We start from the raw sequence: 55,583 nt of genomic DNA on the forward strand, positions 1-55,583 counted from the left end.
GCGGCTGCATTACTGGCTGAACACGACCATAATCCTCGGGCTGTGGGGGGTGGCGTTGACTGGCTTCCTGCTGGGGCTGACGGCGAACCGGGTGCTGATGGCCGGGGGTTTTCTGCCTATTGCGCCAGCCTTGGATATGCCTGCCCTGAACCACCTCATTGGCCGGTTTCATGTTTATGAATTCTATCTGCTTGGCCTGATCGTCGTCCTGCATGCGGGGTTTCACATCTGGCGGCATATGGCCTTGCGCGACAATGCGCTGCGGATCATGGCCCCGCGCGTGCTGCATCGTTTTCTCTGACGCCAAGCATGGCGCAGCCCGCCCCGCATTGCTAATGATGTCCCATGCAGACACCGACGCCAGATCCCCCCGTTGCCGAACACCGCTTTCCCTGCGATGCCTGCGGGTCTGACCTGCGCTATGCGCCCGGCGACGCGCAGCTGGTCTGCGACCATTGCGGCAACACACAACCCATCGCAGGCGCCGGCCCGTGGGAGGGCGCGATCCGCGAGCTTGATTTCCGTGCAGCGGTCGAAAAACGGCTGGCGGATGAAGAAATCGAAGAAACCCGCGTCATCACCTGCCCCAATTGCGGCGCGCAGACCGAATATGACAGCGACACCCATGCCGCCGAATGCCCGTTTTGCGCCACGCCGGTGGTCACCGATACCGGCACGCACCGGCATATCAAACCGCGCGGGCTGCTGCCCTTTGGGCTGGACGAAGCACAGGCACGCACGGCGCTGACCGATTGGTTGGGCAGCCTGTGGTTCGCCCCCAACGGGCTGACCGAATATGCGCGCAAAGGGCGCAAGATGAACGGGATCTATGTGCCCTATTGGACCTTCGATGCTGACACCAAAAGCAGCTACACCGGCCAGCGCGGCACCCATTATTACGAAAGCCGCACCGTCATGCGGGATGGCAAACGCAAGACCGTGCGCGTGCGCAAAACCCGCTGGCGCGGTGTATCGGGCCGGGTGGCGCGGTTCTTTGACGATGTGCTGGTGCTCGCCTCGCGCTCACTGCCCAAGAAATACACCGACGGGCTGGAACCTTGGGATCTCTCCGCTTTGGAGCCTTACAAACCCGAATACCTCGCCGGATTCCGGGCCGAAGGTTATCAGGTCGAACTGACCGATGGCTATCAAGAGGCGCGCAACTATATGGACCGGATGATCCGGCGCGATGTGAAATATGACATCGGCGGCGATGATCAGCGGATCAGCACGGTTGAGACCGCCGTCAGCGATGTGACCTTTAAGCATATCCTGCTGCCGGTCTGGCTGGCCGCCTATAAATACCGGGGCAAGACCTATCGCTTTGTCGTCAACGGGCGCACAGGCCGGGTGCAGGGCGAGCGGCCTTATTCCGCGTGGAAGATCGCCTTTGCCGTCATACTTGGCCTGATCGCTGCCGGTATCGCCGGATATTTCTACGCCATCACACAATAGGTTCAGCATGTTGCATCTGCATTATCTCGACAATTCACGCGCCCACCGCATACTGTGGCTGCTGGAAGAGCTGGGCGCAGCTTACGAGGTGACCGTCTATCAGCGTGGCCCTGACATGCGCGCGCCCGAGGCGCTGCAAGCGCTCCACCCGCTAGGCAAATCGCCGCTATTGCAGGATGGTGACCGGATCCTGGCCGAAAGCGGGGCGATTGCAGAATATCTGCTGGATCACTATGGCGCTGGCAGCGGGCTGCGTCCCGCTCCGGGGTCAGAGGCGGCCCTGCGACAAACCTACTGGCTGCACTATGCCGAAGGTTCGGCCATGCCGCTGTTATTTGCCAAACTGCTCTTTGCGCAGGTCCCGCCACGGCTGCCCTTTCCCTTACGCCCCTTGGGCCGGATGATCGTAAACGGTGTGAACAAGGCCCTTCTGGGCCCGGAACTGCGCCGCCACGCCGCCTATTGGGAGGCAGAGCTGACCCGCGACGGCTGGTTCGCCGGAACAGATTTCAGCGTGGCCGACATCATGATGAGCTTCCCGATTGAGGCAGGATTAGACCGCATCCCGGTCACCCCCGCGCCCCCGGCGCTGGCCCGCTATCTGGCCGCCATCCGCGCGCGCCCAGCCTATCAACGCGCCCTCGCAAGTGGGGGCCGCTACCGATACAGCGGTTCGCATGATTGATCGCGCCCGCCGCACCGGGTAAGAGACGCAAAACCGACAAGAGGACCCGACCATGATCCTGTGCTGCGGCGAAGCCCTGATTGACATGCTGCCCCGACAGACCACCGACGGCGGCAATGCCTTTGCCCCCCATGCGGGCGGCTCGGTCTTCAATACTGCGATTGCCCTTGGGCGGCTCGGCGCGCCGGTCCGGTTCTTTTCGGGTCTGTCCTCGGACCTGTTCGGCGACATTCTGCGGGACGAATTGGCACGCTCGGGCGTGGATAGCAGCCCGGCGGCCATCGCGGACCGGCCCACGACGCTGGCCTTTGTCACCCTGACTGACGGCCATGCCTCTTATGCGTTCTACGACGAAAACACGGCGGGCCGGATGCTGGACAGTGATGACCTGCCGCAGACGCAGGCCGACGCGCTGTTTTTCGGCGGGATCAGCCTGATGGTCGAAACTTGCGGCGCGGCTTATGAGGCGCTGATGCTGCGCGAGGCAGGAAAGCGGGTGACGATGATCGACCCCAATATCCGGCCCTCCTTCATCCGCGATGAAGCCGCCTATCGTGCCCGGCTGGGCCGGATGCTGGCAGTAGCAGATATCGTGAAGACCTCGGACGAGGATCTGGACTGGATCACCGGCGGCACGGATGCGGCGGCGCTGCTAGACACGGGCGCGCGGGTCGTGCTGCTGACGCGCGGGGCCGAGGGCGTGACGATTGTGACCCGTGACGGGGCGGTCGATGTTCCCGCAGTCAAGGCGCAGGTGGTCGATACGGTCGGCGCGGGCGATACGTTCAGCGCGGGCTTTCTGGCGCAGATGCAGGCCGACGGGTTGCTGACAAAAGAGGCGCTGCCCGGCGCGACATTGGAACAGTTGGCCACTGCCGCCCGGTTCGGGGCGAAGGTTGCCGCGATCACCGTCAGCCGAGCGGGCGCCAACCCGCCTTGGGCCTCCGAATTGTGAGGGCGCTGATCCAACGTGTCACCCGCGCCGATGTGGTTGTGGATGGTGCAACTATCGGCGAAATCGGCCCCGGCCTGCTTATCCTTGTTTGCGCCATGGCAGGCGACGATGCGGCCAAATCCGCCGCACTCGCCGTCAAGATCAGCAAGCTGCGCATCTTTGCCGATGACACAGGCAAGATGAATAAATCCTTGCTGGATAGCGGGGGTGCGGCGCTGATCGTCAGCCAGTTCACACTTGCCGCCGATACGTCACGGGGCAACCGGCCAGGGTTTTCTCAGGCGGCCCCACCGGATGTAGGGCGCGCACTGTACGAAGCGTTCATTGCCGATATGGGCGCGCTGGGGATCAAGACGGCAACCGGGTCCTTTGGGGCTGATATGGCTGTCAGCCTGACAAATGACGGACCGGTCACGATCTCGCTCGACGTATAGGGTAGGTCAAGACCCACCTTACGGCGCGGTAATGTTCCACAGGCCAACAGCGTAAGCTGGGTTTCACCCCACCGCCCCTAAAGCCCGCCGCAGGCGCCCCCCGATAAGGCTCAACCCAAACAGCATCACAGCCACGCAAATGATCGATGGCCCCACCTGCGTGTCGAACAGAACCGCGGCCCGCAGCCCGGCAAAGGCCGACAGTACACCGATTCCTGTGGCATAAAGCGCCATCCGTTCAGGCGTCTGCGCCAGCCCACGCGCCGTGGCGGCGGGAACGATCAGCAACGCGGTGATCAGCAGTGCGCCAACCACTTTGATCGCGACGGCAACCACCGCTGCCATCATCAATGTCAAAACCAGCTCTTCGCGGCGCGGATTGATCCCTGCCGCATAGGCCAGATCAGGGCTAAGCGTGGCGGTCAGCAGCGCCGACCAATGCCAGCAAAGCACCCCGACGACCAGCGCTCCGCCGCCCCAGATCACCGCCAGATCGGTCCGGGTCACGGTCAGCACGTCACCAAACAGATAGGCATCAATATCAATGCGCTGCCCGGGAATGACCGTGACCGCAAGCAGCCCCAAAGCCAATGCGCCATGTGACAACACGCCCAACATCGTATCGACACTATGGCCCCGGCCGCTCAGCCCGTGGATCAGCACCGCCATAGCCAGCGCCACAACCGCCACGCCCAGCGTGATCGCGGTGCCAAACAGCAATGCCAGCGCAACCCCCAGCACGGCGGCATGGGCCGTCGCATCACCAAAATAGGCCATCCGTCGCCATACGACAAAACAGCCCAGAAACCCGGCGGACACAGCCGTACCAATCGCCGCCAGCATCGCGCGGATCATGAAATCATCCAGCATTATTCTGCGGCCTCGTGATGGTGGTCATGGCCGTGATCGTGATCATGCCGGTAAAGCGCCAGCGCTCCGCCGGTGCCTGTGCCGAAAAGTTCACGATAGGCGGGCGCGGCAGAGACGACCTCTGGCGTGCCTTCGCAACAGACATGACCATTCAGGCAAATCACCCTGTCCGAGGCGCTCATTACCACATGCAATTCATGGCTGACCATCAGGACTGCACAGCCCAAATCCCGGCGCACGGCCTCGATCTGCCGATAGAACGCCGCCGAACCGGGCTGGTCCAGCCCCTGTGTCGCCTCGTCCAGCATCAAAATATGCGGACGCGCAAGGATCGCACGGGCCAACAGGACCCGTTGAAACTGCCCGCCTGACAATTGCGACATCTGCCGCCCGGCAACACCGGGCACACCTGCCGCACGCAGCGCAGCCGCCGCCGCATCGGGCGCGACCGCATGGGGCAGGTTCAAAAACCGCTCAACCGTCATTGGCAGGGTCGGGTCGATATGCAGCTTTTGCGGCACATACCCGATGCGCAGGCCCGATTGGCGGGTCACACTGCCCTTTTGTGTCTTCAGCGCGCCGATCAGAACCCGCAACAGGGTCGATTTGCCAGACCCGTTCGGGCCGACAATCGTCACGATCTCGCCCGGTGCCACGCTCAGGCTAACCCCTTGCAAGACCCGGTGCCCCCCGTGCGAGAAATCAATCCCCCGCGCGTCGATCAGATTCATGCTGCATCCTCGGGCTGACACGCCGGGCAAAGCCCCTCGGCCTCTATCACCGTCTGTTCGACCCGGAATCCTGTCTGCGCAGCCGAGCGATCCAATGCCGCATCGGCCTCTGCCTCGGCCACTTTGCCGCAGCTGCGGCAGATCATGAATGCAGGGTCATGCGCCGCACCGGGATGGGCGCAGGCGACAAAGGCATTCAACCGCTCAATCCGATGCACAAAGCCCTGCTCGACCAGAAACGTCAGGGCACGATAAGCGATCGGCGGCTTTGACCCCAGCCCTTCGGCATCCAAACGGGCGAGCACATCATAGGCCCCCATCGCCGCATGGTTTTCCAACAGGATCTCCAAAACGCGGCGTCGCAGAGGTGTGAACTGGACCTTGCGCGCACGGCACGCGTCCTGCGCAGCGACAAGCGCATCCTGCACACAAGAGCTATGGTCATGTGCTGTGAAACCGAGCGTATCGGACATTTTATCGGCCTTGTTATGTTATAACGTTCAAATTATATCGGCCCTGTTATTTGAACACAAGGACCGAATCATGCGCCGTTCTCTCGCTCTGCTCTCGTTACTGCCCTCTGCCGCTCTGGCCGATGTGCCGCGCGTGATAACCGATATCGCCCCGATCCACAGCCTGACCACGCAGGTCATGGGGGAACTGGGGACGCCGGATCTGCTGCTGCCCCCCGGAGCTGACCCGCATGATTTCGCCCTGCGCCCCAGCGAAGCGGCCAGTCTTTCAAAGGCAGACCTTGTGATCTGGGTCGGCCACGGTCTGACCCCTTGGCTGGAAGAGCCGCTGGAAACACTTGCCCCGCAAGCCAGTCACCTAAGCCTGCTGGAAAGTGAAGCCTGGGACAAACTGCCGATCCGGGAGGCAGGCCATCACGATGATGATCATGACACCCATGATGACCACGACGAGGATGGCGATCATGATCACGAAGAGGCGCATGATGATCACGACGGCCACGCGGATCATGACGATCACGATCATGAAGATGACCATGCGGATCACGCAGAGCACGGCGATGGCGACCATGAAGAAGACCAAGGGGACCATGACGCGCACGCCCATGATCATCATGATCACGGCGATTTCGACCCGCATGCATGGCTTGACCCATCCATCGCGCAGGTCTGGGTAGAGGTCATCGCCGATAATCTTGCCTCCGCCGACCCTGAAAACGCCGACATCTATGCGCAGAATGCCGAGCGTGCGATTGCGGACCTGCAAGCGCTGGAACAGGAATTGACTACCAAGCTCGATGGCCTGTCAGGTAACTACATCCTACCGCATGACGGCTACCAGTATTTCGAAACCCACTTCGGGCTGGAAGCACAGGCATCCATCGCAGGGATTGACGCGCGCGATCCCGGCCCGGCCCAAGTGGCAGCCCTGCAAGATCGGATGGCAGATGAACACATCACCTGCGTCTTCAGCGATGCGCAAATTGGGGCCCGTTGGGCAACACTCGTGATCGAAGGCACCGACGCGCGCACCGCTGAACTGGATGGTGTGGGCAACGGGTTGGACGCCGGTGCTGAACTCTACGGTCAGACGCTGCGCCGACTGGGCGACGCCTTTGCAGATTGCCTCGGCTAAATCTGAAATCTTGTGCCAAGGCGGTGGACCACCGCCGCCTTGCGCGCCCCTCAGATCATCGCGGGAACCCGCGACGACGCGTCAGATCAGGCTTTGCGATCGCAGCCAGCCGGGAATATCGGCGATGCTCGGCACCACGATATCGGCCATCGGGGCCAGTTCCTCCGACGGGGCCGGGCCGGTCAGAACGCCGATTGTCATCATCTCGGCAGCGCGACCCGCATGCAGATCATGCAGGCTGTCACCCACCATCGCGCAGGCCCCCGGATGCAAGCCGGTCTGGCGGCAAAAGGCATCCAGCTGGCCCGTACCCGGCTTCGCCCCGTGACCGCTGTCATAGCCAGCAACAAAACCGAAATAATCGCTGATATCAGCACGCTGCAAATGCTCCCTGGCAGAGCTTTCGGCGTCATTCGTCGCGATCCCAAGGGTCAGCCCGATCGCGCGCAAGCCACTGAAATAAGGCACCAGCGGGGTTGCCGAGATCTGCGCCACCCCGGTGGCGGCGGCATTCATCCGGGCGATCAGCGCATCCTTGTCATCATCCAGAACCTGTAGCATCGCCTCGGCGGTTTCTTCGACCGTGGCGGCGATCACAACGCTGTGGGGGTGAAACCGCTCTGCCACCGGATCATACCCCATAACATCAGCCAGCGCGCTGAAACGGACTGGATCATCGCCCACCTCTGTGGCCAGCATCTGCTTGGTCCAGGCACCCCAAGTGGCGTTGAAATCGAACAGCGTGCCGTCCTTGTCGAAGACAATTCCCTTGATCACGAAACAGCCACCTTTTTCATTGTCGATATTTTTGCAGGGCCGGTGTCGGGCGGAAACGAATGGGTGTCAACGTCTGTACTAGGTCCAGTGGACCTGCGCCGCCCCCGGCAACGCATAACGGGCCTGCATCGGCAGTTCATATTTCAGCGCCGCATGGTCACAAAATGCAATCACCCAAGCGTCATCCATCGTGATGAATTCCAGCACCGACGCCTGAAACGCCGGATCAGTCGCGCGGGCGCGCATGTCGTCAACAGAACCGCCTGTCGCACCAAGGAAAATTGGGCAAAGTTCCTCATTGCCTGCAAGCCACGCCAGCGCCTGTAGCGCGATCACCTGTGCCTGATCACTATTCATTGAATAGACCTCATTAACCTAGAAACCGTTTTTTAACCATTCCGGTCGAGATTGTATCAAAGAAAAGTGGTTTGACCTCAATAAGGATAACAAAATGTCCGGTCGCATACTCATCGTAGATACAGTGCCCACAAACCGTATCGTTCTGAAAGTGAAAATGCAGAACGCGCAGTTTTCGGTGGACGCCTGCGCCAGCCGGATTGAGGCGGAAGCGATCATCGCGACGAACCGGCCGGATTTGATCATGATCAACCTTGCCGACGCGGGCGAGGATCGGCATGAATTCTGCGCCGCACTGCGGGATGACCCGCAAACGGCCGCGATCGGCATCATTGCGTTGGGGGTCGCCGACACCTCGCGCGCGCGTTTCGCGGCACTGGATGCAGGGGCCGATGATGTGCTGCCGCGCCCGATCAGTGATACACTGCTGCTGGCGCGTATTCGCAGCCTGCTACGGGTACGCAGTACCAGTCAGGAACTCTTTCTGCGCGACAGCACCAGCCGCGCCCTTGGTTTTGAAGAGGCAAAGACAAGCTTTGCAAATGCGGCGAATATTGCATTGCTCACGCCCAACGATGCGGTCGACCCGGCCCTTTGCACAATACTGCAAAACGGGCTGCGACTGCCCGTGCGCCAGTTCACCACCCATAGCGTCCTGAAAAAAAGCGCCGTCACTCCGGTGCCGGATCTTTTCGTGATCAACTGCGGCGAGACGGAACAAACCGCCGCCAGCTTGTTCGGTCTGGTCTCTGACCTGCGGTCGCGGATCGAAACGCGGCAATCTACAGTGCTGGTCGTACTGCCACAGAATGCGCCGGCACTGGCCGCCATGTTCCTTGATCTGGGCGCGGATGATGTGGCGATACGCACAGCGTCGGCAGATGAAATCACCCTACGCGCCAAGGCGCTGATCCGCCGCAAACTACTGCATGACAAGCTGCGCGACACGGTACGCGACGGGCTGCACGCCGCTGTCACCGATCCGCTGACCGGGCTTTACAACCGGCGCTATGTCGAACCGCATCTGGCACGGATGGCCGCACAATCCTGCAATGCAGGCCGTGAACTGGCCGTGATGATGCTGGATATTGATCACTTCAAAGGGATCAACGATCAATACGGCCATGCGGCAGGGGACAGGGTGCTGGTGCAACTTGCCCAACGGCTGCAAAATAATCTGCGCGCGATTGATCTGGTCGCCCGGATGGGGGGCGAAGAGTTCCTTGTCGCAATGCCGCGCACCACCACGGCTCAGGCGCGTGGCGCCGCAGACAGGCTGCGGCAATTGGTGAATGATCACCCCTTCGATCTGGGGCCAGACCTGCCAGAGGTACGCGTCAGCGTCTCTGTCGGGGTCGCCGTCAGCGGCCACAACGGGATCGAACCCTTTAATCTAGAGGTGATATGCAGCCGGGCAGATACAGCCCTGTATGCCGCCAAATCCGCCGGGCGCAATCAGGTCGCGATGAGCAGGACCGCCGCCTGACTAAAACTTTCGATTTCAACCTGAGACATCACAAATCACCAATTGCGTTGAGCCGCAGGCGAAAGGCAGCGATTGGTTTTTCAGGTATAAATCGAAATGCTCTAGCGCGTGCGCGGCGGGCGGTCACGGCTCTGCGCGGCTTCCAGCTGATCCGCAAAAGCAGCCCGGCGGGCCGGGTCCATCTCTGCAATTTGATCCAGCAGCGCCGCCTGAGCAGCACGCTGCAACTGCCCCATCCTGGCGTTTTGTTCCTCAATCAAAGCCTGCACCGCAACGCGATCAAACGGTTCTGCGCGCAACGCGGCAAGGGTATCGCGCATTCGGGCGCGCATGTTCATGCCGCGCAATGAATCGTCACGGCGCATCGCCGCCCCGATGGCCCGGCGCTCATCCGGTTCCAGCGCCCGCGCAATCGGGCCCAACCCGAAATCATAGTTGCGCGGCGGACCATCACCAAACCGTCCCGAAATCGCAGCACCAGCCACCAGCCCCACAACAGCAAGGTTCAGCGCAAGCGAGATAACAAGCACAACACGGGTCAGGCGCGACGTCCCGCGCGCAGGTTTTCCCAGATCATCCATCAGCAAAAAGCTCCTCGTCCAGAAACGCACTATCTGAAAACAAGCTGACTGAAACCGACTGCCCAATCAGATCATCGGTCAACGCCTCCACCTGGGCGGGCGGGGCAATCCCGACCCAAACCCCGGCGATTGTCGCTGTCGCCAGACCGCCCAGCGCGGGCCAACCGCCCAGCATATCGGACAGCCGCGCCCATAGACAGGGGCGGGCAACCTGCGCCGGCGCGCGATCCACCACCGCATCCGCCAGCACCCGCGTCATCAGGTCATCGCTGACCGGCGGGGCCAGACGCCGCGCGGTGTCGAACAGGTCTTCTAGCATGTCATCATTCGGGTCAGTCATCATCATACCCCAGTTCCGCCTTGCGCCCTGCCATGATCTCGGCCAAGGCGCGTTTCCCGCGCGCTGTCAGACTTTCCACTGACCGCACGCTGATGTCCATAATCTGCGCAATCTCGGGGTTGGAAAGCCCCTCCAGATGCCGCAACGCAACCGCCTGCGCCTGTCGTTCTGGCAGTTGCGCCAGCGCATCCGACAAGGCCGCCATACGGGCCCGCGTCTGCAACTGCGCCGCGACGCTTGGTGCGCCATCCGGCGGCTCGGCCACTTGGTCGAGCGACACGCCACCCCGCCGCTTGCGCAGCCTGTCGGTGCAAAGATTGGCCACCACGCGATAGAGCCAAGTGCTCACCTCAGCCTCGCCCTGCCGCCAGTCGGGCGCGATCCGCCACAGGCGCATCATCGCGTCTTGGGCGACATCCTCGGCCTCGGCGGGATCGGCCAGCATCCGGGTTGCCTGCGCCAGCACGCGGGGTAACAGCCGGTCCGCCAAATCGCGCGCCGCCGTCGCATCGCCATTGGCGAATGCCACCAATAGCGCCGCATCCGGGATCGACGCTGTAGGTTCGGGTGCCGCTCTCATCTGGCGTTTTGCTACCTGTCGCACAAAGATTTGGCAATCGGCGGGGGCAGAAACCATCCCCGCCATTTGCCCGCTTATCCGCGGCCGCGTGGGCCACGATGGTCACCGCGGCGTTCGCCCCGGCGCTCCTCCATACGGGATTTAGCCGCATCATATTCAGCCTCGGAGATGACGCCGTCGCCATCTTGATCAACACGCTCGAACATGCGGTCGGCACGATCAGCACCGCGCGGGCGCATCTCCTCCTGCTGCAACAGCCCGTCTTCATTCGCGTCCAGGCGTTCCAACATACGTGCGGTGCGGGCTTCCGCCTGCGCCACGGCAGCCGCTGTCATCTCTTCTGCGGACAACGCGCCGTCACCATCAGTATCAGCAGCGGCAAAGCGCGCCTCACGGGGGGACTGCAGTTCAAGCTGGCTCAGGCTGCCATCGCCATCCACGTCCAGCGTTGCGAAATCGGGGCCACCGCGGTGACCCTGGGCCTGTACTGCGCCTGCCATCATCACCGTGCCAGAGAAAAGCGCGACCATCAGAATACGTTTCTTCATTGTCTTTCCTTTTTCATTCCAGCGGTTCCTGCCCGCTGACCCCTCTTCAACGCTCCACGGCCGGGTTTCCGTCGCATGATGGCAAAAAAAGTTGCGCAGGCTTGCGACACCGCGCCGCGCATGTGCCCCCGCCCCTTCCCAAACAGGTGTGAATCGCGCATGACGGCAAACAAGAGTGGAGATTACCCTGTGACCGACACACCTGTGCCCGTTGATGACCGTCCGATGAAACCCGCCGTCCTGCGCGGGCTACACTGCCGCTGTCCCAATTGTGGCGAGGGCGCGCTGTTTTCGCGCTATCTGAAAGTGGCTGATCGTTGCCCCGCCTGTCAGCAAGAACTGTTTCACCACCGGGCTGATGATGGGCCCGCCTATCTGACCATTCTGGTCGTCGGGCACATTCTGGCCTTTGCCATCCATTTCATGTGGGTCACCTGGCGGCCCGATCCGCTGATCATGGCAACTGTGCTGACCATCGGTACAGTGACCCTCTCGCTGTTCCTGTTGCCACGGCTCAAGGGCATGGTCGTCGCGATCCAATGGTCCCGCCGCATGCATGGATTTGGCAAAGCGGATTAATCCTGTCAGGATAATCCCATGGATAAATCTGCCCTCCGCGATGCGGCCACCTTGATCCTGCTGCGTGATGCCCGGACCGCCCCTGCGGTGCTGATGGGGCAGCGCGGGGCCAGTGCCGCCTTTATGCCGGGCAAATTCGTTTTTCCCGGCGGTGCGGTCGACGCCAATGATGCACATGTGCCGCTCACCGCCTTGCCAGACCACTGCAACCGACGACTGGCCGAGGACAGCAGTCTGCCGCCCAATGCGCTTGCCGCCGCCGCCATCCGCGAGCTGTGGGAGGAAACCGGCCAAATCCTGGGCACACCGGGGCAATGGGCGGACGCACCGCAAGGCTGGCGCGGCTTTGCCGCCTCAGGTCATCAGCCCCACGGGGCCGCGCTTGAATTTTTCTTCCGCGCTGTAACGCCAATTGGCCGCCCCCGCCGGTTCGATGCGCGGTTCTTTCTGGCCGACGCCGCCGCGCTGGTGACCGATCCGGATGATTTTTCCCGCGCCGAAGACGAACTGGCCCATCTGCAATGGGTCCCGCTCGATCAGGCCCGCCGCTTTGATCTGCCTTTCATCACGCAGGTGGTGCTGGCCGAACTGGGCAGCCACATCACGCGCGGTGGCCCGCCCGCAAGCGTCCCCTTTTTCCGCAATGATGACGAGGCGCATCTTGTCGCCAGACTGAACGGGCGCAATCTGCTTTAGCAGATATCCGGCGCGCCGTTACGTCACCAGCATCAACAACACCACGCTCAGCGTCAGCAGCAACAGCCCCTGCCACTCCCGTGGCGACACTTTTTCACGAAACACAACCGCCCCGATGGCCAGCGAAAACAGCAGCTCCACCTGCCCCAGCGCGTTCACATAGGCCACGTTTTGCAAGGTGAACGCGGTGAACCAGCAGATCGACCCGATCATACTGGTCAGCCCAACCAGCCCGGCCACGCGCCAGACCCGCAAAACGCGCATGATCTCGCCCCGTTCGCGCCAGATCAGCCAAAACGCCATGATGATAGTTTGAAAAGCAGTCACAAAGGCCAGGGTCACAATTGCACGGTAGAACACATCGCCATCCGCCAGTGACAAAGACGCCCCACGATAGCCATTGCCGGAAATACCAAAAGCCAGACCACCACCGATCCCCAGCGCCGTCGCGCGGTTGAAAATGCGCTGACGCCAACGCCCGACCGCATCCGGCGTATCAGACAGCAGCAACACCCCGGCAAACCCCAGCACCATCGCAATCAATGCGGCAGGGGTGACAATATCGCCAAGGATCACGAACCCCACCAGCGCGCTCAGCAACACTTCGGTTTTCTTGAACGTGATGCCCACGGCGAAATTGCGATGGGCGAACAAGGCCACCACACACATGGTCCCCGCGATCTGCGACAGGCCGCCCGCGATGGCATAAGGCCAGAAGCTTACAGGAACCTGCGGCGCGCCCTGCCCCGTGCTGACCGCATAAAAACAGGCAATGACGAAGACCAAAGGCGCGGAATAGATGAACCGCGCAAAGGTCGCACCAGCGGTCGAAAGCCGAGTCGCTTTCAGATGTTTCTGCAAGGTAAAGCGCAGCGTTTGCGCTGCCGCCGCAGCAAGCGTGATCGGGATCCAGTACTCCATCCCGCTGCTATGACCGCAATTCAGTCCCTGCGCCAGAGCGGGTGCGCCACCGGCTCTTTCGCGCGCCACAGATATTGCTTCAGGATCGCGCCGTAAGACGGATACATATAGCCGCCGTTGCGGCGCAGATAATGGTCGCGCCGGGCGCGATACAGCGCGGGCAGCACATACCAAGGCACCTTTGGGTGCATATGATGCACCACGTGCAGATTGTTGTTCAGGAACAGCAAAGCAAACAGCCCCCGATCCTCGATAATCACGCTACGCCCGCTGGCGCGCTCATGCGCTTGATGCTCCAGAAAGGTGCGCAGCTTCAACAATGCCAGCCCCAGATAGGCCGCGATCAGATAGGCCCAAAGCGGCATCGGGGCCATGATCACCACAGCCAGCACCACCAATGCGGCAGGCAAATAAGCGACCCAACCACGGATCACATTCCCATCCCGCACACACCACTCTGACAGCAGAAAGGCGACCTGCCCGACAATCGGCCCTAAGGCCAGACGCCCAGCAAGCGTGTTGTTGATCCGCAGGACGCGCTGCAACAGCCCCGGTAAGCGGGCCCATGTCTCTGTGGCCAGATAATAGGTTTCAGGATCGTCATAGGGGTCAGTCAGCGTGGCATCATTGTGATGGGCCAGATGGGTCGCACGAAACCGCTCATACGGAATGACCAAATTCAGCGGCAGGCAGATCAGCGCATCATTCAGCCTTTGCCAGCGGGTTGGATGCCCATGAATGACCTCATGCTGTAATGACGCATGCAATGCGATGGCCAGCCCCGCGACCGGAACGCCAAGCAGCAGCGGCAAAAACCACAATGAAGCCAACCAGATAGTGTAGCATGTCACGATTAATAGAAGGGTTGGCCAGCAAATAGGCCCGTTCGATTTAATGTCTTTTATCATACCGCGAACCTAGCTTACTCCCAGATGTTACAGAATTCCGTTACTTGTTCACAAAAAGACTAGGCTATGATATTAATCACCAATGATGAAAAACGTAGACAAGCGTGACCGTGCCCAGCTGTTTCGGGACAGGTTGCTGACCGCAATGTCAGAAGCCGCAACCACCCAAAGCAGCCTGTCGCGTGCGGTCGGGGTAGATCGTTCGACATTGTCACAACTGCTCAAGGATTCAGGAGCACGCCTGCCCAACGCCCAACTGGTCGCGGAATGCGCCACGGCATTGGGCGTCAGCACCGACTGGCTGCTGGGCCTCTCCGAACGCCCCGAAAAAGCAGAGGCGCTGATCGCCAATGCCATCTCCATGCCCGAAGCACCACGCGCGGTGATCGACGACCGGATCTTCGCGTGGCATCAAGAGGCGGCAGGCTATAAAATTCGCCACGTCCCCACAGGACTGCCCGATATGCTCAAGACCCCCGAAATGCTGCGCTGGGAATACGCGCCATCCGTTGGGAAAACGATTGATCAGGCCATCGGGGCCAGCGGCGACAGGTTGAACTGGATGCGCCAGTCGCGATCCGATTACGAACTCGCCCTGCCCCTGACAGAGCTTGGCGCCTTCGCCCGCGCCGAAGGTTACTATCGCGGTGTCCCCGCCCGGATCAGACAGGATCAGCTGTGCCAGTTTCGCGACCTGCACACCCAGCTTTACCCGTCACTGCGGCTGCATCTTTTTGACCCGCGCCAGCTCTTTTCGGCACCGATCACGATCTTTGGCCCGCTGCTCGCCGTGATCTATATCGGGCGGAATTATCTGGTCTTTCGCGATTCTGAACGGGTCGATGCGCTGGCGCAGCATTTTGACAATCTCGTCCGGGCCGCCGTGGTCGCACCCAGTGATCTGACCGCCCATTTTGACGAACTGATCGCGCAGGTCGATCCCAGTGAAACGCAATTCGTCAGCCAGCGCCCACGCGATTAAAGCAGACTACTCGCGCAGGCCAACCGCCTTGCCCGCGCCTTCTGGCACCGGCAAGGCCGCGTGGGCCTCTGCCACCTGCGCGAGCGACCGGGCCAAAACCGGCCCCGGCTCAGACGCGCGGCGGGCCTCAAGGCTCACATGGATCAACATATGCTCCCCCGTGGCTAGCTCTCGGTCGCCCGCAAACATCCGGTGGAACACATGCAGCTTCTTGCCCTGCCCCAGCAGCACCTGCGTTTCCACCCGAATGACCGTACCGGCATGCACCTCGTCCAGATGGCGCAGATGGGTTTCCACGGTGAAATAGCTGGACCCGCCCGCGATATAGGCCGCATCGCAACCAACCATCGCCATCAGGCGATCCGTCGCATCGCCAAAGGCCTGCAAATATTTCGCCTCGTTCATATGGCCGTTGTAATCGGTCCAGTCCAGCGGCACGGCACGTTCCACGGTCACAATCGGGCGGGTCAGATCATCAGGCAGGCCAACCAGCCCCGCAATCCGCGCATCCTGCGCATTCAGCAGCGCCCCGGCCCCGAAATCGCGGGCCTTGAGGCTGCGCAGAATCGACACAAGATTATCATCGCGGGCGCGCTCCAGCGCACGAATGCTCATCGCGCCGGATTGTGCATCCGATTGATCGGCAATCCGGTCGATCAGATCATCGGTCAAATCCGGCACATCCATTAGCTTGGTCCAGGGCCACTTCAGGGCCGGACCGAATTGTCCGATGAAATGACACATACCCGCCTCGCCACCGGCAATGCGATAGGTTTCAAACAGGCCCATCTGCGCCCAGCGTAACCCAAAGCCATAGCGGATCGCGTCGTCGATTTCTGCAGTCGTGGCGATGCCGTCATTGACCAGCCAAAGCGCCTCGCGCCAGACGGCCTCTAGCAGGCGGTCGGCGATATGGGCATCAATCTCAGCCCCGACGTGCAGGGGATACATGCCAACGCTTGTCAGGATTTCCTTGGCGTCCGCAACCAGTGTCGCATTCTCATCTGTCGTCACCAGTTCGACCAGCGGCAGCAGATAAACCGGGTTGAATGGGTGGGTGACTACAATCTGTCCGGGGCGGATCGCATCCCGCTGAAGCTCGGACGGTTTGAACCCGCTGGTGGACGAGCCGATAATAGCGTCCGGCGGGCAAAGTGTTTGCAGGCTGTGATAAACCTTGTGCTTCAGCTCCAGCCGCTCAGGCACGCTTTCCTGGATCCAGACGGACCCGGCAACCGCATCTTCCAGTGTATCGTGAAAGCTCAGCGCGCCTTCGGGCGGCAGCACCACATCGGACAGGCCGGGCAATGAGCGCCGGGCGTTGTCCAGCACTTCGCCAATCTTGCGCTGCGCCTGCGGGTCGGGATCAAAAACCCGCACGTCCCAGCCCATCAGCAAAAACCGGGCAGCCCAGCCGCCTCCGATCACGCCACCGCCAACGATGGTCGCAATCTTTGGCACCGGACGCATTTAGCCGACGTTTTGCGTGGGGTGATTAAACTCATCCGCAGGCACAGGCTCACCCCGAACCGTCGGGTCACAAGCCACCATTGATGTGTTCGCATCACGGATAATCAAACCACCACGGGCGCGACATTGTTCAAAAGTCATACGGTTGCCAATAACCATGAATTCGCGCGTCGTACTCGCCCCGCCGCCCGTCGCACCGACACCCGCGGTCTCGCACCCGGCCAAACCCATTGCACAAACCAGCACCAAACGCTTCATTGGCTCACCTCCATAAGACGGCTCAGATCATAGCCGTTGAATTGTAAAACACCACGGGCCGCGGCCAGCCTGTCGGCAGGAATGTGCGGATCCCGGTTGAGGATCCACCCTGCCCGCCCATCCGGCGCGCCCACCACGGCGGTACGATACCCGCTATCGACCCACAAGACCCAATAATCCGCCGCGACAAAGGGAACCGACGAAAACCGGACCTTAAGGCGGCCCGGCCCCACGATCTCTGCCGTGCCGGTGATACGGGATTGTTCGCTGCCATTCGGATTGCGGCAAATATTCAGCACCGAAAGCTGCCCGTCGGGGCGCATCCCATATTCAGCGGTCACCCCCACGCAGCCTTCTTCGAACGGCACAGGGTAGCGGGCGACCTCATACCATGTGCCCAGATAGCGTTGCGGTTCAAAAACCGCCTGCGACGAAATCGGCGCCGCCGTATCACGATAGACCGGCAAGGCCGCGCAACCGGGCAAAAGCAACAAAAGAAGCGCCAGAACCCTCATGCCGCCACCGGCGCACGTTTGGTCAGGCCCAGCTTTTGGCGAACCGCATCCGGGCCAATCACCTTGGCCCCCAGGTTTTCGACGATCCCCACAGCGCGTTCCACCAGTTGGGCATTGGTCGCCAGCACCCCGCGCTCCAGCATCAGATTATCCTCTAAGCCCACGCGCACATTGCCCCCTGCCAGCACCGACGCGGCAACATAAGGCATCTGCGACCGGCCCAACCCGAACGCGCTAAAGGTCCAATCCTCAGGCACATTATTCACCATCGCCAGAAAGGTATTCAGATCATCCGGCGCACCCCAAGGGACGCCCATACACAGCTGTACCAAAGCAGGGCTGTCCAGCACGCCATCCTTTACCAATTGCTTGGCGTACCACAGATGGCCGGTATCAAACGCCTCGATCTCTGGCTTCACGCCCAGCGCGGTCATCATCCGACCCATCGCCTGCAACATGCCGGGCGTGTTGGTCATCACGTAATCGGACTCGGCGAAATTCATCGTGCCGCAATCCAGCGTGCACATCTCGGGCAGGCAGGCGGCGATATGGGCCACACGGTCCGTCGCACCGATCAGATCCGTGCCCGCCACCGCAGGCAGCGGCCGTTCCACCCCACCAAAGACGATATCGCCGCCGATCCCGGCGGTCAGGTTCAACACCACATCCACCTGCGCATCGCGGATACGGTCGGTCAATTCACGATAAAGCGCCAGATCACGGGACGGCGCGCCCGTCTCAGGATCACGCACATGGCAATGCACGATGGCAGCACCCGCCTTGGCCGCATCAATCGCGCTTTCAGCGATCTGCCGGGGGGAGCGGGGCACATGCGGGCTTCGGTCCTGCGTCGCACCCGCCCCGGTGACGGCACAGGTCACAAACACCTCTCGGTTCATCATCAGCGGCATCAGGCAGGCTCCTCTTTCGCGGACAGTCGGCGAAAAAAATGCGCTGCACAAGACGGTAATCTTGACAAAGCCAGCCGCATCCGGCGTAATCCGCCCCATGACACAGCAGATCCATATCGCAAGCGTCTACTTTACCAGCGCCACATAGGCGGCAGCTGGCTCTTTTCTGACAGATTAAGACACCAACTGCCCGGCACTGGGCAGATTGAACGTGACGTCCTTGTCGGGCCCAGGACAAGGACAAAACCATGATCACCATCCGCACCGCCACACCGCGCGACCTGCCCGCCCTGCGGGATATGATCCGCAAACTTTGCGCCCTTCACGGCGATCCCTGCCATCTGGGCTTGGCCGAGGCGCAGACGCGGTTCATCGACGGTCCGCTGACCGCCCTGATCGCGCTGCAAGACGATCAGCCCATAGGCTACGCCGTGCTGGAACCGCGTTGGCGGCCCATGACCGAAGGGGACACGCTCGACATCGCGCATCTGTTCATAGAGGAACCTTTACGCGGCCAAGGCATCGGGCGGCGACTGATCGAAACCGCCCGGCAGATCGCCGACTACCGCAAGGCGGATCGGCTGACCATTGGCACTGCAACAGAAAACCCCTGCGCCGCCGCAGCCTACCGGGCAATGGGGCTGGAAGAGATCACAACCACCCCCGGCCCCCGTTTCAGCGTCCCGCTATAGCGTTTGACGAAATACCTCATACATCATGTATCACTTAACGCGTTGAAATCTTTGATTTCAGGCAGCGTTAAGTGATTGCGGGTTTTTCGCATAACGCTTTAATGTAACGCGCTATGTCAGGCTGCGGCGCAATTTGGGCATGTATGACAAGATAAACATGTCCAACGCGAGCGCACAAAGCAGCGCAAGCCCCGCCATCGGAAAGGCCATGCTGACGCCCAGCCCGACCAGCACCGCGCCCTGCCACAACGGCATTTCGCGGGGCATCGGCGGGGCGGCCAGACGGCCAGCACCCGACGGGCGGCGCTTCCACCAGAGAACCACGGCGCTGACACAGAGAAACAGAACCGCCAGACAGAACAGCGTATTGGCCAGCACGCTCCATAATCCCAGCGTACCCATATGCAGGGCGATGCCCACCGCCATCGCCTTGCCCGCCAGCGAATAATCATCATAGCGCACATCGGCCAGCACCTTGCCGGTGTACTGATCCACATGCACCGTGCGGTCGCTCATCGGGTTGGTGCTGTCGGTGCTCATGGAATCGCGGCTTAGGGTCCAGACACCAGTCTCTCCGGCAGGCAGGTTCAGCTGATAGCGGGCCTCAAACCCGATCTCGCGCGCCAAACGGTCCACACTCTCCAGCGTCACCGGGCCAACAACCCCCGTCTCACCGGCGGCACTGCCTGACGCAGGCATCGGGGTTTGCTCCAACGCCCAAGGCACCTCGCGGCGGTCATGGTTCATGCTGGCGTGAATGTCGTCGGACAAAGGCACCGCATCCCATTTCGCAGCAGGAAACTGGCTCCAGGCCTGCACCATCTTGCCGCCCCAAATCCCGGCCCATGACAGGCCCGAAATCAGAAAAAACACAAGGAATATAGACACCCAGACGCCCACAACACCATGCAGGGATTTCCACAAAGCGCGGCCACGGGTGAAACGCGGCAACAGGGCCGCACGCCAGCTTGTCCCGCGCGGCCACCACAGATACAGCCCCGTCGCCACCAGCACCAGCGCCAGTGACGCAGCCGTTTCCAGCATCCGGTCACCCGCCACGCCCAGCATCAGCTCACCATGCACTTGATCGAAAAAATCATACCAGCCGCTGCGGCGGGGAAAGCTTTCGATCACCGTGGCGGTATAGGGATCAACCGCCACCATGATCGCATCGCCGTCGCTGTCCACCCGGAACAACGCCGCCAGATCAGGGCTGCGCGGGGCCACATATTGCTTGAACGTGCCACCGGGCACAGCGGCCACGGCGGCCTCGGCCTGTGCCGATACCGACAGCGCTGTCTCTTGCGGCACCACGGGCGTTCGCTCGCCGTCACGTCCGTCAATCCAGGCGATCCACAACATCATCATGCCGGTCACCGCCAGTACGGTCAAAAAGGGGATCACGAAAAGCCCCGCATAGAAATGCCAGCGCCAGGCTGCAAAATAGAATTTGTTTACGCCGCCGTCTGGCTGCATCTGCGTATCCGTCGTCATTGTGATAAGGCTCCACGCCAATGTTCCCGCACAAGCGGGTGATTTCAGTTCAGTAAGAGTGAATAAAAATCAGGTGAAGGGTGGCGCGCGGGTCAGGCGCGACGGATCGTGCCCGTGACGATGCAGCAGACGCTTTGCGACGAAACGATAAACCTGCGTCTGATCCAGCACAGCGATGACAGGCTGCGGACAAAGCGGATGCAATGCGGCCCCATCGGAAATCCGGCAGGCTTGGCAGTCGGACAATGCACCCGTCTCATCATTGCCTGCCGTACCACAAAGATCCGCCAAAGTCCCGCCAGCAGCGACATAGGCCGCAAGCTCGGGCGAAACCTCACGCGCCGCAATCTGATGCGCAAACCCCACGCCAATCACGGCCAGCACTAGCATCAGCCGCAGCAACGCCCGCAAAGCAAAAAGGGTCGGATCAAACATGGCACTGCTCTTAATCCGGGCGCGCTAGCAATGCCACAGAATATTGCCGCGTCCCGCGATTTCAGGACGGGCCGCGCGTACGGTGGATTAACCGGGGGGATCAGCGTCAAAAGTCCGATGGATATCCGACGGCAATCCGACGCATATCCGAGTGCCTATTTCCCAGAAAACAAAGGCGTTAACACATGATTCGCGCCCGCCTCGCAAACCACCGCACGGTGGGGGGGCATGCAACACCCCCCGACCTCGGTTCAATATGGCATCGGATGGGCGCGGTGCGCATCGTCGATGGCGGTGACAACCTCGTCGCTCAGCACCAGATCGCGGCCCGCAAGGATATGCTCCAGCTGCTGCACATTGGTCGCGCCAAAGATTGCCGACACGGGGAAAGGCCGCGTCCGCTGCCACGCCATCGCCATATGCACCGGGTCCAGCCCGTGTGCGGCGGCAATATCCAGATAGGCTTGCGTTGCGCCAAAAACGCGATCCGTTTTCCGCCCCCCCAAATCACCATTGATTGCCATCCGGCTACCATCAGGCAGTGCGCCGTTTTGGTATTTTCCGGTCAGCAATCCGCAAGCCAAAGGTGAGAATGACAACAGGGTCACATCCTCATTCACCGCCATTTCGGCCATGTCAGTGTCGTAAAGGCGGCACAGCAGCGAATATTCATTTTGGACTGATGCCATACGGGGCAGCCCCGAGGCTTCGGCTTGATCGACCCATTTGGTCATGCCCCAAGCGCTTTCATTCGACATGCCTATGGCTTTGATCTTACCGGCTTTTACAGCCTCATCCAGCGCTTCCAGCACATCCATCATATGATCCAGCGTCTGCTGACGGTTCTGGCCAGAGGGATCAAACGTCCAATTCTGGCGGAACATATAGGACCCCCGGATCGGCCAGTGCATCTGATACAAATCAATCACATCCGTTTGCAGCCGCTTCAGCGATGTATCCACAGCCTCGCGGATCACCGCACCGTCATAGCCGCGCCCGTCACGGACCCAGCCGGGGTTGTTGCCGGAAACTTTCGTTGCAATCACAACATCATCTCGGCGGCCCGTCTTGGTCAGCCAGTTGCCGATCACTGTCTCGGAAAGCCCCACGGTTTCAGTCCGGATCGGGTTGACCGGATACATCTCTGCGGTGTCGATAAAGTTTATGCCCGCATCCAGAGCCAGATCAATCTGCGCATGGGCATCATCCTCGGGCGTTTGGTTGCCATAGGTCATCGTGCCCAGACACCATTCTGAGATCATGATATCGCTGCGCCCCAGCGGAAGTTTTTGCATCTTATCTGCCTTTATATGTAATTCGCGCAGACCCTAATACGGCAAGCGCAGCAGGCAAGGCCCGTCACCTATGAAAACACCGCGAAACCGCGCGTTTTAAAAACTGTAAAGAACCGCAATCCGGCTTGTCGTGACCGCTGCGGTAAAACTATTATCCATGAAATCACGGATAATTTCGCCGCGCAGGCGCATGTTTGGGGAAAAGTCACGCTCTGCACCAACCCCAAGATTATAGCCGCCGGATGTGCTGTCGTCGAAGTAATATTCAGTCACGCCACCTGCCACACGAAAACTGTAACCATACCAATCATAGCTGGCCCAACCGCGCGCGCGGCTGGTGTCATACTCATTGTCGCCCGCGATTTTCAGGCCTGCCTCAATCTCTGCCCCAACGGCAAAGCGATCAGCCACGATGCCGAGTCCGGCAATCAGCGACCCGACCGTCTGCGCATCACCCGAATGCGGGAAATGGTAGTCGGCACTGCCGCCCAGATAGAAATCCTGCGCCTGCGCTGCGGTGCCAATAGCTGCGGCCAAAAGAGCGGGGATCAGGGTTTTCATGGCAGGTCTCCTTGGACAATGCGGGGCTTGGGGGTTTTTAGCCTGCGCCCAACGTAAAGACCAGTGTCACGCGACATCTGGCATTTGCGCCGCATCCTCGCTAGACAGCCGCAAACGCGAAGGACAGCTTTCCATGGCACGCCATCTGATCACATCCGCGATCCCCTATATCAACGGGATCAAACATCTGGGCAATTTGGTGGGCAGCCAATTGCCCGGCGACCTTTACGCCCGCTACCTGCGCCAGCGCGGGCATGAGGTTCTGTATCTTTGTGCCACCGATGAACACGGCACCCCGGCAGAGTTGGCAGCGGCCAAAGCAGGCAAACCCGTGGCTGAATATTGTGCCGAATTGCACGACGTACAGGCCGAGATCGCCGCAGGGTTTCGGCTGTCCTTTGATCATTTTGGTCGCTCTTCCAGCCCGCAAAATCACAAGCTGACCCAAGCCTTTGCAGCGCGGTTGGCCGATATGGGGCTGATCCGCGAAGTCACCGAAGAACAGGTCTATTCCGTGGCCGATGGGCGCTTTCTGCCTGACCGGTATATTGAGGGCACCTGCCCCAATTGCGGCTTTGAATCCGCACGCGGTGATCAATGTGATAATTGCACCAAGCAGCTAGACCCCACCGACTTGATCAATCCGCATTCGACAATTTCGGGTTCGACCGAATTGGAAGTGCGCGAAACAAAACACCTTTACCTGCGCCAGTCCGAACTCAAGGATGATCTGGCCAAATGGATCGACAGCAAGAAAGACTGGCCAATTCTGACCACATCCATCGCCAAAAAGTGGCTGAACGATGGTGACGGCTTGCAGGACAGGGGGATTACCCGCGACCTTGATTGGGGCGTTCCGGTCCAAAAAGGCGAAGCGCCCTGGCCCGGCATGGAAGGCAAAGTCTTTTACGTCTGGTTTGACGCGCCCATCGAATACATCGCCTGCGCGCAGGAATGGCAGGATGCCGGCAAGGGCAGCGATTGGGAACGCTGGTGGCGGACCGACAAAGGCGCGGATGATGTGACCTATACGCAGTTCATGGGCAAAGATAATGTGCCCTTCCACACGCTGTCCTTCCCGGCCACGATCCTTGGGTCGCAGGAACCGTGGAAACTGGTCGATTACATCAAATCCTTCAACTATCTGAACTATGATGGCGGGCAATTCAGCACCTCGCGCGGGCGCGGTGTGTTCATGGATCAGGCGCTGGCAATCCTGCCCGCCGATTACTGGCGCTGGTGGCTTTTGTCCCACGCGCCAGAAACATCCGACGCCGAATTCACATGGGCAAATTTCCAGACTGACGTGAACAAGGATCTGGCCGATGTGTTGGGGAATTTTGTCAGCCGGATCACCAAGTTCTGCCGGTCCAAATTCAGCGAAGCGGTCCCCGAAGGGGTCGCCTATGGCGCGGCAGAGGAAAAGCTGATCGCTGATCTGACCAAACGCATCCGCGCCTATGAAGACCACATGGATGCAATAGAAGTGCGCAAAGCAGCGGCAGAGCTGCGCGCGATCTGGGTGCTGGGCAATGAATACCTGCAAGCCGGGGCGCCATGGACAACTTTCAAAACCGACCCGGACACGGCGGCGATGCAGGTACGGCTGGGGCTGAACCTGATCCGGCTTTACGCGGTGCTGTCAGCCCCGTTCATTCCGGATGCGGCGGCGCAGATGTTGGACGCGATGCAAACCGAAAAGGCCGATTGGCCCGCAGATATTGGCGCGGCATTGCAGACGCTGCCCGCAGGTCATGCCTTTACCGTGCCAGAAAACCTGTTCCGCAAAATCACCGATGATGAACGGGACGATTGGCAAACACGGTTCGCAGGCACGCGGGATTAAAGCGGTTCAGCTTTAACGCGGGCACGCCAGCCCCGCAGCTTTGCGGCCCATTGGGCGTCACAATAAGGGGGCAATACTCTGTGGGATGTTTCGGGACTGGCGGGTCAATCGCCGGGCCGTAGGGTGATGTTGGCGCAGAGTCCCGCGCCAACATCCTTGTTATATCAAACGTCGGCGAAAAGATCCTCTGCACCGCGCATCGCCAGATATTCGGCCTGACTGATGGCACCGGCGCTCCCGATCAACTGACGATAGGATTCGTAGCTCTCCACGATGCGGCGGCCCATGTCGTCGTCTTCCGCCACGCTGGCGGTCACTTCAAACGACACGCGGGACAGTTCGTCCCAGACATCATCAGGCAGCTTGGACGGCGTGATTCCGGATTCCTTTTGTAGCTGCACCAGCGCAAGGCTGTTATTGCCGTAGAAATCGGCCGTGTGCAGGGTCAGTTCCGCGTCGGCAATCGTCTCGATCAACACGCGATCCTGCTCTTCGAGACTATTCCAGAAATCCAGATTGAACCCGATAGAGGCCATCGTGCCTGGTTCGTGGAAGCCGGGATAGAGATAGTTCGTCAACAGTTTTTGCAGACCGAAGTGCAGGTCGTTATACGGACCAACCCATTCGGTTGCATCAATCGTGCCTTCAAACAGCGCCTCGACGATGCCGCCACCGGGCAGCACGACTGCGTTCGCGCCCAGACGGCTGATGACCTGCGCACCAAGGCCAGGCATCCGCATGGTCAGACCTTCGAAGTCAGCCATGCTTTTGATTTCCTTGTTGAACCAACCGCCCATCTGGATGCCGGTCCCGCCACAGGCAAAGGATTTTACATTAAAGTCGGCGGCAAGCTCATCCCACAGTTCCTGACCGCCGCCATATTTGATCCAAGACGCCTGCTCTGGCGTGGTCAGACCCAATGGAACGGTCGTGAAGAAGTTGAAACCGCGGTGCTTGCCCTGAAAGTAATATTCAGCGGCGTGGTACATCTCAATTTCGCCATTCTGGGCAGCATCATGCACCCCAAGCGCAGGAACCAGCGAACCAGCCCAATAGGTTTCGACATTCAGCCGCCCATTTGACCCGGCATTAATCGTCTCGGCAACGCGCGCGGCACTATCGGCCAGCCCACCCAGACCTTCTGGCCATGAGGTCGCAAGGCGGATCGTACGCGGTGCGCCTTGTGCGATCGCTGGTGTGGCCAAAGCTGCTGCTCCGGTCAGCGCAGCGCCCCCCGCCAGCAGCGCACGACGGCGCGACATGGGGGTCGGTTTTGGTTGCTTGTCAGCCATCATCTTTTCTTTCGATCCATAAGTCATTGGGACAACACTTTCTGGCGACCAAGGAAGAACGCCGCCTCGCCAATCTCGCTCCAACCGGCGACGTCGCCGATGAAATACAGGTAGGCATCGCCAATATCCGCGCCCAGATTGCCCGATTCGATGATGTCGAGCATGACGGTATTCGATGCGGCACTCTGAGCATCCCAGATATCCTGCGGCATCACTTGGGTGGTTACAGACCGACCAGCCTGTTGCAGCGCCACGGCGGATTTATGCATCGCTGTGTTACGGTTATTCCCGTGTTCCGCCATGATGCAACGTTCCAGAAGCAGTTTTTCAGAGTCCGAGAACCCTTCCCACGTGCCCAGATTGAACCCGACCGACAAAGCAGACGACGGGCGACCCGCATTCGGCGCGGTCATGTAAGGGAAAGCCCCCAGCAGACCGGCATCGGACATCTGCGCCACGTTCAGACCTTCGAACACGTCCAGCGCATTCACGTCTGTGCCGCTTTGGCGGATATCAACCACCTCTGCCGCGCCTAGCGCCCGCATGACCTGCGTGCCAAGACCCACAGAGCCAACCCGCCGACCAGCCAGATCTCCCGCTCCGGAAATCGGGGATTTTGACCACAGCGGCATCGGGCCGTCATCGCCTGCCATAAAGGATTTGATCCCATATTCCTCGCCCAGAATATCCCACATAAAACGGCCATCCGAAACGATGATCCAGGATTCCAGCTCGCTCGGGCTCATCCCAGCGGGCATGGACGAAAAGATCCCAAAGGCAGCGTTGGTGTCGACAAAGGACTCTTCTGCGGACAGATAAAGATCCGCCTGTCCGCCTGCGACGGTGGACAACAATCCGCTTGACTGGGTCGACGACACGGTCTGCACGTCAAGCTGAATGGCCCCGCCGGTGGTGCGAGCGATACGCTGTGCCAGTGCTTGCGCTTGCGCCGGTCGGTCGCTGACAAGGCGCAGCGTCCTGGCGCTCTGCGCCTTGACGGATGTCCCCGCGACCACCATGGCCCCGAACCCGGTGCCGAGTAATGTTCTGCGTTTCATATCAAGTGTTCCCTCACTTGCGGCTCAGAGTTCGGCGCTCCCGAATACTCGAACCAAATCAAAATAGCGTTCGTCACAGACTGCTTAGCGCAGCCAGATTTCAACACGGCGATTACTTTCGCGGCCATCAGCGGTCTCGTTGCAACCAACCGGTGCCAGTGGACCATAGGACGACACGGCCATCCGACCAGCCAACGCATCACCGCCCACGGCAGACACAAGCGCGTCACGCACACCAGTTGCACGCAGCAATGCAAGACGTTCGTTCAAGTCAAATCGACCCACATCATCGGTGAAGCCAATGACAAGAATGTCACGATTTCGCGCCGCCGGGCTGTTCAGGAAAGAGACCATACGCTGAACGTCTTCCAGCGATTTGTTGTCCAACTGCGCAGACCCAGAGGTGAAGCGGAATGTTGTCGACAGACGCTCTGCCGTGGCCAAATCGCGCGAGAAGTTCTGTACCAGACCCAGCGTACCGTTGTTACTTGCAGACAGGATGGCCGAGGTCATACGTGTCCCTTGCAAGCTGATTGGCTGGCTCTCAATACTCTGGTCAATAAAGCCGGCATTGGAAATCAGCGCCTGCGCTGCGGGCGAACTGATATAGTCAATGAACTGGCGCTTGGACGCAGATTGTGAACCATCGTCGAGATAGGCAAAGATACGTTTGCTGAGCGGGTATTCCTCTGCCTTAATCGCGAAATCCGTGGCATAGGCCAGCGGCCCACAGGACTGCCGGATCGGCAGAACGTCGGCGGACCCGGTTTCAGACAGGTTGGTAATGGTGATCGCCGTTTGATCCTGCGACACAACACTCACCGCCTGAGACGTGCTTTCGGCCCGTTCTGCACTACGGCGCAGACGGACACGGTTGGGTTCAAGCACCAGCTCATTGAACACTGTATCGGTCGAAGAACCTTCGATCGGCAGCAGCATCCGGATTGGCAGGTTGTCCCCCCCCAGATCGGACCAGTTGCTGATACGGCCCGATGCGATCAGTGCCAATTCTTCCAGCGAAATCGCCCGCACAGGGTTGTTGGGGTGAACGATCGGCACCAGCGCGTCCAGCGCGATAATCCGTTCCCTGCTCACGTCGCGCAGGTCGGTACCGCCTTGCGCCACTGCGCGCTCGGCCACGGATGCAGGCACCGCTGTACTGGTGATCGCCAGATCCGCCTGACGGTTCAGCAGCGCGCCAAAGGTATCATCGGCATCCTGCACGGATACGGTCACCGTACCGGCCTGCGTATTCGTGTTCAGGTTCTGGATATCAATCCGCGCGACAACACCGCGCTGATCAGGAACCGAAAGCCCCATCAGATCCCGCGAAGACGCGAATCCATTTACCATTGTCTGCAACAGCGATGCCGTTTTCGGCTCGGTCACAGCAACGGACATTTCCAGGTTTGTTGTTGTTTGTGGACATGCGGCACCGGTGCATTTCGTCGCAGAGCGCGACAGGCGCAACTGGCCGATGTCTGTGTCTAGAACATAAGTATCATCATCAAATGACAGCAGTTCCCCCGAAATGGAAACCGCGTTGTCGTTACTCGAAATCGTCACTTCCTCAGCACCGGCCACGAATGGCGTCAGCGCAATGCAGGCAGCAAATGTCAGCGTTTGTCGTAGATACTTCATAAGGTTAACCTCAATGGTGATATGGCACCCCTCCCGCGGGGGCAGTCTTCACATGCAGTGGGCGGTATTCCGCCAATCTGGCAAAAAGATGATACAATTGCGTCAGGGAATACAAAATTAATGAAATGTTAATTATCTGAATTGGGATGATTTTCTGTGGCGAAGCGACATGAATGCTACAATAATCATAATTTATATCGGAATCTCTATGACTTAGAGGCCGCGTCGGTAATTTTCCCGCCTCTCAAAAACAAATATTTATGGCATTGCTGATTCATTGCGAAATGTGCCCTTTTTGCGACCCTACTGCCGCAGCCGGGCTAAGATTCCCGCGCCAAAAACGCGACCAGCGCGGCGGTCGGCGTTGACCCGCTCAGATGGTTGCGGCAATGCTCCGCTAAAATCAGGAGACCAGAATGATCATCGGACATATCGGCGCACGCGCAGGCAGCAAGGGCGTACCAGGCAAGAATTTCCGGATGCTGCACGGTAAACCGCTGATTGATTGGTCGCTGGACCAGCTCTTTGCATCTGATCGGGTTGATCACGTCGTGGTCTCCACTGATTCCGAAGAGATCTACGCCCATGCGCTGCAGCGCGGTTGCCTTGATATCGGGCTGCGCCCGGCGGAACTGGCCACCGATACTGCCGCCAAATGGCATGTCTGGCAGCACGCATTGGGCGAGGTCGAAAAACAAACCGGTCAGGCTGATGCTTTCCTTGATCTCGACTGTACCTCACCGCTGCGCCTGCCCGAGGATATCGTGGCCGGGTTGGATCTCTTTGCCAGCGCCGCGCCGGATATGGTCATGTCCTGCTGTGAAAGCCGCAAAAATCCCTATTTCAATATGTTGGAAACGGATGCGCAGGGTGGGCTGCATGTATCAAAGCCCCTGCCCCATGGCGTTGTAGCCCGCCAACAGGCACCGATGGTCTATGACCATGTCGGCCTCGTCTATGTGGTCAAACCCGCCTATCTGCGCAGTGCCAAAAGCCTGTTTGACGGTCACGTGATCCCGCTGATTGTCCCGAATGAACGCGGGCTTGACGTGGACAGCCCCTTTGACTGGGAGGTGATTGATTTCCTGATGGGCCGTCAAATCGCCCAGGGCCTGCGTTAACGCCAGCCCTGCCAGGGTTTCAGCGCCGCTTGTTTCGCAGCAAAACTTTCTGTCAGCGCGTCCGCGTCGTATTCATTACGAATCCAATCGTCGATAGCGATTGGCGCATTGGCGTTTCGCGCTGCGTAAACGTCAAGGAAATGATCCAGAACACCCGTCGCCGTGCGGCGAATATGGATATAGCGAAACCCCAGCTGCTGTCGCGCGACGGCAAACGGCACATTTTCCTGCACCATTAAATAAAGCGCGGCTGCCAGCCCTGTCCGATCCGCGCCCGATTTACAATGCATAAGAAATGGCCGGTCAATATCATCGAAAATCCCCAGCAGCTTGATAAGGACTTTCTGCCTCGGCGCCTGTCTGGCCGACATCGCGCAATTCACCAATTTAATACCCAGCGCCGCACAGCTTTCCTGTTCTAACTGATAAGGCGGTTGCTTCTGTGCACCGCGCAGGTTCAGCACCGTCTTAATGCCAAGGGCCGCATACTGCGCAAAACGATCATGGGTTGGCTGGTTCGACCGAAACGCACCCGGCGCGAATTCATCGAAATTATGCCAGTACACACGTAGAATGCCGTGATCGCGCCATCTCACATGGCGCAATGCCTGCTTTCGGACAACCGGATCTGACAGATCCAGCGGCGGCTTTTTCGCAGGCTTCCCCGCAGAGGTGTCAGATGGTTGACGTGACATCAAAACCCAAGCTCATCATTGCGCGCCTCACTTGGACCAACGCGCCGCACATTACAATGGCCGGGCGTTGCTCCGCTGCGTCAAACATCCTAGATGTCACGTTAACAACGCATCAAGGAGCCTTCCTATGGACATCGCAGGACGCAAGATCGGGCCGGAACACCCGCCTTTGCTCATCGCCGACATCGGCATCAACCACGGTGGCGATCTGGCCGTCGCCAAGGACATGGTGCGCCTTGCCGCGGGTGCCGGGTGTGAGATGATCAAACACCAGACCCATATCATCGAAGACGAGATGACCGAAGAGGCCAAACAAATCTTCCCACCCAACGCCGATGTGTCGATCTGGGACGTGATGCAGGCCTGCGCTTTGTCACGGGACGACGAAAAGGCGTTGAAAGAATACACTGAATCCTTGGGCATGATCTGGATCTCGACTCCGTTCAGCCGGGCCGCCGCGGATTTCCTCGCCGAGATTGACGTGCCCGCCTTCAAGATCGGCTCGGGTGAGGCGGACAACCTGCCGCTGATCCGTCATATCGCACGGCTGGGCAAACCGGTGATCATGTCGACCGGCATGCAAAGTATTCAAAGTATTCGCGCCTCTGTCCAAATCCTCGAAGACGCTGGTATTGAATACGCGCTGCTTGAATGCACCAATCTTTACCCGTCCCCCCCTGAAATCGTGTCATTACAAGGGGTAACGGACCTTAAAAACGCGTTCCCCAATGCGGTTGTTGGTTTCTCTGACCATTCCATCGGCCCTGAAATGGCGCTGGCCTCCGTCGCGCTTGGTGCCTGCATTCTGGAACGGCATTATACCGACACGCGCTACCGCAAAGGGCCCGATATCATCAACTCGATGGACCCGTCAGAGTTGCGCCACATCATCGACCGCTCTCGCGAAATCCATATCGCGCTGCATAACCCCAAAGAACGGACATCCGCCGAAGAAGCTGTCTACCGCTTCGCCCGCGCTTCTGTCGTGGCGGATCGTGACCTGCCCGCAGGCCACGTGATTACCGAAGCTGACATCTGGGCGCGCCGCCCCGGATCAGGTGAGATTGCGGGTTATGATTTCGACAAAGTTCTGGGCAAAACGCTGACCCGCGCAGTGACGCGCAACACACAGCTGAAATGGGCTGATCTGGATGGCTAAGGCGCTGACCCGCGCCGATCTGGGCATCTGGCTGATCAACCTCGACCGCGACGCGGACCGGCTTGCCGGTATGCAACGGCAGCTTGATGCAATGGGGCTGAGCTACACGCGATTTCCTGCGATCTATGGGAAAGACCACGTCGACGAATTGTCCAAACGCGCCGATGCGCAGGCCTATGCACGGAATATGGGCAGCCCGATCCTGCCCGGCAAGATGGGCTGCTACGCCAGCCACATCGCCGTGTGGGAGGCATTTATCGCAAGCGACCACAAGGTGGCCCTGATCCTTGAGGATGACGTGGTTTTTCACGATGATTTCCTCGAAAGCCTCGACACCGCGCTGGCCGGTGCCGCCCATTGGGACACGCTGCGTTTCAATTGCATCCGGGCAAAACTACCGATCAGCCAAGGCAAGCTGGGGCGCTACACGTTGAACGCCTATGCAGGGCCGTTCACCGGCAACGCCGCCTATCTGCTGCACAAGGATATCGCGCAGCGCATTCTGCCCAACCTCTGGCCCCAGACACGCGCCTTTGATCATGAACTCAACCGGTTCTTCCGCCACGATTTCCGGCAATGCGGGCTGGAACCTTTTTCCAGCCACGTGGATGACGGCGACGTCAGCTCGATCACCGGCACCGGCTTTGCGCTGGTCAAGAAATTCAAATGGTATAAACGGCTGCCGCATTACCGATTAAAGGCGGCGAACTATTTCCGGCGGGCGGGGTGGCTGGCTCGCAATCGGCGGCTTTGGCCAAAGCACCACCGCCTCGACAGATGACCAGTTCGGAAATTCACCAGCTTGGCACAGTGAAGGCACCACAGGATTGCTTTGGTCGCCGAGACGCACCGCCGCAAGCAGTCATCAAAGATGATGCCTTCTGGGACAGATATGACTGCGACACGCTGATCTACGACACGATCTGGGATGCGGATCGAAAGCGTCTGCGTCTTGTCATGCCAAAGCCTTTCAATTTTGCAGATCCCCTGCTGCAAGGTCGCTTTTGCATCGACGATCAGCCCGTCAAGCCCCGGCTGCACAAATTTCAACGCTTCGACCTAATCGATTTCATGGCAGAGCGCGCGGATAGGCTGAACCTGACAACCGCCGATACACAAATCAATATCCCGATCAGCAGCGCCCAGCCCAACCGTTTTGCGGGGCGCAATGTCATCTACACGATGATCCACAATGATGATCTGGCGTGGGTTCACGATTGGGCGCTTGCGCATCAGCGCAATCACGGTGCCGACGCCGTGTTGATCGCCAATAATGGCAGTACCGCATATACTTCGGACGCACTGGCGGCGACCCTTGCCACGGTTCCGGGCATCGCAGTCGCCGATGTGCTCGAAGTCCCGCTGCCCTATGGTCCAACCGGCGGGGCCAGCACCGCATTGGGCAATGCGAAATTCCTGCAAACCGCCTGCCTGAACCTCGTGCGCGATCGGTTCTTTCAGCAGGCGCGCGCGGTGCTGCTGTGCGATGTGGATGAGCTCGTGACCGGGCCCGACGGGCAGAGCATTTTCGACGCGACTGTGCAATCGCTCACCAAATACAAACCCTTCACCGGCGTCTGGCGCTATGCCGATGCGCCCGCACCAACCATCCGCCATGCCGACCACATCCTGCGCCACCATACGAAAAAGATCTGCGCCAGCAAATACTGCATCGTTCCGGACAGCTTCTTTGGCCGCATGTGCTGGTCCGTTCACAGTCTGGAAAACGTCAACCGGCGCATTTTCCGGCCACGCAATCGGTTCCAGTTCTACCACTGCCGCAGCATCAGCACCTCTTGGAAAAATAACCGCCGCGCCACGACAAAACACGGGTGTGAACCTGACCCCGCGACAGAGGCATTTATGCGCCGGACATTTCCGCCCACATAAGATTTTGATGTACACGTCTTGCCCAACCCAAGATGAGAACATATCATGAACATATGGCGCGACTCGATCTCTCTCAAAAGCTTGCAATTCTCAGCGATGCGGCCCGTTATGATGCCTCTTGTGCGTCCAGTGGCACGTCGCGGCGTGACAGCCGCGATGGCAAGGGGCTGGGCAGCACCGAAGGATCCGGGATTTGTCATTCCTACGCCCCGGATGGGCGCTGCATCAGCCTGTTAAAGATCCTGATGACCAATTTCTGCATCTATGACTGCGTCTATTGCGTGAACCGTGTGTCCTCCAACGTGGCGCGCGCGCGGTTCACCGTGGATGAGGTCGTGCAGCTGACGCTCGAATTTTACCGGCGCAATTATATCGAGGGGCTGTTTTTATCCTCTGGCATCGTGCGCTCTCCCGATGCCACGATGGAAGACATGGTGCAGATCGCCCGCCGCCTGCGCGAGGTGGAGCATTTTCGCGGCTATATCCACCTGAAAACCATCCCCGATGCAGCGCCCGAACTCATTGAACAGGCGGGGCTTTACGCCGACCGGCTGTCGATTAATGTGGAATTGCCGACCGATGGCAGCGTCAAAGCCTTCGCCCCTGAAAAGAATCCCGCCACCATTCGCAAGGCAATGGGCGACGTGAAATCTCGCAAGGAAGAGGCAGGCGAGCGTAGCCATACCGGCAAACGCGGCAAGCGGTTCGTGCCGGCTGGCCAGTCCACCCAGATGATCGTTGGGGCCGATGATGCGTCTGATGCGACGATCCTTGGTCAGGCGACGCGGCTTTACGGTGATTATCGGCTGAAACGGGTCTATTATTCAGCCTTCTCACCGATCCCCGATGCATCGGTGAAACTGCCGTTGATCAAGCCGCCCCTGATGCGGGAACACCGGCTTTATCAGGCGGATTGGCTGCTGCGGTTCTACGGGTTCAGCGTTGATGAAATCACTGCCGGGCGGACAGACCGAAACCTTGATCTGGATATGGACCCAAAGCTAGCTTGGGCGTTGCAGCACCGGGCGCATTTCCCGGTTGATGTGAACCGCGCCGACCGCGAAATGCTGCTGCGCGTGCCCGGTCTCGGCACAAGGACCGTCGGGCGCATCCTCAGCACCCGCAGACATCGGCGGCTACGGTATGATGATCTGTTGCGCATGGGGGCCTCTTTGAAAAAGGCGCAGGCGTTCATCTGCGCGGCCGACTGGACACCCGGCGGGCTGACCGATGCGCCCCGGTTGCGCGCCCGCTTCGCTCCGCCCCCCGAACAACTGCAGCTGCTCTGATGTATACCGTGCCACTTCCGCGTATTGGCACCGATCTGGCTTGGCGCGATGCGGCAAAGCGGCTGATCGGCGCGGGTGTCCTGCCGCAGGATGTGCTGTGGGATTATGATGGGGACATGCCCGCGCTATTCGCCGCAGACACCCCCCTGCCCGACTATTCCCGCCCCGTCAGGGCCCCGCAAAGCTTTGTCGAAATGGCCAATGTGATTGTCTGGCACAAGGACCCGCAACGCTTCGCCCGGCTTTATGCGCTGCTCTGGCGGTTGCGGCACGAACCCGGTTTGATGGCAGACCGTGCTGATCCAGACCTGTCGCGGCTGCGCCAGATGGAAAAGGCGGTGCATCGCTGCAAACACAAAATGAAAGCCTTCGTGCGCTTTCGCGACCTGCGACAGGGGGGCGACCGGCGCAGCTTTGCCGCTTGGTTCGAACCCACCCATCACACGGTGGAACCGACTGCACCTTTCTTTGCCCGGCGCTTTGCGGATATGGACTGGATGATCGCCACCCCGGATGTGACCGCGCAATTCATCGACGGCAATCTGACCTTCCACCCCGGCCAGCCCAAGCCCGACCTGCCAGAAGACGCGGCAGAATCCCTCTGGGGCACCTATTTTTGCAATATCTTCAATCCCGCCCGGCTGAAGGTCAGCGCGATGACCTCTGAAATGCCGCGTAAATACTGGAAAAACCTGCCAGAATCGCAGCATATCCCCCACCTGATCGCCAATGCCGAAAAGATGGTGGACGCCATGCGCGACCGTGCGCCGACCCTGCCAAATCTACGGGCCGAACGGCTTCAGGCACAGCGGCGCAAGAAAGATCCGGACAGTCCTTAAAAGGACAAAAGCGGTCGATATTTTAGTCGGATTTTACGGGTCGGTAAGTCTTGGGCTCTACGCTCGCCCTGACGATGCAACAGTAAGAGAAACCTGATGCCGACCGCACTGGACAATAAGTTACAGAAATTCGATCTCACCAACCTTGATCACCTGAAAGAAGCCGGGCGGCACCTGATCCCCGTCTTGGATGATGTCCTGTCTCAATTCTACAAGCGGGCCTTGGCGGACCGTGCAACCGCTCTTTTCTTTCCCCAACCCTCGCAAGTCGACCGCGCACGCAATGCCCAGAAAAAGCATTGGGAGCTGATACTCAGGGGTGATTTTGGCCCTGCCTATGTCGCTTCAACCGACCGGATCGGTCGCACCCATGCCCGGATCAACCTCCCACTGGACGTGTACCTGTCGGCCTATGCCTGCGCCGCTGCCAATCTGACCGAAATGCTGCTCCGGCGAATGCCGAAAAAGCTGTTTCGAAACAACGGCAGTCATCAGGCGAAACTTGTGGGCGCGCTACAACGGGCCTTGATGCTGGATATCGACCGCGTCGTCGATATCACCTTTACCGTATGGGGCGAGGAACAGAAAATCGCCTTTGATTGTCTGGGCACCGCAATCGATGAACTGGCGACGGGCAACCTCAGCCATGTGATCCCCGGACCAGAACAGGGGCATTACCCACAGCGCTACGACAACGTGCGCGTCAAGTTCAATAATGCAGTGGGCCAGCTCGCCGCGATGATCCAGCAAATGGCGACATCAATGAAATCCCTGTCGAAACTCACAAGTGATGTCAGCAAATCCACCAATGACCTATCCAGCCGCACGGTCAGCCAAGCTGCATCACTGGAAGAAACAGCCGCAGCCATGAACCAGATGACCGCCAGCATCGCGTCATCCTCTGAAAAAACCACCGAAACCAGTAAGGTTGGCAAACAGGCACAAGGTGAGGTCAAACAAGGCGCGGATGTGATCGCACAGGCTGCCACTGCGATGGAATCAATTCAAAAATCCTCTGAAAGCATTTCACAGATCACCGGAATGATCGACGATGTGGCCTTTCAAACAAACCTGCTGGCGCTGAATGCTGGGGTCGAGGCCGCACGCGCAGGCGATGCAGGCAAAGGGTTCGCGGTCGTGGCATCCGAAGTGCGGGCGCTGGCAGTGCGATCCTCTGACGCGGCACGTGAAATCAAAACGCTGATCGAAACAAGCGGGCGCAGCGTCGGCGAAGGCGTCGATCTGATCAAACAAGCCGATGCCTCTTTCGCGGGGATTGTGACCAGCTTTGGCAGCGTCACGGACCTTGCAGATGATGTCGCTATCGCGTCCCGCGAACAATCCCGCGGGCTGGATGAAATCAACACCGCCATCACGGATATGGATCGGATCACCCAGATGAACGCCGGCATGGTGGAAGAGACGATGCGCGCCATGCAAACCATGCGCGAACAGGCTGCGGAACTGGGCAAGCTCATCGATCAACTCAAGCTGCCGCATCCCCAACACGGTGCACAGGCCCGCGCTGCATAAGCAAAAGGGGCGGCGCGCGCGCCACCCCAGTTTTTTAACGTGCATCAGGCCGGACCGCGACAGGTCCCGTGGGCCGCAAACAAACAGAAAGGACTTATCGTTCTGAACAAAGCCCGTGAACCGGCGCAGCAGTTGGTCAGGACGCAGCGAACAACCCGCGCGACGTATCGCGATTGTTCAGCAGCACGCAGCGGTAATCCGCATTTGCGTTCCGCGAAATCCGCGCGATTTCCGCATTCATCTCGGATTGCTTGGCCATGTTACCAAAGACATCCTGTGCATTTCGGACGCCCTTTTCGGCAGCAGCCTCAAGGATCGCGCGATCCACGTAACGATGTGCCCGCGACGCGCGGGCCTGTGTGGCCTCTGTCGACCCGGCAGGCGCGCAGGCATAGGTTCGTTCCGTCACCTGGTCTGCACTCATGAATGTCACCTGGGTCCGGTCAGGATAGGCCTGCCCCCTGATCCCAGACATGTTACCACAGCCCGCTACAGACAGGGCTAAAACCGCCACTGCCGAAAACCGCAAATACGCCATGTAGATACTCCGCGTCAGAGCAGAGCCGCCTTGGCCCGGTCAGAAATCAGCGCATAAACTTGCCTGATTTTGTCTCTGACCGTTAAAAACGCGCCCCGCTTCAGGTATTGAAAAGAAAGTGCATGATGTCACCGTCCTTGACGATATACCCTTTTCCTTCCGCGCGCATCTTACCTGCTTCCTTGCTCGGCTGTTCCCCGCCGAGTGCTACGAAATCGTCATAAGCAATTGTTTCGGCGCGAATAAACCCACGCTCAAAATCGCCATGGATGACCCCCGCCGCCTGCGGTGCGGTGGTGCCTTCCTTGATGGTCCAGGCGCGGGCCTCTTTCGGACCAACCGTGAAATAGGTCTGCAGATGCAAAAGCGCGTAGCCCGCGCGGATCAAGCGATCCAACCCGGCCTCTTCCAGCCCCATTTCGCCCAGGAACATCTCTGCCTCTTCGGCGTCCAACTGGCTGATCTCTTCTTCGATCCGGGCGCTGATCACCACATGGGAATTGCCTTCAGCCGCCGCCATCTCCGCCACACGGGCGGATTGGCTGTTGCCCTCTCCGGCGCGGTCCTCTTCCACGTTGCAGACGTACAGCACCGGCTTCGTCGTCAGTAGCTGCAACATGCGCCACGCCTTGGCATCATCGGCATCTACATCCACTACACGGGCAGGTTTGCCATCTTCCAGCGCCGCCTGCGCCATTTTGAGCAACCGCTCCTGCTGCACCGCTTCCTTGTCACCTCCGCGCACCTTGCGGACGATATTCTGCATCCGCTTCTCGATGCTTTCGAGATCGGCGAGCATCAGCTCGGTCTCGATCACTTCGGCATCGGCCACAGGGTCCACACGGCCATCCACATGGGTGATGTCGTCATCTTCAAAACAGCGCAACACATGGGCGATGGCATCGCATTCGCGAATATTGGCCAGAAATTGGTTGCCCAGCCCTTCGCCCTTTGATGCACCTTTGACCAGACCCGCAATATCGACAAAGGTCATCCGCGTCGGGATCGTCTGTTTCGACGCGGCAATACCCGCCAGCTTGTCCAACCGCGCATCCGGCACCGCCACATCGCCGACATTGGGTTCAATCGTGCAGAACGGAAAATTGGCGGCCTGCGCCGCTGCGGTCCGTGTCAGCGCGTTGAAAAGGGTCGATTTGCCCACATTCGGCAGACCCACGATACCCATCTTGAAACCCATAGCGGCTCTCCTGTCATTCAGGGGGCTTCTATGGGTCTACGTTTTGCGCTGCAAGCGCTTCGTCACCAGATGCCCAAATCCGATCGTTCAACAACGGGTTGGGAAACAATTCAGCATTGAAGCGGTCAAAACCCTTTTGCTCAAGAAAAGTCAGCGTATCACCAAACAACGAGCGCCCCAGGCCAACGGCATTGCCTCTATCGGTAAATCCAAGATAGGCCAGCAATGTCGGGTAGACATCCATCATGCTTGCTGGGCGGTCAATCACTGTTCCCGGTAGCACAAATGGCTGATCAGCTCCCACGGTGTACATAATCACCGTATTCGCACGTTCTTCAAACGGCACTCGGGACTGAATAAACGTATCATGGTTCAAATGGTCCGAGACGAGCAGAATTACCGTAGGCCGGTCGCCATGGTTCGCGACTATATGCTCCAGAAACGTATCCGTATTTCTTAATGTGCAAGTGATCGCCGAAGATAAATCCGGTGCGAGCTCCGGCCGCCCAGATTCTGTACAATTGCTCGACAACAATGCACTGCTGCCATGCGGACCGTAGGTTTCGACAATCATCAAGAGTGGTTCCGATTCAGCAACCCGTTCAGAATAAAAACTTTTCGCGGCATCTAAGACGACTTGATCGTCAAGAATGGGTCCAATACTTGTAAAATAAAAACCTGCCGAGGCCTGCGAGTTCAACATCGCATCGTAATCAATGACGTTATTCAAACGATGGGTATCTAAAAAGTGGCTAAACCCACCAAATTCTTGGATACCCCCGAACAAGAAGAAATTATGATAGCCCAATTCTGCTGTGACATCGCCCAAACATGTATGTGCAGCCAAGAACGAAGTCTGCTTGGTAAAGTTGTTTCCGGTGCGAAATCCGTTGGGCAAAAGCGGCACACCGCATTGCGTGGCCGCCATCCCTGCAAGTGACCACCCCGTTGCGCGCACTTGCCTCACCTGCGTGAAAGACACGCCCATCTGAGCATATTTCTCAAGCGGTGCATAGATGTCGCCAAACAATTCGCGCCGGCCATAAGTCCGTTCCAAGCCCTCGAGATACACAATAACAATGTCAGGCAATACCTTTGGGGGCGTCACAATTTCTAGGCGCGACAGCCGCATATGCAGATCGTTTTCAACCTCTGTGGCCCCAAGATACGACACACCAAATCTCAAAAGTGGATTCAGCGCTACCAATGCAATAAATGCCACTGCATAGGTTAGCATTTGTCGACCAAACAAATTTCCAATCGCAAAGCCCGCAAAAACGATAATCGCAACCGCTGCGCTCCCTTCGATCACTTCAGTCTCGAAGCCACCAAGTGTTGCCCCCTCCACACCGAATTGCGCGTGGAAAACCAAGGCCAGCACGTCAAATCCCCCAAAAACTCGAACTAATATGGCGAATGGCAAACAAATTAGTCCCGCGAGTACGACGAACCAAAAGACTTTAGGTGGCCGTTGCCAAAGCTCGGCACCGGCCAGCATTATGACAACAAAAATGCTTAGGGCGGTCGCTTCCAAAAAGTTCTCACCCCAAATATATGGATTAACCAACAAGACGAGCGCAATTACAACCATGACAATGATCGCACATGTTGCGATCACTTTTTTGAACAGCCGTAGATCAGTATCTTTCATGATGCCTCAAAAGCTTATCTAAGGGCCAAGAGTGGCTTAATACTGACCGCAACCCTGAACGTCCATAGTTCACGCCTAGCCTTTCAGGCCATAAGGTACCACAGAAATTTCAGGCCGATGTTGATTTCCCCCTCGCAAGCACGCAACGCCATCACCGCCAATCCCGAGATCAGTATCCTAGCCCCCGCGCGACACGAGCGCGACAGATATCCCTCCCTAGTCGTGTTATCCCATAAATCGCAATGCGCATGTCAGCGCCATATGGCCAAGCGAAGATCATAGTCTGTCGTCAGCTCAAGATTGAAAAGATCAAGACCCTTTTCCTCAACGAGCGTGGGTTCAACACCGAAAAGCGATACTCCCAAACCAGCCCGCACATCGCGATCCCCCAATCCGAGCAAGTGCAAAACGGTTGGATAGATATCGACCATAGAGGCGGGCCGATCAATGACTTTCTCCGTCGGGAAATGCGGGAGATCCAAGCCGAGAAAGATAACAGTATTTGCACCAAACAAGGTGCTTTCCTCGGTTGCATCATATCTACTGTGGTTCAAATGATCTGACTGCACAATGATCAAAGTTGGACGCCCGTCGCGACGTTCCTTTATCGCATCCACAAAAGGCAATAGATTTGCAATCGTACAGGGAACAGTAAGTGCGAGGTCACTTTCACGAACAGCTTGCTGGTCCTCTGTGCAATTTCGCGAAAGAAGTCCAGATTTGCCATGCGGGCCGAATGTGAACAGGCTCATCGCAATTGGCTCTGATTTTCCCACCCGCGCATTATAGTAGCGTAGCGCCGCGTCAAAGATCAGTTGATCATCCAAAATACCATTAATTGTGGCTCGGTTGAATGTATCCCTGTCATACCACCGTTCCAAAATATCTTTGTAGATCAAATCATCATACTGATGGGTCAGCAAAAAATGATCCTGCCCTGCAAAATCAATATTCACTCCGACAAAATACGCAGATCTATACCCCTGATCGGCAAGCTCATCCGACAGGCAGCGATGCGCGCCCAAAAAATGTGTCTGCTCTTGAAAGTCATTGATCTCAAGCAGACCATTTGGCAACAGTGGCAAGCCACATTGTCCCGCAACCAATCCGCCCATTGACCAACCCGTCCCTTCGCTTTGCAAGACTCGCGTCATAGTTATGCCTTCAGACTGCAAGGCCAGAATCCCGTCATAGGCCGCACCATATTGATCTCGATTAGAAAAGCTGCGGTCCAATCCTTCGAGATAGATTGTTATGACATCAGGCTTTACAGATAGGTTTAAGATCGAAGGTGTCGCCATACGAGCGACAAGGTCACTCGCGACCGAAGGTCGAAATGCCGCATTTAGCACCCCAACTGTCAACGGGTTGATCAGCGCAAGCACCAAAGCTGCCAACCAAGATATGTACCAAGACGCTTGGCGCAGATTGCGCAACCAATAGACAGACAGCACCAAAACACAACAGGAGACAAGTGCATCCTGTGCGTCATGCGCGAGCATCCAAGGATCTATACCCGTCACTCCGAATTTCAAATGATGAAGAACCGCAAACAGATCAAATTCGCCAAAACTACGCGCCGTCGTGATGATCGGAACTGCAAGCAATGCGACCAGTATCAGCGGAACAATATGTCGATCGGGCAGACGCCAGATACGACGTCCACCTAGAACGATCACGAAAATGCCCAGTAAGGTTGCGAAAGACGCAATCGGTTTGACCCTTATTGAAGGCATTGAAATCACAAACAGAGCCAAGGCACACAAAATGAGAATGAACGTCACTAAAATTCCGTTGCGAAAGCTCGCCATAGCTATCCTTTAATATAAAAATAAAAATCCATATTTTCGATAAAAAATCTCCCCCTGACAGTCAAGCCAAAGCTGGGCAGCGCTTGCCCCATTGATTTTCAGCGCCCTTTCGCGCAGACCCATCCTGAAATCATGACACGGGGACAGGTATGAGTAGAATCGACGCAAAATTTGCGCAACTGCGGGCCGAAGGGAAAAAAGCCTTTGTAGCCTATGTTATGGCTGGTGACCCGGACTACGAAACCGGGCTGGAAATCGTCAAAGGCATGCCCGCCGCGGGTGTCGATATCATCGAACTGGGCATGCCCTTTACCGATCCGATGGCCGACGGCACCACAATCCAGCTTGCCGGGCAGCGGTCATTGGCTGGCACGCAGACACTGGAAAAGACGCTGCAATATGCCCGCGAGCTGCGCAAATCTAACGACACCACACCCATCGTCATGATGGGCTATTACAACCCGATCTATTCGCGTGGCGTGGACAGGTTCTTGGCCGACGCAAAAGAGGCGGGCATTGACGGTCTGATTATCGTCGACCTGCCCCCCGAAGAAGATGAAGAACTTTGCATTCCCGCGCAAAGGGCCGGGATTAACTTCATCCGGCTGGCCACCCCCACCACCGATGATAAACGCCTGCCCAAGGTGCTCGAAAACACATCGGGCTTTGTCTATTACGTGTCGGTCACCGGGATCACCGGCACAGCCGAGGCGCAGGCCGCCGATGTCGGCCCCGAGGTCGCGCGGATCAAATCGCAGACCGACCTGCCGGTGATCGTGGGCTTCGGCATCAAAACCCCCGACGCCGCCGAAAGCATTGCCCGCATTGCGGATGGTGCAGTCGTCGGCTCGGCCATCGTGGACCGGATCGGCAAGGGCGAAAGCGTCACCGACGTGCTGGCTTTCGTGAAAACCCTCGCCGACGGCGCGCATCGGGGGTGAACGACAAGGCGGATATCGCACTCAGTCAATCTGTCCCGCTGACCGGGCTGGTCGAATACTTTTACGGCACGGCAGGCGCGGTTTTCTATCGAAATTTCGCGCTTTTCGCCATGATCGCCGTACTGCTGCTCGCGACCGAAGCCCTGCTACTGCGCAATTTCGGGCTATCGGCGCTCTTGTATATGGTGATTGGTCTGGCTGCGGCCTTGCCGATTGCCTGGGTCGGTCATCGCACCATTCTTTGCAACGAAGACTTCAAACCGCGTGATCTGATGTCGCAACGGATCATCCCGTCACGCCAGTTCCTGCGGACATCGGCCCCCTTCCTGCTGCTTGTGGCAACGATCTATGGATTGGTGACTCTCGCGTTGCTTGCCGACGAAACCTCCGCACAAGAAGGGCTGGCGATCTCCCTTCTGCTGGCGCTCCTGTTCACCAAAGTCTTGAATTTCTACTTGCTCGGGCGCTTCGGCTCTGCGCTACCGGCAGCCGCAATCGGTGGGGATGCCGGATTATCCAAGGCCGCGGCACGCAGCAGAAAACGGCGCTGGTTCATCGTACAGAACATCCTGATCGGCCCGGTGCTTTTCAGCTGGGGGATCGGCAAGATACTGAGTTGGCTGGATGCGATCGGACTGCAAACAACGGTGCGGAACGCCTACGGAAGCCTCGACATCACGGGCGCTGCAATAGGCTATCTGCTGCTGCTGGCGGATATCTTCGCCATCCTCCTCCTGGTGGCAGCGCTTTGCCAAGCCTACACCAGTGGCGAGGCGATCCTTGCGAACAAGAGCGCTGACAGGCCCGCTAGCTGACCGCCACTGCCGCGCCACCGATCTTCACCGACAACCCCCAAAACCGCCACATCAGCAGTACCGCCGCGACGGCCAGCCCAACCACCAGCCCAAGCCACAGGCCCAGCCCGCCATAGCCCAGCGGAAAGGCAAGCACATAGCTCGCAGGTAGCCCAATCACCCAATAGCTGATCGTGGCCATATACATTGGCACGGTCGTATCCTGTACGCCACGCAGCAGGCCCAGCGCCATCACCTGGGCTGAATCGACCACCTGAAACAGCGCTGCCACCATCACCAACCCGCCGCCAGCGATCAAAAGGGCCTCGCGCTGTGGCTCGTCAGGGTCAACGAAAAGGGACACCAATGTCTCGGGGATACTCAGGAACACAGCAGAGGTCAGCACCGCAAACACAGCAGACAGTCCAATCGCCGTGATCCCGCCCCGGCGCAGCGATGGTTCATCCTGCCGACCCAGCGCACGGCCCGCCCGCACAGTAGCCGCCTGCGACAGGCCGATATGGACCATGAAAGTTATGCTCGCAAGCTGGATCGCAATCCCATGGGCGGCCAGCGACACCTCACCAATCCAGCCCATCATCACGGCAGAAGCGCTGAACAAACCTACCTCCGCGAAAGAGGTCAAACCAATCGGCCACCCCAAACGAAACACATGACGCATGATTTCCGTATCGCTGCGCCAGAAATTCCGCAGCAGCTCGAACTGCGGCAGTTTGCGGACTGCATAAATCATCAGGATCAGCACTGTCGTGATCGTAACAGACAGTGACGCAATCGCCGCCCCGCGGATACCCAGTTCGGGCGCGCCCCAATTCCCAAATATTAGCACATAGTTGAAGAACACATTCATGACTGCCATGCCAATGGTCGACCACAGAATGATCGCCGTATATTCCAATGCGGCAAGAAAGGACTTCATCGTCATCACGATCAGCGCCGGGATCATCTGCCAGATCACGATCTGCAAATAGACATGGGCCAGCGCGGCCACGTCCGGCTCTTGCCCCATCGCCAGCAGGATATCCTCGGCCCAGAAAAACGGGATCGTCACGAACAACCCATAGATAATCGACAGCCATAGCCCCATCCGGGTGACGCGGCGCACCTGCACCTCATCATCTTTTTCGACCGCAGCGGCCACCAACGGGGTGACCGCCTGACCGAACCCAGCCCCGACGATGAAAAAGACAAAAAACATGGTGTTGGCGATAGTCGACGCGGCAAGCGCCGTCACATCATACCAGCCCAGCATGATCGTATCGGTCATGTGAATCGCAAACTGAGCCACATTGCTCAGTATCAGCGGCATTCCCAACACCCAGATCGCCTTGGTGTGGTCCATATATGTTCGGGCAATCTTTTGCATAGGTCGAGCCTTAGGCCCGAATTGCCGCGTGGTAAAGACGTAATCAGAGGTTGCGCAGCACCAGCTGCGTGGCAAGGATCACCACGATCCCGCCCGCCATGATCTGGGCCAGCGCAAGGGCCCGCGCAACGCGGGCATCACCCACGATATTCAGGGCACTTTCGCGAAACCCAACCGCTGCAAGGGCCGCCAGTATCGTGATACAGGCGGTCCCCAGCCCCATCACAAAGGCGCCAATGATCCCGGCCCAATCAATTCCCAGCGCGCGGGTCAGGATCAACAGAAAAATCGCGCCGGTGCAGGGGCGGATCGCAATCACGCAGATCACCGCAAGCGCATCGCGGACCGACCGCACACTGGCAGCCTGTTCGACGCTTGGTCCATGGCCATGGCCGCATGAACTGCAAACGCCGTCATCATGGTGATGATGGTCGTGATGGTGATGCGACGTGCGCGGCCGTAAAAGCCGCAGACCCCGCACCACAAGCCAGACACCGATTCCGCCTATCAACGCATAGCTGAGCGGCGCAAGCACCTTGTCGGCCAGCCCGGCCATCTGCAAGCGCCCCCAGCCAAGCACCATGACCGCAAAATAAACCAGAACCACCGCCGTCGCGGCCTGCGCAAGTGACGATAGCAGCGCCAGCCCCACCAGCCGGCGCGCGGGCACCCGTGCGCCCACTCCGTAACCGCCAATGACCAGCTTGCCATGGCCCGGCCCGGCGGCATGTACAAACCCATAGGAAAAACACAGGCCCCACAGGCTTAGCAGTGCGCCCGGCTGCCCGGCGCGCAGCGCGCGCAAAGAGGTGGCCATCGCGTTCTGCACATCGCGCTGCAAAAGCGTGGCCAGACGGCTGACCTCATCCGCGCCGCCAAAGCCCCAAAGCCAGACAGCCGCAGCACCTAGCAATGTCAGCACGATCAAAGCGGCGCTGCGCATGTCACCGTGACCGTATCTGCAAACGCCTGTCCCACCTCTGGAAATTCTTCATCCGGACCAACATCACTGGCCGGGCGACCATACAGCAGCTCTTCCACCGTGGTATAGGCCGCGTCCAGATTGGCGGGGGTGACAGTGACTGTGCAATCATCGCGGCCTTCGATCACGACCGGCCCTTCCAGATCATAGGCCACATAGTAATGCGGATCATAGGCGAGCAAGGTCAGGGGCGCGTTCCGATCCGCAATCTCAGCAATCGGGCGCAGATGCACCTCGTAGAACAGACCGTTTTCAAAGGTCATACGGTGATTGCGCTTTTCCGCCAGCGGCAGCACGGTTGCACCCTGCACGACTTCCAGATCGCCGGTGTAATCCGCAGGCCAGGCCGTGATCTGCTCATCCAGCAGCGCCTGTTCGTCGGCGGTCAAAAGCATGTCACCATCGGGATCAAGGCCCAGATCGGCAGTGACCAGCAACGAAAAGTACTCGTCGTAATACCATTGCAGGCGCACGCTGATCTCGCCGCTGTCATCAAATACCACGGCCATTTTCGTCCGGACAAAGACATGCGGATGCGCCGCCAGTTGAGCGGGGGCCATCAGAGCAGCGCAGAGAGTGAGCCAGCGGAACATGCGGTTTGAATAACGCTCTGTTAATGCGCGTACAATGCACAATGTGAACCAGTCGGGCCACTGTGACGCACCCGTGATCGCAGGGTGGGTCAAGACCCACCTTACGGCGTGGTAATGTCGCGTGCCGCTTTCAGCCATCCTTTGTAATGCACGATCAGCGCCCCCGTCAGCGGTGCCTTCAGCGCCACATCGAAATGAAACACTCCGTCCGTTTCATGTTCCGACGCCACGCTTTGCGGCAGTAAAAACCGGGGCAGCGGGATCGGCCCCCACCGCCCGGATCGTACCGGAAAATGCAATTGCCCGTCGGCCACATGCAGCCCCAGCGTAAAGGTCAGCGGGCCAAACCGTTCGGTCATCACATTCCCTTGCTGATGCAAATGCGAAACAAAGACCTGGCTGCCAAACTGACGCTCCCACCGTTCGCCCCCTTGTTCGGGCATCATCATCACGCTGACCGGGATGTCATCGCTTGCCCGTGGAAACCGGAAAACAGCCGCGATCATACGCGACAATAGCGACGCGCCCCGCGTGACACTGGCCCGGCCCGACCAGCGGCGCGGACCATAGACCTGATGCGCCACCTGCACCGCTTTGGGCAGCTTGTCGAAATCAGCACCCAACTGGCGGATGAACAAGGGCGTCTGCTCTTCACAGGTCCGTTCGGTGGTGACCGCCAGATCACCCATCGCTTCGGTGATCGCGGCCAGCGTGACCTGCGCCACCGCAGGCCGGGCACCGGGCGCAATCGCCGATGGATCGCGCAGCACCGCCCGCGCGGCCACGCCAGGAATAAACGGCCCTTCGCCATCGCGCACGATGATCCGCCAGACACGGCGTTGCCAACCATCCCGATAGCGCGCAGTCACCGCCACAGACATGCCGCCCGCATTCGTCCCGAACGGGGCCAATAGCTTTGCCGCCCATAGGACCAGCCCAACTGGCACACGCAGCCGCAACCATGACAGTAGCGCCAGCCCCCAGTTCATCAGCGCCAGTTCCAACCCGGCATGAAACAGAACCGTGCGCGCCTTGAACGCCCCTGCAAACAGACGCTGATCGGGCACCGCAATCATCCAGCCACGCCGGACCATGCCCTGCCCCAGATCAAACCTTGCGGGGCGCGACCAACTGCGCACAGGCACCGGCACCCCATCCATCGAAACCACCATCGGGCGGCCCGCCTGATGCAGGATGCTTTCCACCACGGCCCGCCCGCGCGGCGCACGGTTGCCCGGCAGGATTGCGCTGCTGATCATATCGACCTCTGCCGCGCCTTCTGCCAATGCGGCGACCGCAGCCGAAGATATCGCGGGCACGCTGGACACCCCCGACAGCACAAAAACACCCGCTGCCCGCGCCGCCGCATCCAGCGCGGTAATCCCGGCGCAGAAATCAGCATCATCCGCCAGATCAAGGTAATGCACCCGGCGCGCAATACAGGCGCGGGCGAACCCATAGGGGTCCGCGCCATAGGCATGAAACGGACCGGCCGCATCCACCACCGCATCAGGGGCCATCGCCCAAAGCGGGGTCAGATCCCCTTGCCGATCCACCTGCAACGGCGCGGCCCCGACCTCGCGTGCCAGCGCCTGCGCCTGTGCGATCACGCGGCCCGCGATGACCACATCATGCCCGTCCCGGATCAGCAGACGGACCAACCGCGACCCAAACACGCCGTAGCCCCCCAGCACAACGATCTTCATGACAGCAACCGCGCGCGGAAATCCGGATCAGGCAAAGCACACATATCCCCGCGGCCAAACATGGCATAACGGTTGCGGGCAATGCGGGCATATAGCCCATTGCGCAACGGACGCGGGATCAAACGTAAAAGCGAAAAGACGCGACCCCACCCACCTGACCGCTCACCCACCCGGATCAACGCATCGAAATCGCGAAAAACAGTGCTATCTTCAATAAACAACCAGCTCTCGGGGTTCAGCGCATCCAGCCCATTGGCCCGCATCAGCGCCGCGCCGGTGTCTGACTGGATCGGAGCGATCCTGATCCCTCCGGTCCGATCGATCCGATGGATCATCCGCGCGCCCCAGCTGCACAGGGCGCAGCTGGCATCCATCACAGCAATCGGGTGGTCCGGTGGGGTCATACTCAAACTTTGTGATGTCTCATCGCGGTGCCTACCCCAATACATCGCGCCAGGAATGCTTGGGGGCAAAACCCACCAAATCCTTCGCCTTGTCATTGGCATAGAATGTTTCATCCGGGCGCATCTCGCGACGGACCTCGACACCCTGATAGAACCGGTCGATCACCTCGGCTGAGGTGATCCCCACCGACAAATCGTTATTGGACACGTTGAACACCTCATAGCCCAGCCCATCAGCCTTAAGACAGCAATCGACCATATGGCCCAGATCGCGGGCGTCGATATAGGCAAAGATATTACGGCGGCGCAGCGACGGGTCCGCCATGAAGGCGGGGAACAATTCGGCATATTCGTCCGGCTCGATCACGTTATTGATCCGCAGCCCGTAGATATCCGTGCCGGTCCGCGCCTGAAACGAGCGCGCCGTCACCTCGTTGCAGACCTTGGACATAGCATAGCTGTCATGGGGGACGGTTGGATGTTTCTCGTCAATCGGCACGTAATCAGGCTTTAGCTCACCATCGGCGAAACACACAGCATAGGTGGTTTCGGAACTGGCAAAAATCACCTTGGGAATACCCAGCTTCACCGCCGCTTCGATCACATTATAGGTGGTTTGGGTATTAATGCGGAAACATTCGCCATCGGTGCCAATCATTACGCGCGGGACGGCTGCGAAATGCACCACCGCATCATAGGTCGGCACACCGGTACCCGCATCAAGCTCGTGAAAATCGGTGAACTGGGACATCGCCCCGATCACCTGCCCTGCGTCGGTCAGGTCGATCAGCAGCTCGGAACAGTCCAGCCCCGACGGCACCTTGTCCGCATTCACCACCGTATGGCCCTGCGCCATCAAATGACGGATTGCCCATTTGCCCGCCTTGCCGCTACCGCCCGTAAAAAAGACCCGCATCTCATCCTCCGTTTTGTGGCATCATAGCGTAGCAAAATCTGATTGGATAGAATGCGCACCATCAGACTTAGGGCGTTAGTATGTTCTTCAATTCCTCCAATAAGCGAAGCTGCAACTTCTAAAATCTCATAAAAAGCAACGGCAACCTCGATGGCCACGACCCACACGAAAAGCCCTACTCAAATATCAAACTTCAGGAAGCGCTTCTCCATACGCACCCAGAACGAAGTGCGTAAATGGCTTAACAGATTCTTTCGCGGCACACATGGCAGTGAAAGCCGGTTCTGGTCCGCCCAACTCATTTCATACGAGCGTAACGGAATGCTCCAACGCGCGAATGATGTCATTTGGGGTATGTTGAACGAAAATAAAGGGCTGGCGGATTCCGCCACCGCAATGGGCATGTGCGAACTTCTAATGGTCGAGAAAAAGTACAAGCACTGTCTATTGACGTCAATTGAACTCACATTTCTCCAAGGTTCAGGAGCAGACCCGGTCAATAAAGAAGAAATGGAAGAGGCGGGATTAATAGACATGCATGAGGAATTCCCATTTGTCGGCTCAAGTGCATTCCATACTTGTCAATCTCGGCCGCACAACTTGAAATGGGGATGGAAGAACTACGTCACACCTTTCTGACTGAGGCTCAAAAACACGCTGATAGCATGGGGCGTTACCGTCCATCTGCCACGCCTGCCGATGTTTGGCAGGCTGTCGAAGGTGATTTAAAACTAGCCCTATCAAAGAAGCCGAGGCCACCGAGATACCGCACAGCGGAACCTATACTTTCACTAAGCAAGTAAATCATTGGACTAGCCCGCGGCATATAGGCCATCCTCGGAGCATCACCTCCCGCAACGGCTTGTCTTGGTGAAATCCCACGTTAACATTTGCGGCGACCACACCGCAAATGGAGCGACCGATGCGCATATTCCCCGCCGCCCTGACACTTTTCGCCGCCAGCGCGGCCCACGCCGAAAACCGTATAGATATTGTGCGGCCCGATGCACCGGAACTGGCGGCCTTTGATACCCATAAAATCGGCGTCACCACCCTAAGCTTCAGCAATCCCGACCAGATTGACGTGGTGAAATCCGGTGCCACGGGCGAGGTGTCGACCTACGACCGGTCCCTGACCGTTGAAATCTGGTATCCAGCGACGGATGACACCACCGCAGGGGGCACCTATACAACCCTGCTGCGCGATGGCGTGACAGAGGCCACACTGACCGGGCAAGCCGCGCGCGATGCCACCCCTGATACATCACAAAGCTACCCGCTGGTAATCATCTCACATGGCTATCCGGGCAATCGGCATCTGATGTCACCTTTGGGCGAAAACCTCGCCTCCAAAGGGTATGTCGTCGCCTCCATTGATCACCGGGACAGCACCTATGACGACCAGACCACCTTTGGATCCACGCTCGTGAACCGACCATGGGACCAGCGGTTTGTGATCGACAGCGTCACCGGGCTAGACGGCGATCTGGGGCAGATTATTCAGGCCGACAATGTCGCGATCATTGGCTATTCCATGGGCGGTTATGGCGCCTTGATCCATGCGGGTGCGGGGGTCACGCAGGCCAGCACAGAGTACGAATGGGGCGCACCGCTCGGCCTGCTGGAACGAAACCTGATGGGCAGCGACAGCCATGCCGCGCTGGAAAATGACGCGATCAAAGCCTTTGTCGCCTTCGGTCCCTGGGGCAATAACCGGGGCTTCTGGGATGCGGACGGGCTCGCCGGGATCGACAAACCGCTGATGCTGATCGCAGGCGGGATCGACGATGTGTCCGAATATGATGCGATCCGTGGGATCTTTGACGGCACCGTCAACACCACACGGCACTTACTGACGTTTGAGGCCGCCAACCACAACGCCGGCGCGCCCATGCCCGCCCCTGCCGAAAGCTATGCCTTTTCCGAACCGCTCGGCTACGCGCCATTCGACCATTATGCCGATGCGGTCTGGGACAGCGTGCGGATGAACAATATCAGCCAGCATTTCATCACCGCCTATCTGGACCTGCACCTGAAAGGTGACAGCGACATGGCCGCCTATTTCGACCTCGTGCCAGTCGCGCAGGATAGTGTCTGGTCCGTCGATGACGCAGGAAACCCGACTGAGGATCACAGCTATTGGGCAGGCTTCCCCAACCGGACAGCCGCCGGGCTGCGGTTCGAAACAAAAGCGACAGGGGAATAACCTCTTGCAGATCACTCGGTGGGGCTTTGGCTCCACCGGGCTTTACACTGACAATCATGCCAATGTGGTGTGATCTGTCACGCATTAAAGCGTTTCGATTTTAACTTGAGACATCAAGCATCACAAATCGCGTGCGACCGTTAGGGAGAGGCAGCGAATTGTGATTCAAGGATCAATCGAAACGCTGTAGAGTTGACGATGCGCGATTCTTCGGCTCTGCCAAACACAACCCAACAGAGATTTCAAACGCACATCGCCACCAATGCGCGAATCATCTAAGCGCTCTGAAGGTAATTTCAGCGACACCACACGGCGATATACGCAAGAAACAACATCCCCCACCCCACTTTCAGCGGAAAATTGCCGCTTCCATGTGGATTTTAGGACAGGACCTCGTGATCTTAACGGGTGTCCCATAAATCTTTGCGATAGGTGAAACTCATACGGTAGTTGAGCCGTGTCTGTGTTCAGTGTGTGTCGGCCCAAAAGGGCCGCTAGTTAAAATGGTGGTGCGGTATGCCAACGACGTTCAAAGTCTTCTCTCTGGGCCAGTTGCCAATATGGGATACGCAAGAGGGCAATGCGACCGTATTGACCAGCGCCGTCAACAACTCCCTAGGAACGTACGGGTCTGCAGGGAACAAACTGGCAGACAATATCCAGACATTCTCACCGGCAGGCAACGGATTCGGGGGCGGCGTGGCGAACGCCTACGATCTCGATAACAACAATTCGAACGACCAGTTCAGCATTGATGGAGGTCCGCCTCAAACGCACGACGTCACCATCGTCTTTAATGCCACGATCACCTACATTGACGGCACCACTGCAGATATTACTGCGGTGCTGTTCCAAGACACCAATGGCAATACCTATTGGGCACCCGAAATCACCGACAACGCCGATCAGGCCGCGATTGAGGCGAAAGGCATCCAATCCTTAACTCTGAATCAGCCTATCTATGACCAGAATGGGAACGCTTCTAACCTCGGTGCAAATCGTGTCGACAGCCAACCGCTCTGCTTTACCCCCGGCACAAAGATCACCTGCCGCGATGGTGAACGGCTGGTCGAAGACCTCGCCGTTGGCGATCTTGTGATGACCATGGACCACGGGTTGCAACCGATCCGCTGGGTCGGGCGTCAAACCCGCGCCGCGATTGGACGGATGGCCCCGGTCCGCATCAACAAAGGCGTGATGGGCGCTGCAGACAGTTTCGAAGTCAGCCCGCAACACCGGCTCTTGCTCAGCGGACCGGAATCCGAACTGCTGTTCGGCCAATCCGAAGTGCTCGCCGCCGCCAAACATCTGGTTGACGGCAACGGAATCACGATCCGGCAAGGGGGGGAGGTCGACTATATCCATCTGCTCTTTGACGATCATGAAATCATCTGGGCCAATGGCGTACCCGCTGAAACGCTGTTTCTTGGCGAAACCGGACAGGCCGCGCTGGACGCCGAAAGCAAAGCCGAAATCGCAGCACTATTCCCGGAACTGGATGGCAGCCACCCTCATCAACGCCGCGCCGCACGGCTGGTGCTCAAAGCGCACGAAGCCGCACTTTGGGCGTCTCGCACACAGAAGCAAATCAGCGCCGCCTGATCCAAACGGCAGGCGACGCGGCGATATCCCCCACAGCCTGCCAATCCCCGATTGCCCCCCCCGCGCCCGCCTGCCATTATGTGCCAAACCATAAGAATGAGCAGTGCCATGGCCGACGATCTCCTCTCCGGGGGCACCCCCGATGACTACAACGCCAACAGTATCGAAGTCCTCGAAGGGCTCGAACCGGTGCGCAAACGGCCCGGCATGTATATCGGCGGCACCGATGAACGGGCGCTGCATCACCTCGTGGCCGAGGTGCTCGACAACTCCATGGACGAAGCGGTCGCCGGGCACGCTAATCGGATTGAGGTTGAACTGCACGCCGATTACTCCGTCACCATCCGCGATAACGGGCGGGGCATGCCCTTTGACCCGCACCCGAAATTCCCCGGCAAATCCGCGCTTGAGGTGATTTTATGCACCCTGCACGCAGGCGGCAAATTCTCGGGCAAGGCCTATCAGACCTCCGGCGGTTTGCACGGGGTCGGTGCCTCGGTCGTCAACGCGCTGTCCGACAGCATGGTCGTACAGGTCGCACGCGACCGCAAACTGGTGGAACAGCGGTTTTCACGCGGCATCCCGCTGGGCCCGGTCGAGGAAATCGGCGCCGCCCCCAACCGGCGCGGGACCACCACGACCTTTCACGCCGACCCTGAAATCTTTGGGGCACATCGGTTCAAACCCGCACGGCTGTTCAAATCCATCCGATCCAAAGCCTATCTGTTCAGCGGCGTCGAAATCCGCTGGAAAACCGCAATCGACGACGGCGAAACCCCGGTCGAGGCCACGTTCCACTTCCCCGGTGGGCTGTCAGACTACTTGAAAGAAACGCTCGGCAAATCCTCCACCTATTCCGAAAAACCCTTTTCGGGCACGGTCGATTTCAACGAAAAATTCGGCGAACCGGGCAAGGTCGAATGGGCGATCAACTGGACCCCCGTGCGCGACGGCTTCATCCAATCCTACTGTAACACCGTGCCCACGCCCGAAGGCGGCACCCATGTCACCGGCTTCTGGGCGGCGATCCTGAAAGGGATCAAGGCCTACGGCGAACTTGCAGGCAACAAGAAGGCCGCGCAGATCACCCGCGACGACCTGATTTCAGGCGGCTGCGCGCTGGTCTCCTGCTTCATCCGCGACCCCGCCTTTGTGGGGCAAACCAAAGACCGGCTCTCGACCGAGGCCGCGGCGAAAATGACCGAAGGCGCTGTGCGCGACCACTTCGACAACTGGCTGGCGGCGGATACAAAATCCGCCGGGGCGATCCTCGATTTCCTTGTGCTGCGGGCCGAAGAGCGGCTGCGGCGGCGACAGGAAAAGGAAACCGCACGTAAATCCGCAACGAAAAAACTGCGCCTGCCGGG

Annotated in this window: 58 protein-coding genes (2 of these 58 running past the window's edge); 25 read left to right on the top strand and 33 right to left on the bottom strand. The window is 58.9% G+C overall.

Features of this window, described 5'->3' with window-relative positions; all coding sequences use genetic code 11:
- The 5 genes in view from ACJ5NV_RS14195 to dtd are tightly spaced (at most 52 nt apart) and all read left to right on the top strand, a layout consistent with a single transcriptional unit that may run on beyond the window.
- Positions 1-301: the 3' portion of a cytochrome B gene (locus ACJ5NV_RS14195; RefSeq protein ID WP_411644716.1), read on the top strand. 266 nt of this gene lie to the left of the window's left edge; only the last 301 of its 567 coding nucleotides appear in the window; the start codon falls outside the window, past its left edge; the stop codon is at positions 299-301.
- A 44-nt stretch (positions 302-345) separates the two neighbouring features.
- Positions 346-1,455, top strand: a complete 1,110-nt coding sequence (locus ACJ5NV_RS14200) for a primosomal protein N' (replication factor Y) - superfamily II helicase (RefSeq protein ID WP_411644718.1) — start codon at positions 346-348, stop codon at positions 1,453-1,455.
- Between the two features lie 7 nt (positions 1,456-1,462).
- Positions 1,463-2,140 carry a glutathione S-transferase family protein gene (locus tag ACJ5NV_RS14205; RefSeq protein WP_411644720.1) on the top strand — a complete coding sequence of 226 codons (678 nt, stop codon included), beginning with the start codon at positions 1,463-1,465 and terminating at the stop codon, positions 2,138-2,140.
- 52 nt (positions 2,141-2,192) lie between these two features.
- On the top strand, positions 2,193-3,095 hold the full coding sequence (locus ACJ5NV_RS14210; protein ID WP_411644721.1) for a carbohydrate kinase family protein: 903 nt from the start codon (positions 2,193-2,195) through the stop codon (positions 3,093-3,095).
- Entirely contained in the window at positions 3,092-3,529 is a 438-nt protein-coding gene (gene dtd / locus ACJ5NV_RS14215; protein WP_411644723.1) for a D-aminoacyl-tRNA deacylase, read from the top strand. Before ACJ5NV_RS14210 ends, dtd begins: the two co-directional genes overlap by 4 nt.
- A 63-nt stretch (positions 3,530-3,592) precedes the next feature.
- Here dtd and ACJ5NV_RS14220 read toward each other — a convergent pair whose 3' ends face one another.
- From ACJ5NV_RS14220 to ACJ5NV_RS14230, 3 genes are read right to left on the bottom strand one after another with little or no spacing between them, the layout of a single operon-like run.
- Positions 3,593-4,399 carry a metal ABC transporter permease gene (locus ACJ5NV_RS14220; protein WP_411644725.1) on the bottom strand — a complete coding sequence of 269 codons (807 nt, stop codon included), beginning with the start codon at positions 4,397-4,399 and terminating at the stop codon, positions 3,593-3,595.
- The gene (locus ACJ5NV_RS14225; RefSeq protein ID WP_411644727.1) at positions 4,399-5,130 is read right to left on the bottom strand and encodes an ATP-binding cassette domain-containing protein; all 732 of its coding nucleotides are present in this window, start codon (positions 5,128-5,130) and stop codon (positions 4,399-4,401) included. The genes ACJ5NV_RS14220 and ACJ5NV_RS14225 overlap by 1 nt, the downstream gene beginning before the upstream one ends.
- Positions 5,127-5,603 carry a transcriptional repressor gene (locus tag ACJ5NV_RS14230; RefSeq protein WP_411644729.1) on the bottom strand — a complete coding sequence of 159 codons (477 nt, stop codon included), beginning with the start codon at positions 5,601-5,603 and terminating at the stop codon, positions 5,127-5,129. Before ACJ5NV_RS14230 ends, ACJ5NV_RS14225 begins: the two co-directional genes overlap by 4 nt.
- 70 nt (positions 5,604-5,673) lie before the next feature.
- Here ACJ5NV_RS14230 and ACJ5NV_RS14235 point away from each other — a divergent pair, with 70 nt between their 5' ends.
- On the top strand, positions 5,674-6,738 hold the full coding sequence (locus tag ACJ5NV_RS14235; protein ID WP_411644731.1) for a zinc ABC transporter substrate-binding protein: 1,065 nt from the start codon (positions 5,674-5,676) through the stop codon (positions 6,736-6,738).
- Positions 6,739-6,819: 81 nt separating this feature from the next.
- On the opposite strand, the gene ACJ5NV_RS14240 is transcribed toward ACJ5NV_RS14235, so the two are convergent.
- Together ACJ5NV_RS14240 and ACJ5NV_RS14245 are read right to left on the bottom strand one after the other, a co-directional pair.
- Positions 6,820-7,515 carry an HAD family hydrolase gene (locus ACJ5NV_RS14240; protein ID WP_411644733.1) on the bottom strand — a complete coding sequence of 232 codons (696 nt, stop codon included), beginning with the start codon at positions 7,513-7,515 and terminating at the stop codon, positions 6,820-6,822.
- 78 nt (positions 7,516-7,593) lie between these two features.
- A complete protein-coding gene (locus ACJ5NV_RS14245) occupies positions 7,594-7,872 on the bottom strand; it encodes a DUF3572 domain-containing protein (RefSeq protein ID WP_411644735.1) in 279 nt (92 codons plus the stop codon).
- Positions 7,873-7,966: 94 nt separating this feature from the next.
- On the opposite strand from ACJ5NV_RS14245, the gene ACJ5NV_RS14250 reads away from it, so the two are divergent.
- The gene (locus ACJ5NV_RS14250) at positions 7,967-9,358 is read left to right on the top strand and encodes a diguanylate cyclase (protein ID WP_411644737.1); all 1,392 of its coding nucleotides are present in this window, start codon (positions 7,967-7,969) and stop codon (positions 9,356-9,358) included.
- 101 nt (positions 9,359-9,459) lie between these two features.
- Here the strand turns inward: ACJ5NV_RS14250 and ACJ5NV_RS14255 are convergent, their stop codons facing one another.
- From ACJ5NV_RS14255 to ACJ5NV_RS14270, 4 genes are all read right to left on the bottom strand, one after another.
- Positions 9,460-9,939, bottom strand: coding sequence for a periplasmic heavy metal sensor (locus ACJ5NV_RS14255; protein ID WP_411644739.1), 480 nt, complete (start codon positions 9,937-9,939; stop codon positions 9,460-9,462).
- Complete coding sequence (locus tag ACJ5NV_RS14260) at positions 9,932-10,285, bottom strand: hypothetical protein (protein WP_411644740.1); 354 nt, start codon at positions 10,283-10,285, stop codon at positions 9,932-9,934. Before ACJ5NV_RS14260 ends, ACJ5NV_RS14255 begins: the two co-directional genes overlap by 8 nt.
- The gene (locus tag ACJ5NV_RS14265; protein WP_411644742.1) at positions 10,272-10,859 is read right to left on the bottom strand and encodes an RNA polymerase sigma factor; all 588 of its coding nucleotides are present in this window, start codon (positions 10,857-10,859) and stop codon (positions 10,272-10,274) included. Before ACJ5NV_RS14265 ends, ACJ5NV_RS14260 begins: the two co-directional genes overlap by 14 nt.
- Before the next feature lie 74 nt (positions 10,860-10,933).
- Positions 10,934-11,407 (bottom strand): EF-hand domain-containing protein, encoded by a 474-nt coding sequence (locus tag ACJ5NV_RS14270; protein ID WP_411644744.1) that lies wholly within the window; start codon positions 11,405-11,407, stop codon positions 10,934-10,936.
- 159 nt (positions 11,408-11,566) lie between these two features.
- Between ACJ5NV_RS14270 and ACJ5NV_RS14275 the strand changes: the two genes are divergently transcribed.
- Positions 11,567-11,986 (top strand): DUF983 domain-containing protein, encoded by a 420-nt coding sequence (locus ACJ5NV_RS14275; protein ID WP_411644745.1) that lies wholly within the window; start codon positions 11,567-11,569, stop codon positions 11,984-11,986.
- An 18-nt stretch (positions 11,987-12,004) separates the two neighbouring features.
- The gene (locus ACJ5NV_RS14280; protein WP_411644746.1) at positions 12,005-12,682 is read left to right on the top strand and encodes an NUDIX hydrolase; all 678 of its coding nucleotides are present in this window, start codon (positions 12,005-12,007) and stop codon (positions 12,680-12,682) included.
- An 18-nt stretch (positions 12,683-12,700) separates the two neighbouring features.
- Here the strand turns inward: ACJ5NV_RS14280 and ACJ5NV_RS14285 are convergent, their stop codons facing one another.
- Together ACJ5NV_RS14285 and ACJ5NV_RS14290 are read right to left on the bottom strand one after the other, a co-directional pair.
- Complete coding sequence (locus tag ACJ5NV_RS14285; protein ID WP_411644748.1) at positions 12,701-13,603, bottom strand: DMT family transporter; 903 nt, start codon at positions 13,601-13,603, stop codon at positions 12,701-12,703.
- 20 nt (positions 13,604-13,623) lie between these two features.
- A complete protein-coding gene (locus ACJ5NV_RS14290; RefSeq protein ID WP_411644749.1) occupies positions 13,624-14,511 on the bottom strand; it encodes a fatty acid desaturase in 888 nt (295 codons plus the stop codon).
- 82 nt (positions 14,512-14,593) lie between these two features.
- Here ACJ5NV_RS14290 and ACJ5NV_RS14295 point away from each other — a divergent pair, with 82 nt between their 5' ends.
- On the top strand, positions 14,594-15,493 hold the full coding sequence (locus ACJ5NV_RS14295) for a helix-turn-helix domain-containing protein (RefSeq protein WP_411644750.1): 900 nt from the start codon (positions 14,594-14,596) through the stop codon (positions 15,491-15,493).
- Positions 15,494-15,499: 6 nt separating this feature from the next.
- Here the strand turns inward: ACJ5NV_RS14295 and ACJ5NV_RS14300 are convergent, their stop codons facing one another.
- The 4 genes from ACJ5NV_RS14300 to ACJ5NV_RS14315 are packed head-to-tail and all read right to left on the bottom strand — an operon-like array spanning position 15,500 to position 18,647.
- On the bottom strand, positions 15,500-16,963 hold the full coding sequence (locus ACJ5NV_RS14300; RefSeq protein ID WP_411644752.1) for a carnitine 3-dehydrogenase: 1,464 nt from the start codon (positions 16,961-16,963) through the stop codon (positions 15,500-15,502).
- Positions 16,964-17,221, bottom strand: coding sequence for a hypothetical protein (locus tag ACJ5NV_RS14305; protein WP_411644754.1), 258 nt, complete (start codon positions 17,219-17,221; stop codon positions 16,964-16,966).
- Entirely contained in the window at positions 17,218-17,736 is a 519-nt protein-coding gene (locus ACJ5NV_RS14310) for a lipocalin family protein (protein WP_411644756.1), read from the bottom strand. The genes ACJ5NV_RS14305 and ACJ5NV_RS14310 overlap by 4 nt, the downstream gene beginning before the upstream one ends.
- Positions 17,733-18,647, bottom strand: coding sequence for a beta-keto acid cleavage family enzyme (locus tag ACJ5NV_RS14315; RefSeq protein ID WP_411644864.1), 915 nt, complete (start codon positions 18,645-18,647; stop codon positions 17,733-17,735). The genes ACJ5NV_RS14310 and ACJ5NV_RS14315 overlap by 4 nt, the downstream gene beginning before the upstream one ends.
- Positions 18,648-18,895: 248 nt before the next feature.
- Between ACJ5NV_RS14315 and ACJ5NV_RS14320 the strand changes: the two genes are divergently transcribed.
- A complete protein-coding gene (locus ACJ5NV_RS14320; RefSeq protein ID WP_411644758.1) occupies positions 18,896-19,339 on the top strand; it encodes a GNAT family N-acetyltransferase in 444 nt (147 codons plus the stop codon).
- Positions 19,340-19,450: 111 nt separating this feature from the next.
- On the opposite strand, the gene ACJ5NV_RS14325 is transcribed toward ACJ5NV_RS14320, so the two are convergent.
- The 4 genes from ACJ5NV_RS14325 to ACJ5NV_RS14340 all read right to left on the bottom strand — a co-directional run bounded on the left by ACJ5NV_RS14325 (position 19,451) and on the right by ACJ5NV_RS14340 (position 23,124).
- On the bottom strand, positions 19,451-20,833 hold the full coding sequence (locus tag ACJ5NV_RS14325; protein ID WP_411644759.1) for a PepSY-associated TM helix domain-containing protein: 1,383 nt from the start codon (positions 20,831-20,833) through the stop codon (positions 19,451-19,453).
- 69 nt (positions 20,834-20,902) lie between these two features.
- On the bottom strand, positions 20,903-21,268 hold the full coding sequence (locus tag ACJ5NV_RS14330; protein ID WP_411644761.1) for a hypothetical protein: 366 nt from the start codon (positions 21,266-21,268) through the stop codon (positions 20,903-20,905).
- 251 nt (positions 21,269-21,519) lie between these two features.
- A complete protein-coding gene (locus tag ACJ5NV_RS14335) occupies positions 21,520-22,563 on the bottom strand; it encodes an aldo/keto reductase (RefSeq protein WP_411644763.1) in 1,044 nt (347 codons plus the stop codon).
- 96 nt (positions 22,564-22,659) lie between these two features.
- Positions 22,660-23,124, bottom strand: a complete 465-nt coding sequence (locus ACJ5NV_RS14340; RefSeq protein WP_411644765.1) for a hypothetical protein — start codon at positions 23,122-23,124, stop codon at positions 22,660-22,662.
- Positions 23,125-23,257: 133 nt separating this feature from the next.
- Here ACJ5NV_RS14340 and metG point away from each other — a divergent pair, with 133 nt between their 5' ends.
- Complete coding sequence (gene metG, locus ACJ5NV_RS14345; protein WP_411644767.1) at positions 23,258-24,970, top strand: methionine--tRNA ligase; 1,713 nt, start codon at positions 23,258-23,260, stop codon at positions 24,968-24,970.
- 164 nt (positions 24,971-25,134) lie between these two features.
- On the opposite strand, the gene ACJ5NV_RS14350 is transcribed toward metG, so the two are convergent.
- The 3 genes from ACJ5NV_RS14350 to ACJ5NV_RS14360 all read right to left on the bottom strand — a co-directional run bounded on the left by ACJ5NV_RS14350 (position 25,135) and on the right by ACJ5NV_RS14360 (position 28,961).
- Entirely contained in the window at positions 25,135-26,262 is a 1,128-nt protein-coding gene (locus ACJ5NV_RS14350) for a TRAP transporter substrate-binding protein (RefSeq protein WP_411644768.1), read from the bottom strand.
- Between the two features lie 23 nt (positions 26,263-26,285).
- Complete coding sequence (locus ACJ5NV_RS14355) at positions 26,286-27,320, bottom strand: hypothetical protein (protein ID WP_411644769.1); 1,035 nt, start codon at positions 27,318-27,320, stop codon at positions 26,286-26,288.
- Between the two features lie 84 nt (positions 27,321-27,404).
- Positions 27,405-28,961 (bottom strand): phosphate ABC transporter substrate-binding/OmpA family protein, encoded by a 1,557-nt coding sequence (locus tag ACJ5NV_RS14360; RefSeq protein WP_411644770.1) that lies wholly within the window; start codon positions 28,959-28,961, stop codon positions 27,405-27,407.
- A gap of 416 nt (positions 28,962-29,377) precedes the next feature.
- On the opposite strand from ACJ5NV_RS14360, the gene ACJ5NV_RS14365 reads away from it, so the two are divergent.
- Complete coding sequence (locus ACJ5NV_RS14365; RefSeq protein ID WP_411644772.1) at positions 29,378-30,082, top strand: acylneuraminate cytidylyltransferase family protein; 705 nt, start codon at positions 29,378-29,380, stop codon at positions 30,080-30,082.
- On the opposite strand, the gene ACJ5NV_RS14370 is transcribed toward ACJ5NV_RS14365, so the two are convergent.
- The gene (locus ACJ5NV_RS14370) at positions 30,079-30,777 is read right to left on the bottom strand and encodes a fused DSP-PTPase phosphatase/NAD kinase-like protein (RefSeq protein ID WP_411644773.1); all 699 of its coding nucleotides are present in this window, start codon (positions 30,775-30,777) and stop codon (positions 30,079-30,081) included. The genes ACJ5NV_RS14365 and ACJ5NV_RS14370 overlap by 4 nt on opposite strands.
- 127 nt (positions 30,778-30,904) lie before the next feature.
- On the opposite strand from ACJ5NV_RS14370, the gene ACJ5NV_RS14375 reads away from it, so the two are divergent.
- From ACJ5NV_RS14375 to ACJ5NV_RS14400, 6 genes are all read left to right on the top strand, one after another.
- Positions 30,905-31,936, top strand: a complete 1,032-nt coding sequence (locus ACJ5NV_RS14375; protein ID WP_411644775.1) for an N-acetylneuraminate synthase family protein — start codon at positions 30,905-30,907, stop codon at positions 31,934-31,936.
- Complete coding sequence (locus tag ACJ5NV_RS14380; protein ID WP_411644777.1) at positions 31,929-32,717, top strand: glycosyltransferase family 25 protein; 789 nt, start codon at positions 31,929-31,931, stop codon at positions 32,715-32,717. Before ACJ5NV_RS14375 ends, ACJ5NV_RS14380 begins: the two co-directional genes overlap by 8 nt.
- Positions 32,714-33,826, top strand: coding sequence for a hypothetical protein (locus tag ACJ5NV_RS14385; RefSeq protein ID WP_411644778.1), 1,113 nt, complete (start codon positions 32,714-32,716; stop codon positions 33,824-33,826). Before ACJ5NV_RS14380 ends, ACJ5NV_RS14385 begins: the two co-directional genes overlap by 4 nt.
- A 53-nt stretch (positions 33,827-33,879) precedes the next feature.
- Complete coding sequence (locus ACJ5NV_RS14390; RefSeq protein WP_411644779.1) at positions 33,880-35,115, top strand: putative DNA modification/repair radical SAM protein; 1,236 nt, start codon at positions 33,880-33,882, stop codon at positions 35,113-35,115.
- Positions 35,115-35,954 carry a TIGR03915 family putative DNA repair protein gene (locus tag ACJ5NV_RS14395; protein WP_411644780.1) on the top strand — a complete coding sequence of 280 codons (840 nt, stop codon included), beginning with the start codon at positions 35,115-35,117 and terminating at the stop codon, positions 35,952-35,954. The genes ACJ5NV_RS14390 and ACJ5NV_RS14395 overlap by 1 nt, the downstream gene beginning before the upstream one ends.
- A 96-nt stretch (positions 35,955-36,050) precedes the next feature.
- Positions 36,051-37,487 (top strand): methyl-accepting chemotaxis protein, encoded by a 1,437-nt coding sequence (locus ACJ5NV_RS14400; RefSeq protein WP_411644781.1) that lies wholly within the window; start codon positions 36,051-36,053, stop codon positions 37,485-37,487.
- Positions 37,488-37,623: 136 nt separating this feature from the next.
- Here the strand turns inward: ACJ5NV_RS14400 and ACJ5NV_RS14405 are convergent, their stop codons facing one another.
- The 4 genes from ACJ5NV_RS14405 to ACJ5NV_RS14420 all read right to left on the bottom strand — a co-directional run bounded on the left by ACJ5NV_RS14405 (position 37,624) and on the right by ACJ5NV_RS14420 (position 42,685).
- Positions 37,624-37,911, bottom strand: a complete 288-nt coding sequence (locus ACJ5NV_RS14405; RefSeq protein WP_411644782.1) for a hypothetical protein — start codon at positions 37,909-37,911, stop codon at positions 37,624-37,626.
- 214 nt (positions 37,912-38,125) lie between these two features.
- On the bottom strand, positions 38,126-39,223 hold the full coding sequence (ychF, locus tag ACJ5NV_RS14410; RefSeq protein WP_411644783.1) for a redox-regulated ATPase YchF: 1,098 nt from the start codon (positions 39,221-39,223) through the stop codon (positions 38,126-38,128).
- Between the two features lie 28 nt (positions 39,224-39,251).
- Positions 39,252-40,874 (bottom strand): sulfatase-like hydrolase/transferase, encoded by a 1,623-nt coding sequence (locus ACJ5NV_RS14415; protein WP_411644784.1) that lies wholly within the window; start codon positions 40,872-40,874, stop codon positions 39,252-39,254.
- 251 nt (positions 40,875-41,125) lie between these two features.
- Positions 41,126-42,685, bottom strand: a complete 1,560-nt coding sequence (locus ACJ5NV_RS14420) for a sulfatase-like hydrolase/transferase (protein WP_411644786.1) — start codon at positions 42,683-42,685, stop codon at positions 41,126-41,128.
- A 149-nt stretch (positions 42,686-42,834) separates the two neighbouring features.
- On the opposite strand from ACJ5NV_RS14420, the gene trpA reads away from it, so the two are divergent.
- On the top strand, positions 42,835-43,626 hold the full coding sequence (gene trpA / locus ACJ5NV_RS14425) for a tryptophan synthase subunit alpha (RefSeq protein WP_411644788.1): 792 nt from the start codon (positions 42,835-42,837) through the stop codon (positions 43,624-43,626).
- A complete protein-coding gene (locus tag ACJ5NV_RS14430; protein ID WP_411644789.1) occupies positions 43,623-44,441 on the top strand; it encodes a hypothetical protein in 819 nt (272 codons plus the stop codon). Before trpA ends, ACJ5NV_RS14430 begins: the two co-directional genes overlap by 4 nt.
- Here the strand turns inward: ACJ5NV_RS14430 and ACJ5NV_RS14435 are convergent.
- The 6 genes from ACJ5NV_RS14435 to ACJ5NV_RS14460 are packed head-to-tail and all read right to left on the bottom strand — an operon-like array spanning position 44,434 to position 50,408.
- Positions 44,434-45,807 (bottom strand): MATE family efflux transporter, encoded by a 1,374-nt coding sequence (locus ACJ5NV_RS14435; RefSeq protein ID WP_411644790.1) that lies wholly within the window; start codon positions 45,805-45,807, stop codon positions 44,434-44,436. The genes ACJ5NV_RS14430 and ACJ5NV_RS14435 overlap by 8 nt on opposite strands.
- A gap of 43 nt (positions 45,808-45,850) precedes the next feature.
- On the bottom strand, positions 45,851-46,750 hold the full coding sequence (locus ACJ5NV_RS14440) for a nickel/cobalt transporter (RefSeq protein WP_411644792.1): 900 nt from the start codon (positions 46,748-46,750) through the stop codon (positions 45,851-45,853).
- On the bottom strand, positions 46,732-47,475 hold the full coding sequence (locus tag ACJ5NV_RS14445) for a DUF1007 family protein (RefSeq protein WP_411644793.1): 744 nt from the start codon (positions 47,473-47,475) through the stop codon (positions 46,732-46,734). The genes ACJ5NV_RS14440 and ACJ5NV_RS14445 overlap by 19 nt, the downstream gene beginning before the upstream one ends.
- A gap of 8 nt (positions 47,476-47,483) precedes the next feature.
- Entirely contained in the window at positions 47,484-49,088 is a 1,605-nt protein-coding gene (locus ACJ5NV_RS14450; RefSeq protein WP_411644794.1) for an SDR family oxidoreductase, read from the bottom strand.
- Positions 49,085-49,492, bottom strand: coding sequence for a thiol-disulfide oxidoreductase DCC family protein (locus ACJ5NV_RS14455; RefSeq protein WP_411644795.1), 408 nt, complete (start codon positions 49,490-49,492; stop codon positions 49,085-49,087). The genes ACJ5NV_RS14450 and ACJ5NV_RS14455 overlap by 4 nt, the downstream gene beginning before the upstream one ends.
- A gap of 31 nt (positions 49,493-49,523) precedes the next feature.
- Entirely contained in the window at positions 49,524-50,408 is an 885-nt protein-coding gene (locus ACJ5NV_RS14460; protein ID WP_411644797.1) for an NAD-dependent epimerase/dehydratase family protein, read from the bottom strand.
- Between the two features lie 150 nt (positions 50,409-50,558).
- Between ACJ5NV_RS14460 and ACJ5NV_RS14465 the strand changes: the two genes are divergently transcribed.
- The 4 genes from ACJ5NV_RS14465 to parE form a co-directional block, all read left to right on the top strand.
- Positions 50,559-51,047 carry a hypothetical protein gene (locus ACJ5NV_RS14465; RefSeq protein WP_411644799.1) on the top strand — a complete coding sequence of 163 codons (489 nt, stop codon included), beginning with the start codon at positions 50,559-50,561 and terminating at the stop codon, positions 51,045-51,047.
- Positions 51,048-51,330: 283 nt separating this feature from the next.
- On the top strand, positions 51,331-52,614 hold the full coding sequence (locus ACJ5NV_RS14470; RefSeq protein WP_411644801.1) for an alpha/beta hydrolase family protein: 1,284 nt from the start codon (positions 51,331-51,333) through the stop codon (positions 52,612-52,614).
- A 516-nt stretch (positions 52,615-53,130) separates the two neighbouring features.
- Complete coding sequence (locus ACJ5NV_RS14475) at positions 53,131-54,216, top strand: Hint domain-containing protein (protein ID WP_411644802.1); 1,086 nt, start codon at positions 53,131-53,133, stop codon at positions 54,214-54,216.
- A gap of 108 nt (positions 54,217-54,324) precedes the next feature.
- Positions 54,325-55,583, top strand: partial view of a DNA topoisomerase IV subunit B gene (parE, locus tag ACJ5NV_RS14480; RefSeq protein WP_411644804.1) — the 5' portion only. Its footprint extends 700 nt past the window's final position; only the first 1,259 of its 1,959 coding nucleotides appear in the window; its start codon is at positions 54,325-54,327; the stop codon falls past the right edge of the window.

The sequence above is a fragment of the Loktanella agnita genome, from assembly GCF_046640325.1.
Classification (GTDB): Bacteria; Pseudomonadota; Alphaproteobacteria; order Rhodobacterales; family Rhodobacteraceae; genus Yoonia; species Yoonia agnita.

Bases quoted from the DNA above. Each gene is read 5' to 3' on its own strand.
- ACJ5NV_RS14200 (WP_411644718.1), top strand. From the start codon at position 346: ATGCAGACACCGACGCCAGATCCCCCCGTTGCCGAACACCGCTTTCCC.
- ACJ5NV_RS14205 (WP_411644720.1), top strand. From the start codon at position 1,463: ATGTTGCATCTGCATTATCTCGACAATTCACGCGCCCACCGCATACTG.
- ACJ5NV_RS14210 (WP_411644721.1), top strand. From the start codon at position 2,193: ATGATCCTGTGCTGCGGCGAAGCCCTGATTGACATGCTGCCCCGACAG.
- ACJ5NV_RS14220 (WP_411644725.1), bottom strand. From the start codon at position 4,399: ATGCTGGATGATTTCATGATCCGCGCGATGCTGGCGGCGATTGGTACG.
- ACJ5NV_RS14225 (WP_411644727.1), bottom strand. From the start codon at position 5,130: ATGAATCTGATCGACGCGCGGGGGATTGATTTCTCGCACGGGGGGCAC.
- ACJ5NV_RS14230 (WP_411644729.1), bottom strand. From the start codon at position 5,603: ATGTCCGATACGCTCGGTTTCACAGCACATGACCATAGCTCTTGTGTG.
- ACJ5NV_RS14235 (WP_411644731.1), top strand. From the start codon at position 5,674: ATGCGCCGTTCTCTCGCTCTGCTCTCGTTACTGCCCTCTGCCGCTCTG.
- ACJ5NV_RS14245 (WP_411644735.1), bottom strand. From the start codon at position 7,872: ATGAATAGTGATCAGGCACAGGTGATCGCGCTACAGGCGCTGGCGTGG.
- ACJ5NV_RS14250 (WP_411644737.1), top strand. From the start codon at position 7,967: ATGTCCGGTCGCATACTCATCGTAGATACAGTGCCCACAAACCGTATC.
- ACJ5NV_RS14255 (WP_411644739.1), bottom strand. From the start codon at position 9,939: ATGGATGATCTGGGAAAACCTGCGCGCGGGACGTCGCGCCTGACCCGT.
- ACJ5NV_RS14260 (WP_411644740.1), bottom strand. From the start codon at position 10,285: ATGATGATGACTGACCCGAATGATGACATGCTAGAAGACCTGTTCGAC.
- ACJ5NV_RS14265 (WP_411644742.1), bottom strand. From the start codon at position 10,859: ATGAGAGCGGCACCCGAACCTACAGCGTCGATCCCGGATGCGGCGCTA.
- ACJ5NV_RS14270 (WP_411644744.1), bottom strand. From the start codon at position 11,407: ATGAAGAAACGTATTCTGATGGTCGCGCTTTTCTCTGGCACGGTGATG.
- ACJ5NV_RS14275 (WP_411644745.1), top strand. From the start codon at position 11,567: ATGACGGCAAACAAGAGTGGAGATTACCCTGTGACCGACACACCTGTG.
- ACJ5NV_RS14280 (WP_411644746.1), top strand. From the start codon at position 12,005: ATGGATAAATCTGCCCTCCGCGATGCGGCCACCTTGATCCTGCTGCGT.
- ACJ5NV_RS14285 (WP_411644748.1), bottom strand. From the start codon at position 13,603: ATGGAGTACTGGATCCCGATCACGCTTGCTGCGGCGGCAGCGCAAACG.
- ACJ5NV_RS14290 (WP_411644749.1), bottom strand. From the start codon at position 14,511: ATGATAAAAGACATTAAATCGAACGGGCCTATTTGCTGGCCAACCCTT.
- ACJ5NV_RS14295 (WP_411644750.1), top strand. From the start codon at position 14,594: ATGATGAAAAACGTAGACAAGCGTGACCGTGCCCAGCTGTTTCGGGAC.
- ACJ5NV_RS14300 (WP_411644752.1), bottom strand. From the start codon at position 16,963: ATGCGTCCGGTGCCAAAGATTGCGACCATCGTTGGCGGTGGCGTGATC.
- ACJ5NV_RS14305 (WP_411644754.1), bottom strand. From the start codon at position 17,221: ATGAAGCGTTTGGTGCTGGTTTGTGCAATGGGTTTGGCCGGGTGCGAG.
- ACJ5NV_RS14310 (WP_411644756.1), bottom strand. From the start codon at position 17,736: ATGAGGGTTCTGGCGCTTCTTTTGTTGCTTTTGCCCGGTTGCGCGGCC.
- ACJ5NV_RS14315 (WP_411644864.1), bottom strand. From the start codon at position 18,647: ATGCCGCTGATGATGAACCGAGAGGTGTTTGTGACCTGTGCCGTCACC.
- ACJ5NV_RS14320 (WP_411644758.1), top strand. From the start codon at position 18,896: ATGATCACCATCCGCACCGCCACACCGCGCGACCTGCCCGCCCTGCGG.
- ACJ5NV_RS14325 (WP_411644759.1), bottom strand. From the start codon at position 20,833: ATGACGACGGATACGCAGATGCAGCCAGACGGCGGCGTAAACAAATTC.
- ACJ5NV_RS14330 (WP_411644761.1), bottom strand. From the start codon at position 21,268: ATGTTTGATCCGACCCTTTTTGCTTTGCGGGCGTTGCTGCGGCTGATG.
- ACJ5NV_RS14335 (WP_411644763.1), bottom strand. From the start codon at position 22,563: ATGCAAAAACTTCCGCTGGGGCGCAGCGATATCATGATCTCAGAATGG.
- ACJ5NV_RS14340 (WP_411644765.1), bottom strand. From the start codon at position 23,124: ATGAAAACCCTGATCCCCGCTCTTTTGGCCGCAGCTATTGGCACCGCA.
- metG (WP_411644767.1), top strand. From the start codon at position 23,258: ATGGCACGCCATCTGATCACATCCGCGATCCCCTATATCAACGGGATC.
- ACJ5NV_RS14350 (WP_411644768.1), bottom strand. From the start codon at position 26,262: ATGGCTGACAAGCAACCAAAACCGACCCCCATGTCGCGCCGTCGTGCG.
- ACJ5NV_RS14355 (WP_411644769.1), bottom strand. From the start codon at position 27,320: ATGAAACGCAGAACATTACTCGGCACCGGGTTCGGGGCCATGGTGGTC.
- ACJ5NV_RS14360 (WP_411644770.1), bottom strand. From the start codon at position 28,961: ATGAAGTATCTACGACAAACGCTGACATTTGCTGCCTGCATTGCGCTG.
- ACJ5NV_RS14365 (WP_411644772.1), top strand. From the start codon at position 29,378: ATGATCATCGGACATATCGGCGCACGCGCAGGCAGCAAGGGCGTACCA.
- ACJ5NV_RS14370 (WP_411644773.1), bottom strand. From the start codon at position 30,777: ATGTCACGTCAACCATCTGACACCTCTGCGGGGAAGCCTGCGAAAAAG.
- ACJ5NV_RS14375 (WP_411644775.1), top strand. From the start codon at position 30,905: ATGGACATCGCAGGACGCAAGATCGGGCCGGAACACCCGCCTTTGCTC.
- ACJ5NV_RS14380 (WP_411644777.1), top strand. From the start codon at position 31,929: ATGGCTAAGGCGCTGACCCGCGCCGATCTGGGCATCTGGCTGATCAAC.
- ACJ5NV_RS14385 (WP_411644778.1), top strand. From the start codon at position 32,714: ATGACCAGTTCGGAAATTCACCAGCTTGGCACAGTGAAGGCACCACAG.
- ACJ5NV_RS14390 (WP_411644779.1), top strand. From the start codon at position 33,880: ATGGCGCGACTCGATCTCTCTCAAAAGCTTGCAATTCTCAGCGATGCG.
- ACJ5NV_RS14395 (WP_411644780.1), top strand. From the start codon at position 35,115: ATGTATACCGTGCCACTTCCGCGTATTGGCACCGATCTGGCTTGGCGC.
- ACJ5NV_RS14400 (WP_411644781.1), top strand. From the start codon at position 36,051: ATGCCGACCGCACTGGACAATAAGTTACAGAAATTCGATCTCACCAAC.
- ACJ5NV_RS14405 (WP_411644782.1), bottom strand. From the start codon at position 37,911: ATGAGTGCAGACCAGGTGACGGAACGAACCTATGCCTGCGCGCCTGCC.
- ychF (WP_411644783.1), bottom strand. From the start codon at position 39,223: ATGGGTTTCAAGATGGGTATCGTGGGTCTGCCGAATGTGGGCAAATCG.
- ACJ5NV_RS14415 (WP_411644784.1), bottom strand. From the start codon at position 40,874: ATGAAAGATACTGATCTACGGCTGTTCAAAAAAGTGATCGCAACATGT.
- ACJ5NV_RS14420 (WP_411644786.1), bottom strand. From the start codon at position 42,685: ATGGCGAGCTTTCGCAACGGAATTTTAGTGACGTTCATTCTCATTTTG.
- trpA (WP_411644788.1), top strand. From the start codon at position 42,835: ATGAGTAGAATCGACGCAAAATTTGCGCAACTGCGGGCCGAAGGGAAA.
- ACJ5NV_RS14435 (WP_411644790.1), bottom strand. From the start codon at position 45,807: ATGCAAAAGATTGCCCGAACATATATGGACCACACCAAGGCGATCTGG.
- ACJ5NV_RS14440 (WP_411644792.1), bottom strand. From the start codon at position 46,750: ATGCGCAGCGCCGCTTTGATCGTGCTGACATTGCTAGGTGCTGCGGCT.
- ACJ5NV_RS14450 (WP_411644794.1), bottom strand. From the start codon at position 49,088: ATGAAGATCGTTGTGCTGGGGGGCTACGGCGTGTTTGGGTCGCGGTTG.
- ACJ5NV_RS14455 (WP_411644795.1), bottom strand. From the start codon at position 49,492: ATGACCCCACCGGACCACCCGATTGCTGTGATGGATGCCAGCTGCGCC.
- ACJ5NV_RS14460 (WP_411644797.1), bottom strand. From the start codon at position 50,408: ATGCGGGTCTTTTTTACGGGCGGTAGCGGCAAGGCGGGCAAATGGGCA.
- ACJ5NV_RS14465 (WP_411644799.1), top strand. From the start codon at position 50,559: ATGGCCACGACCCACACGAAAAGCCCTACTCAAATATCAAACTTCAGG.
- ACJ5NV_RS14470 (WP_411644801.1), top strand. From the start codon at position 51,331: ATGCGCATATTCCCCGCCGCCCTGACACTTTTCGCCGCCAGCGCGGCC.
- ACJ5NV_RS14475 (WP_411644802.1), top strand. From the start codon at position 53,131: ATGCCAACGACGTTCAAAGTCTTCTCTCTGGGCCAGTTGCCAATATGG.